We start from the raw sequence: 57,671 nt of genomic DNA on the forward strand, positions 1-57,671 counted from the left end.
AATTTAACGCGGTTTTGATTCGCCGAGCGGCAGCTTTTACGCGACATTGAGGCTCGCGTCGTTACAGTTGACGGGTACCAACAACGCGCGCCGCCGAGCCGGCGTAACCCAATGGTCCTGTCCGCCGCTACGTCCGATGTCTCCGTCACGAGCAGGTCGCGCATCCCACACGCGCCGCGCACGGCTCCCCATACGCCTACTGTCGTGCCGCTCATCGTTATCGACGTCACCGTGCCCGGGACGTCGTCCGCCGACGGACGGCGCACGCTGCATGCTGCGTTCGGGGACGACCTGCGTCTCTATGTCGTCACCATCGACCAACAACGCCAGTGCGTAACCTTCCGCGTGGAAGTCACCTCACGCACGCTCGAAGATGTGATCGACCTCCTGACCGTCAAACTCGATCGCGCGACGCTCGGCCGCGCCCAATCCACCATGGTCCCGCGTCCGCGCGACTAATTGATGTCTGGCATGGTCGAACGGATCGCATGCATTGGGGACGACTGTCCGCTAGCGGCCTGGCTCAGCCGCTGCGTGGTGCAGCCAGGACTTACCTTCTGGCGACTCGGCAGGCTCGGTGAGCAATTTGTTGACCCTGTTCACCCGCCTCGACAGGTACCGGCCGCGTGCGTTTAAACCGTCAAATCACGACTGTGCGATTACGAAGGGCAAGTCATGTGACTTGCCTTTTTTCATGCACGTTTCGGATTGAGGCGAGCAATCTCACGGCAAGGGTGCCATACGATTTTTTCGCCGAACACTTTAATTTTTGCACCGCGTTTACATGCGGACGTCTAATCTAAAACCGTCCTGGTCAACTCGGCGTCGACGAACGCCACATCACATGGCAATCACACAATCAATCAACAGCTTACCGTCCCGGCCGTTCAACGGACCCCACGCCCAACGCAACAACGTCATTCCCTTTCCCGCGACGCGCGTCCGCTTACAGGTGGTCCTGCCTCACCGGTCATGCGAACTCCCCGCTACCCAGCTTCGCGTCCTGCTTCATTCACCCCTTGGTGTCTATGTCGTCGCCACAGAAGCGGTTCGCCAGGAGATACGCGTGCAACTCGACATCGCACCTGACGACATCGACTTCACGCTGCACACGCTGATCTCGACCCTACCCGCCGCGACGATCGGCCCATTGAAGCGCCGCAGTGCGGCCGCAAAGGCGCGCTAAGCATGTTCTCCGGTATCTGGTTGCCCATCGTTACACCGCTGCATAACGGCGAACTCGATATCGACTCGTTGCAGCGTCTGGCGGATTACTACTCTCGCACAGAGATCAGCGGCATTGTCGCGTTAAGTACGACGGGCGAAGCCGCGCTGCTAACGGAAGCCGAGCGCCTCACCGTATTGCAGGCTCTAACCGAAGTGACCGGTTCGCGTTTCCCATTGCTGATCGGCGTCGGCGGATCGAGTACGCGCGAGGTCCTGCGCGATATTCAGCGCTATGAGCGTTGGGACTGCGCGGGCTATCTTGTCTCCGCGCCGTCATACGTCTGTCCAGATCAGGCCGGCGTGCAGTGGCACTTCGAACAGGCTGCTCTTGCGACCGAGCGTCCCATCGTCTTGTACGACGTGCCGCACCGAACCGGCGTGGCAATTGCGCCGGATACGGTCGCGCGCCTGGTCGAGTGCGGCAACATCATCGCTATCAAGGAATGCGTTAAAGGGCATTTCGACAAGTTGAGCGCGCTGCCCATTGACGTCCTGTGCGGAACGGACGAAGCCTGGGACGATTGCCTGCACCACGGCGGAACCGGCGGCATTCTGGCCAGCGCCCACGTCTGTGCGGATCTGCTGCTCGCGTACCAGCAGCTTCTCGGCGCTGAACGAGAGGTGGACGCGCGCAATCTGTTCACGAGCTTGCTGCCAGTGTTGCGCTTGCTGTTCGCCGCGCCCAATCCGTCCGCAATCAAAGCCATGCTGGCTTTCGATCATTCGCTTAGCGACGAAACACGCATGCCGATCTCGCGTGCGTCGGCGCAGCTTGTCGATCGTCTGAGCACCGCACGCGACAGACTGCAGGATTTGCGCGCCGAATTTGCCGGTATGATGAACTAGCGCATTCCAGTTCTTCGTGTGCTTTCCGCGCCGCGAGTGAGTACACCATTTGCGGCGCAAGCTTGCTAGAACGCGGCATATTCAGCGCAACGCGGTGCGCATAGGCGCGGCCGCCACCGCGGAAGCGAACGACCGCTCCAGCCGCTCGCGAATCCCGGCTCGGTGACGGCGGTCGGCGTCGCGGCACGGTGATCGGCGCAGTGGTGGGCGGCGTGATCGGCAACCAGTTCGGCCACGGACACGGCCGTGATGCGGCGACGGCAATTGGCGTGCAGGGTGGCGCAGTCGCGGGCAATCAGTTGGGTCAGCAGGCGGGCGCATCGTCGCCGGGCGGCTACCGGATTTCCATGCAATTGAACGACGGCTCGGTGCGTGCTTTCGATGTCGGCACACCCGGCGACCTGCATCCGGGCGATCGCGTGCGCATCGCGGGCAACCGGCTCGATCGCTACTGAGTCGTGAACTGCACGCGCGTGCGCACCGCTAGCATCGTGCGCCGCGCGTGACGCACCGAACGTGCGCAATCAAACCACCCCAACAACCCTCACTCCGGCTCGACCGCTCTCCCCGGCTCGTAGAACATCGCAAACAGTTCGGACTGCGAGCCGACACCGAGCTTCGCGTAGATGTGTTTCTTGTGCGCGCGCACCGTCTCGAAGGAAATGGACAGCTTCTCCGCAATCGCGCGCGACGAGAATCCGCTCAACGACAGCATCGCCACTTCGATCTCGCGCGCGGTCAATGCGCCGCGCCCGTTCTTGCCGGTGAGCATGCCGAAACGCGCATGCAGAACCGCCTCATCGCTTTCCGCCGAGCGCGGCGCTTCTTCAACGACGAACTTCTCGAAGCGCAAGCGCTGCTGCATCAGCGCCAGCACCCACGGTGAATACAGCGTGAGCAACGCGATCTCGCGTTCGTCGTAACGGCTCGTTTTGCCGAGCGAAAAACCCATCGTGTGATCGCGGTCGATCATTACATTGAAATGCACTTCGTCGCCGACGATGTTCTTCTTGAAGTACCGCTGGTAGTACTCGGTCATCCGGAAGTTGTCGGGCGCGACGTCGGTTAGCGTGTAGAAACCGGAAGCCTGCGTTTCGAACGCGGCGAGATAGAACGGATCGAGCTGATAGAGCGCGGCCAGATAGTCCTGAAACATCACGTCGATCTTGCCGTCGGGCAGCGCCTGCTCCGCGAGCACGAGCGGTGCGGCATCGCGATGAAAGCGCAACGCGACCCAGCTATCGAAGCCCACATGCCTTTCGAGCACGCGCGTCAGACGCGCCCAGAAATGCGGACCATCGAGGGCGTCGATGGCCGAACCGATCTCCCGATGAAAAGCGAGGTCTCGCCATTCGAAGTCCATCGTGTCCTCCGGTGAGGGTAACCCTCGTGGGTAATTTCAGGACAAAAATAATACCCTGATAATCCATCCCAATACGAGGAACGGGCGGCGCACGCACTGTTCCGCGCGCCGCAAGAATCGCACGAGGCGCGGTCATGAGCAGCACACGGAGCGCCGCTGAAAGGCATCTGGAAGGAGGCAACATCATGCAGGTAGAACTGGCGCAACTCGCGCTGGTCGACGGCGACGTCGCGCACAACACGCGCAAGGTCGTCGAGACGATCGGACGCGCCGACGCAGCGGGCGGCACGAAGCTGATCGTGTTCCCCGAGACCACGCTGTCAGGCTTTCCGACGCGCGAGAACGTCCCCGTCGTCGCACAAACGCTCGATGGCCCCGCGCTGTCCGCCGTACGCGACGCGGCCCGGCAAAAAGGCGTCGCCATCGCAGTCGGCCTCGCGGAACGCGATGGCAATCAGTTCTATAACACGACGGTGCTGGTCGATGAACGCGGCGAGATCGCGCTGCGCTATCGCAAAACGCATCTGTGGGCATCGGATGTGGGGGTATTCACGCCGGGCGACCGCTTCGAAACCTGCATGTGGAACGGCCTCACGGTCGGCCTGCTGATCTGCTACGACATCGAGTTTCCCGAATCGGCGCGCGCGGTCGCCGCGCTCGACGCAGATCTGCTGATCGTCACCAACGGCAATATGGACCCGTTCGGCCCCGTGCATCGCCGCGCGATCCAGGCCCGCGCAATGGAGAACCAGATGTTCGCGCTGATGGTGAACCGCTGCGGTTCCGGCGACGACAACCTGACCTTCCCCGGCCTCTCCGCGCTGATCGATCCGTTCGGCGAAACCGTGCTCGAACTGGGCGGCGCCGAAACGGTGTCGAAAGCAACGGTCGATCTCAAGCGGCTCGAAGCAAGCCGTGAGCACTACAACTATCTGCACGACGCACGCGTGCCGCTTGGCCTCGTGCCCGTCGAACAGTCGAATGGCCGTCGTGCGCTGATGGTCGAAGCGCGCCGCCGCCGCACCGACTGAACGTTTGCCAGCAGTTTGCAAGGGACACACCGCACGGGCCATGCGCGCCGCGCGCGCGTGCGCTCACGTCCGTCGAAATGCCAGTCATAAGGCATCCATACGACATCCATATCGGCCTTTCCTATCGGCCTGGCTCCAGGAGAAATCATGCAAGCGTCGTCATCCCATGAACCGTCGCACCTGAAGCGCACGCTCGGCTTGCCGTCCGTGCTGCTGTTCGGTCTCGCCTACATGGCGCCGCTGATCGTCTACGGCACCTACGGCGTGCTCGCCAAAGCCAGCGACGACACGGCTGCCCTCGCCTATCTGCTCGCGCTGATCGCGATCGCGTTCACCGCGCTCAGCTACGGCAAGCTCGCGCGGCTCTACCCCGTGGCCGGTTCGGCCTACACGTACACGCGCAAGACCTTCAACGCGCATCTGGGTTTCCTGATCGGCTGGGCGACGCTGCTCGACTATTTCTTCCTGCCGATGGTGATCTGGCTGATCGGCGCGGCGTATCTGAACGCCGCGTTTCCGCATGTGCCTTCGTGGATCTGGATCGTCGCCTTCATCGTGCTGACGAGTGGCCTGAACATTGTCGGCATCGAACTGGCCGCGCGCTTCAATATCGTGCTGATGGTCGTGCAACTGGCGATCGTCGCGATGTTCGTCGCGCTGTGCTGGCACTATGCGTCGGCGGCGGCCGGCCCCGGTGGCATCGCGATGGCCGAACCGTTCTTCAAGCCGCATGTGCCGCTCGGCGCGACGATGGCGGGCGCTGCGATTGCCGCGTATTCGTATCTCGGCTTCGATGCCGTGTCGACGCTGACGGAAGAAACCATCGATCCGAAGAAGAACATGCCGCGCGCAATCCTGCTGATTGCGCTGATCGGCGGCGCGATCTTCGTGATCGCCGCGTACACGATGCAGCTGGCGCACCCCGGCGTCGAGTTCAAGGATACAGATTCGGCAGCGTTCGAAGTGGCGAAGATGATCGGCGGCGATGTCTTCGTGACCGTGTTTCTCGCGGGCCTGATCCTCGCACAGTTCGCATCGGGCATCTCGGCACAGGCGAGCGTCGGCCGTCTGCTGTACGCGATGGGCCGCGACGAAATCCTGCCGAAGCGCTTCTTCGGCTATATCCATCCGCGTTTCAAGACGCCTGCGATCAACATCGCGATTGCTGGCATCGTCGGGTTGATCGCGTTGAAGCTCGATGTGGCCACGTCGACGTCGTTCATCAACTTCGGCGCGTTCCTTGCGTTCACGGCTGTGAACCTGTGCGTGATCCGCCTGTATCTGTCGGGCAATCACGGCGAGCGCAAGATCGGCGTGTTCGGCGGGCTCGTGTTTCCACTGATCGGCGCTGTGTCCGATATCTGGCTGCTTGCGAGCCTTGAAAAGACCGCACTCGTGCTCGGCGCAGTGTGGTTCGTGCTGGGTATCGCGTACCTGTGCTGGATCACGCGCCTGTTCCGCCAGGCGCCGCCTGAAGTGGCGATCTGAGCGGACAGTGGATTGCGCGATTCGCCGCGGCGGATCGCGTTCGAGCCAACGCGGCGCATCATTTGCGCCGCATTTGACTTTTTATGCGCGAGCGGGAAACTCCGCCGTGCTGAAAGGACGGCCTTCCAAACAGAAGGCGCCGTGGTATCTTTGAGGCGCAACCGTGCGAGGTTGAACTGACCTTTGCGAATGCGATGTATCAACTCGACGCCCGATATCGTAATGGCCGCATCCCGGAAGCGTTTGAAGCCGAGCATTGTGTTGACCCTGGACTTGATATTGCGATGATTCTGCTCGATCAAATTGTTTAAGTACTTCGACGATCGCAATGTCGTGTCCGCGGGCAGAAACGGGTCCGCCTTCATTTCCCGCACCGCGCGGCGAGACGCAGCGTAACCGTCCAGTGTGATTGTCTTCGGAGCGAGCCCTTGACTCCTGATCGCTTTCGCGAAGAAAGCCTTGGCCGCTGCGACATACGTTTTGTGAGTTCGCGAGCCGGGAACAACTGTCGACACCGTATGGTTTCAGCAAAGGGGAAAGTGCTGCGCTCCTGGGTAGCTACCCCACAGAGTTTGAATTCTCTATCTCCTGAACACTTACCTAAACAACCCATCGCCTTTGCGACGACGGTTGCTGCTATCAGAAGATCTGCGGTTCCCGATAGCGAGCAACAACGAAGTCGACAAAACTTCGCACGCGCTGCGTTATGTAACGACGCCCCGAATAGAGCATCCACATAGTGCGCTCGTCGCCTTCGAGATCGAAACAGTCAAGCAGCAGCTTGAGCGCGCCCGCACGCAGTTGCGACTCGATCAGCGGCCGCGGCAGGCGCGCAACGCCGAGGCCCGCCAATGCTGCCCGTTTTACCGCCATCAGGTTGGGCGAAGTGAAGATTGGCTGCACGGCGACTCGACGGGGACCGCGAGCATCGCGGAATTCCCAGTGGCGAGTCGCTACGTTCGACGCGAGCAGAACGTTATGCTCGGGAAGGTTCTGCGGGACCTCTGGCGGAGCGTGCCGCGCAAGGTACGTTGGCGACGCAACGATTACGTCGCGACACTGCGTTAGCGGGCGGCAGATCAGCGACGAATCTCGCAGCCGGCGTTCGGCACTGAACCACACGTCATGATCGTTGCCGTCAAGATCCTGCGTGCTTGCGAAGACCGTCATTTCGAATCTCACGCCCGGTTCTGCCGCGTGATATGCGGTCAGTAAATCGCTGAGGTAGGTGGCAGCAAAGAACTCCGAAGCCGCTATCTTCAGCGAGCCGACCGACTCCTGCGTTCCGGACGAGACGCTCGTATCCAACATGTCGAGTTGCGTTAACAGCTCCGTGCATCCTTGCAAGTAGGCTTGACCCGCCTCGGTAAGCGATACACGCCGCTTCGTCCGGTTGAGCAGGCGTGTGTTGAGGTGAGCCTCGAGCGTCGCAACGCCTCGTGTCACGACGGCACTGGATACGCCGATTTGCTTCGCCGCAGCGGCAAAGCTCAGCGATTCGGCGACTTTTGCAAACATACGCATGGCGTCAAGCTGGTTCAAGGCAATTTCACAAAAGATGGAGGCTCACTTCACTAACTTACCTCCGACAAGCTGACGCAAAGCAAACCGTGCGATTACAGCTTTGATAACATCGATGTAAAATCGGCCCACTCTTCCTCTTCGTGTGAAGAAAAAGTGATTCAGCGCACACGCGTGAAGCAGTTGAAAGCCGGCACGTCCATACATCCGGCGTTTCAGAATTTTTCCGGCGATTGACGTGGCATTCGACCATGCCATTGACGTAGGGCTTCTACGGTGCGCCGCGAATGGCATCGTAGTCGTGGCCGATCCCTTCCGCGAATCTTCGCATCACGGGTACACCGTTTGCCAGCGCCCTTTTTGTCAATCCTTGATTGCGCTTTTTCGAATAAAGTCCGCTCGGCTTGAACCGATAAACATGCACTGAGATTCGTTTTCGGCTCAAAGCGGGCATCCTGAGCCGACGTATGCATGAAGTTTGCCTCGCATGCATAGCCGCCTTGGCGACACAAGATCTCAGCTTCACGTCGAAGAATCAATGGCTAGTACTGGCTGCTTGCCGCAGCAGGGTCCAAGCCTCTATACGGCGGCAATTTTGCCTGCTCGTGACATGTTCAACGCAAGGGTTCCACAGATATGAAACTGTCTTTTGCCCAGAAGCTCTGGCTGCCGCTCATGCTGAGTTTGCTGTGTCTCGGTGGAATATCGATCTATAACGCTTACCAGACAAGAGAAACGCGGCTGGCAGAGCGCAAGGCCGACCTGATACACGCGTCGGAGCTCGCCCTGAGTATCGTCAAGACGTCTGGCGAAGACGCGGCTACCGGTGCCATGCCTTTGGCGGAAGCCCAGAAAAGGGCCATGGACCGCATCCGGAACATGCGGTACGGCGAGGCTGGCTATTTCATGATCGTCAATTCGCAGCCGAAGGTCCTGATGCACCCGATGCAAGCGGAGATGAATAACAAAGACGTCAGCGACTACACGGATCCGAACGGTGTTTACCTCTTCAGAAATATGGTTGCTGTCATCAAGCGCGACGGCAAGGGCTTTACCGCATTTGCGGGTAACAGGCCGGGACGCACCGGAACTTTCCCGAAAATTGCCTACAGCGTAACCTACCAACCGTGGGACTGGATTCTCACGACGGGGCTCTATGTCGATGACCTCGATGCGGCATTCCGCTCGTCGCTGTACCAGAGCCTGGGAATTCTCGTGGTATTGGCCGGCGTTTTATCGGCTGTTGCAGTACTTCTGAACCGCGGCATCCTTCGCTCGCTGGGCGGTGAGCCATCCTATGCTGCGGAAATCGCCAACCAGATTGCCAATAATGATCTGACTGCCGTGGTACAGACTGCACCGAATGACCGCTCGAGCCTGCTGTTTTCAATGAAGCGCATGCAGGAACAACTCACGCAAACAATCGGCACGATCAAGGTTTCCGCCGATTCGATTGCCACCGCCACGCACCAGATTGCGGCGGGCAACCAGGACCTGTCGCAGCGCACCGAAGAGCAGGCCGCCTCACTCGAGGAAACGGCGTCCAGCATGGAGCAGCTGACCTCGACCGTCACGCAGAATGCCGACAATGCCAGTCAGGCCAACCAGCTTGCGGCGCAGGCGGCCCAGGTGGCCGAACAGGGCGGCACTGTGGTTTCGCGCGTGGTCGAAACCATGGAGGGCATCAACGCCAGCTCGGACAAGATTGGCAACATTGTCGGCATCATCGAGGGTATCGCCTTTCAGACCAATATCCTCGCGCTGAATGCGGCTGTCGAAGCAGCCCGTGCGGGAGAGCAGGGACGGGGTTTTGCCGTAGTGGCCTCGGAGGTGCGTTCGCTGGCGCAGCGTTCATCAACGGCAGCCAAGGAAATCAAGGAGCTGATCCACGATTCCGTGGAGCGGGTCCGCACAGGCGCCAGCCATGTACAGGAAGCCGGAACGAAGATGCACGAGATCACCCGCGAGATCCGGCGCGTGACCGACATCATGGGTGAAATCACCGCCGCGTCGCAGGAACAAAGCAAAGGCATTGGCCAGGTCAACCAGGCCGTCACGCAGATGGATGAGGTCACGCAGCAGAACGCGGCCCTGGTCGAACAGGCGGCGGCGGCCGCCGGTGCGCTCGAGTCGCAGGCGAGCGATTTGAAAGCCGCTGTTTCGATGTTCAGGCTGCACGTTTCGCACGACCCCGGCACGGGGAGAGACGCGCAGACGCATCCGGCGGCTCCAGCGCGCGCCAGGGTGCCCGCGAGGGGAGCCGTGAAGCGGTCAACTCTGCAGCCCGATCTGGTGGCGCAAAGCGCTAGGGGCGAGGAATGGAACAGTTTTTAGGCGGTCCCTCACGCGGCCGACTGGCCGGCAAAGCGAACCGCATGCTTCGGTGCCGGCACCGGGGGATCGCACGCTCCTTTGTATAACGTCGAAGCCAGAGACGACACCAGTAATTAGCGCAACAAACGCCGTGCTCCAACGGATACGGGCGCGGCGGACTGGCCGGCATTCTGAGCAGGTCTGAAGTTGAACAATATTGACAACATGCTGGGCCAAGGTAGTCGAGTTCATGGCCGCTAGTACAAAGAAAATGGGCGCTCTTGGAGCGCGGACCATGGTTCTCGGCAAGTTTATGGACGCCGCCCTGACGCATCTCACGACGTTGCAGCGCGTCGAGATCACCCGGTCATTCCGGCAGGGCATCGAAGAGGCCCTGTCGTTGATGGACGATGTGTCCTTGCCCGCCGAATATCACCCGGCACTGCTTGAACTCGCCAATGCCATTCTCGCCACCCCTGGGTCGGAAATCGGAGAGGCGCGTAATTGCAATTGGACAAGGCGCGGTACCTGCCCGATTGGCATCGACAATAAGGGAACGGAAAGGGAAGCGTTCAATTGAAGGCAAGAGTACTTTCGCCGGCCATCATCGACGGTCAACCGGCGCCGGACAGCGAAGCGGCCACACCGGAACACGTCTACCTCGGGCGGCAGCCAATTCTTGACCGCAGCGGAGCATTGAACGCGTTCGAACTGCTGTTCCGCTCCGGCGCCGCCAATCTCGCCCGAATCACGGATGACGCCGATGCCACCACGCAGGTCATCACGAGACTTATCGGCGATATGGGCCTTCGTGCTGCGCTGGGCGATCACGCCGGCTATGTGAACGTCGACCGCACGGTGCTGATGTCCGACATGGTCCAGCTGTTGCCCGCTGAGCGCTTCGTGCTCGAAATTCTCGAAACGGTGACGTTCGACGAGGCACTCTTCACGCGCTGCCGCGACCTGCGGCGCGCAGGCTTCCGGCTCGCACTGGATGATGTTTCACAGGTGTCCCCGCGCCTGCTCGCGTTTCTGCCGTACGTCGATGTCGTCAAGATCGACTTCATCGAATGCCCGCGCGAGCACCTTGCCGAACTGGTCCGCACCGTCAGGCAGCACGGAAAGGTGTCGATTGCCGAGAAAGTCGAAACACCGGAAGACCATGATGCCGCCATGTGCGCCGGCTTCGAACTGTTTCAGGGCTACCACTTTGCGAAACCGCAGGTGCTGACATCGCGGCGCACCACACCGTCGCGCGACGCGCTGCTGCGCCTGATGGTGCTGCTGAGCGCCGAACCCGAGATTGCAGAACTCGAAGCGGAACTTAAGCGAATTCCGAACCTCGTCATTCAATTGTTGCGTCTGCTCAGTTCCAGCACGTTTTGGCTTGCCACGACGATTTCGTCGATGCGCGAAGCGATCATGGCAGTGGGCACGCGGCAAATCACACGCTGGTCCCAGTTGCTCCTGTTCGCGGGCGGTCGTCCCGATGCGTTGCGATCCGATCCCCTCGCGCAGCTGTGTGGCACGCGCGCGCGATTCATGGAACTTGCCGCCGGCCGGCTGCGGCCCGGCGACGAGGGGTTTGCCGATACCGCGTTCATGACGGGCGTGTTCTCGCTGGTTCATGCGCTGTTCGGCGGGACGATCGAGGACATCGTGTCCACACTGCCAATTCACGCGGAGATCCGGCGGGCACTGCTGGAACGGCACGGCGAATTGGGTCTGCTATTGAACGCCGCCGAGGCGGCCGAATCGGGGGAGATCATGGCAATCCGCGCGGCGTGTCATGCGCTGCCGATCTTCACCCCCAACGAACTGACCATGCTCGGGCTTGCCGCCGCCGCTTGGTACGACGATCGGATGCGCGGCCATCCGCACACCACCCGCACCGCGCGTGGGTGTACCACCACCGAGCGAAGCAGCCCGTCCAGGCCTGGGGGCCCCTGAGACTTCGCCCTCCGGCCTCCAGGTCGGTGACATATATCTGAAATGTCCTTTATTTCACATAGATAGGGCGGACAAGGAGGATTATTTGTGCAGACCAGCGCTGCAACCAGGCGAGCGAAAAACAAAATGCGTGCTTCGGCTCGTCGATTTGATGATGGCTGAAATTGCGGGAGGTAAGCAGGGACAGGTCTGAGAGAAGGGGAATTATCCTGAGCGTGACCTTTCAATGGATGACACATTTAATGCGGGTCTATGACCGGGCGGGTCGCCGTTAATGCCTTTGCAGGTGCGCTTGAATTTCGCGCGCATCGAGGGCCGAGAGATCTTCGTTGATCTCCTCGAAAATCAAGTGACGCGTCCCCTCGCTCAGACGCGCGTGCAGCATCCCGAGAAACTTCGGCTCGACGGCAAATCGCAATCGCTGATACCGCTGATGGAGCCGTCCCTGTTCGATGTGGTCGGCGACGGTCTTCGCGAATTTTTCGCGATCCTTCTCGCTCAGCGCCCGCCCACCAGGGACGACATTGACGAGGTCTTCGACTTCCCGCAGGTCCAGTTTGAGTCCTGGTGTCTCGAAGATTCGTGCGCGGCTGCCGTCGGCAACGACAACCCAGGTAGTGACAGCCATGATGCGCCTCTCAGTGTGATTGGTCGCTGGCTCGGCGGGCATCGCCAATCGTCGCGTCACGCTAGCGAGCTTGCCGGTCAACAACACTCTATCTCCAACGCCCATCGATGACGGACCGTGGGGCCTCCCCTCGCTCCTGCGCGAGCGACGGATAGTCGGTATATCCGCGCTCGCCGCCTCCGTAGAACGTGGACGGATCCGGCGAATTGAGCGGAGTGCGCGACCGCACGCGTTCCGGGAGGTCGGGATTGGCGATGAACAAGCGTCCGAACGCGATCAGGTCCGCGTTGCCGTCCTCGAGCCATCTTTCCGCACTGCCGCCGTCGAACCCGCCCGCGACCATCAACACGCCACGATAGGTGCGGCGTATCATCTCGCTCATGCGTTTCGCGCGCTCTGTGAAAGCGACATCCTCACCGGTCGCCGCCAGCGCGGGATTCACGATGTGCAAATAAGCTAGCCCGTATCGATTGAGCTTCTCGATGACGTAGGAAAAGGTCGCCTCAGGATCGTCATCATGCATGTCGTTAAAGGTGCCGAGAGGGGACAGCCGGACGCCGACCTTTTCCGGCCCCCATACTTCGCAAACCGTTTCGATCACCTCGAATAGCAGCTTGGCCCGACGCTCGCTCGATCCGCCGTATTCGTCCGTGCGGCGGTTCGTGCCGGACAGCAGAAACTGATCGAGCAGATACCCGTTCGCTGCGTGCACTTCGGCGCCGTCCATACCGGCAGCCTTTGCGTTGCGCGCACCCCTTGAGTATTGGCGCACGAGATACGGCATCTCTTCGACCTGTAGCGCGCGAGGCGTGACGCAGGGCGCGACGACACCTTCGCCGCGCTCGTTCTCGATGAATGCCTCCGCTTTTGGCCGGATCGCAGACGGCGCAACGGGCAGCATTTCATCGGGCTGCAACGAGGGGTGCGATATGCGTCCGACGTGCCACAGCTGCATGAACATCAACCCGCCGGCCTCGTGCACGGCGTCTGCCACGAGCCGCCAGCCTTCGACCTGCTCGCGAGAATGAATCCCGGGCGTCCATGCGTAGCCCTGCCCTTGCATCGACACCTGCGTCGCCTCGCTGATGATGAGCGCGGCCGTTGCGCGCTGCGCGTAATAGCAGGCGTTGAGCTGCGACGGTATGTTGCCTGGTCGGCTCGCGCGCGAACGCGTCAGGGGCGCCATCACGACACGATGACGCAAGTTGTAGGGTCCGACTTTTACGGGTTCGAAGAGCTTGCGCAGCGAGACTTGCTCGTCGAGCTGCCCGGCGTCCCCGGGCGCGATTTCCGTCTCAGGCATATTCGCTCCTTGTGTCTTTGATTCGCGCCGAAAAGTGCTGCCATGGACGCGTCAATGCGTCGGCGTCAGATCACATCGACTGATCCCGCTTAGTACCGACGACCGACTAAGTTTGCCTCTTTGCGGATTGTTCGGGCTCGGGGTGAACGGCGATTGGATCGCTCGCAGGAAAGGTCTCTCCGAGCGCTTCGTCGAGTTGTTCATCCAAGGTCATCGGCGCTTCCTGCGCCTCAACATTTGACTTCCGGATGTCGACGCAACTTCCCTTTGTCATGTAGCGCTCCATAAGGAATCCAGCGGAACCTCCGCCATCGCACCGGCGTTGCGCGCATGCAATCACGGCCGTTGGAAGCGGAGATCGTCACCTCCAGCACGCAGATCAAAAATCGCGGCATGACGACATTGAGATCGACGTCACTGATCTTTGGATTGGCGAGAGATGGCGCGTGCGTGAAGCAGGTGATGCTCGACACCACGAATCTCGCATCCGCTCGCGAAGGCATGAACACTCTCCAATGTCGAACTGCGCGTCGATGTGATCGACGTCCACACGGAATAATCCGCATAAATTGTCGGGGTGCCGATCCGGCCCAAACGCGAACTTTACATAATTCACGATCACAAGCCTGATGCAGCGCAGCGATGCCTATGCTGTCGTACCACTGTCGTTCAGGCTCTCCAGCGCCTTCCTCAGGCGTTCCTCCTGATCGTTCGTGAGGGACGTCTTTAATACCTTTCCGCCGAAAGGCTTCAGCTCTGGCAGGACCTTGTCGAAATTCACGCTACGCACCAGGATGAAGAGCGCCGACGAACCCGGCTCAATGTTCTGGCCCGTCGAACGCATGAAATCGTCATCGATTCCATAGTCCGAGAGCGCGCCCGACAATGCGCCCGTGCCAGCACCAATCGCCATGCCTGTTGCCAGCCCGACGAGGGGATTGAGCAACATCAGCCCCACCAGCGCACCAAATAGACCGCCCCAGGCCGCGCCACTGACAGCGCCGATCTTGACGAGATCGACGGCTTGCTTGAGGTGTACCTTGCCCTTCGCGCTACGGACCACGATGCAGGCATCCTCAAGGTCGATCAGATGTTCCTTTTGCATCTGCTGGAGTTTGGTCAACACCTGGTCGGCTGTTTCTTCGCCTTTGAAGCTTACAACGACTAGATCGCTCATCGATTTGCTCCTTTTCTCCGGGAAATAAGCCGCGGCTCTTCCGCGGGAACATGATTGAGTTCATGCTCAGTGCCGCGCTCAAGCCGGTCGTTGAGAGTTTGACCGGGCCATTGACGCGACCACATGACATCAAGACTAGGTTCTTGCCGCGTGCACTTCTTCCTCATTCCTGCAGGACGTGTCGGATCTCTGCGCTTCGAAGCTGTGCCTTGCCTTGTCGGCATGTTGAAGAAGAATGGAGTGCAAGTATTCGAAGGGCCCGCGTGCAAGGACTGCTTCGCCACGCTGGGTTTTTACAACGCGCGTCGGTTCGACCAAGTCAGTCGCGTGACATTCGAGAAGGACGGTTCGCGGCTCAGCAAAGCGAAGCCGCATACCTCCCCCAGCCACGGCATTCGTCAAACGGGCCAGGTCAACAGGTCGAAATTATTGTTCTAATCAACCCCGTGGCCAGCATAACTACTTCGAGACTCTTGTAGCTCTGGTTAATTCGTGAGCGCGGAAGTCCCGCGGTCGTTGTTTTTCTCGCAACTTCCCAAAAAATGACTAGCTACCGACGTTTCGGTGGGCAAGCCGGAATGCGCGAGGGGTCACACCGGTATATCGATGAAATACGTCGGTGAAATGCTGCTGAGTCCGAAACCCCGCGCGTGCGCCTACCTCAACCAGGGGAATCGTCTCCTTGCACAACATCGTCCTGGCAAACTTCACTCGTTCGAGTGTCACGTACAGATGGGGCGAGTTACCTGTCGCTGTTTTGAAAACGCGTGCAAAGTTCGAGGCACTCATGTGCACCAGCACTGCGAGTTGCTCGACCAAAATGGTTTCGGCTATGTGATCATGAACGAAGACTTGAATGCGAGTCAGCATTTGACGCGTAAGTGGCGTGTCCGGCTCGGCCGCGCCAGCACAGCGCCCGTAGCGCAAAGCGATGTGCACCGAGATGACATCGGCAAAAGCGTCGGCGCAGGCAGCGTCGATGAGATCCGCGTTATGCAAAGCACCCAATGTATCCACGGCCTCGCGTAGGAACGGATCCCAAGACGTAGACCATTTCGGGACCGCGCAAAACGCCTCTTGCGAGACTTGTCCAAGTACGCCTGCTTTGAGTGTGATAACCCATCCGTTGGGATTGCTGTCAGCGATCGCGGCCAACGTCGCACACGTCGGAATGACTGCGGTAAATGGTGAACCTATCAGGATCGAGTGACGCATTCCGAGGTCGTCGTAGCCCGCAGCATGCACAACAGTGGTACCTGTCGGTGCAACGAGCTGAAATCCCGGCATCAAAGTCAGCCCGCGGTCGGTAAAAGCAACATTCATCGGTTGGCAGCGTAATTCGTGAGCCGGGTTCGATCTGGTAGCCTGATTCATGACAAGCATGGCTCTCGTTTCTACCTCGTCCTTACCGAAAGGTTAGGCCAAGTTCAGGGCTGCTTAAGACGGATTCGTCATATGGGCGACCCGACATCGGTTGGTATCGCTGCTGAGCGATACCGCTCGGCAACTCGGCGACGCTGGATCGCGTGTCGGCCGCGATTCAAACCCCATGCATCCTTTCAGAATTCATTCGGCAGGCTGACGCTAGCCGGATATCGCGCAGCGCAAGCGTTGTGGCTGCACGCGCGATCGAAAGTTCATGTCAGAACGCCTCACGGCAAGCTATAAGAAGCGGAGAGGGATAGTTTATTTCTTTGCGAAGGCCAGCTTGGATGCCGATCTGCACCCCTTATGAATGAACGCAGAATTGTGAAACGTATGGCAGAAACGCGAAAGAATCGCAGGTGAACGAAGCATACACTCAAGTTCATCACCTGACGTACAACTGGAGTCCCACATGGATGAACTGCTTGGGCGCGCTTGGTGGATGCTCATTCTGCGCGGCACCTTAGCGCTGCTGTTCGGCACACTCGCGTTATTCTGGCCCGGTCTTACTCTTCTACTGCTTATCACCCTCTTTAGCGCCTACGCAATCGCCGGCGGCGCTGTCGCGATTTTCGCGGCCATCCGCTACCGCGCGACGCACGGCGGCTGGTGGGTGCCCTTGCTGCTCGGCATCTGCAGCATCGGCGCCGGTGTAATAGCCGCGTTGGTGCCGGGCATTACCGCCCTCGTGCTGGTCGCCGTAATCGGCGCAAACGCAATAATCACCGGCGTATTCGACCTGATCGCAGCAACGCGGCTGCACAGGCGCCTGCGCAACGCGTGGATGCTGGTGGCGACAGGAGTGCTGTCCATGCTTTTCGGCATCTTCGTGTTGCTCTTTCCAGGCGCCGGCGCACTAGCGCTCGTCTGGCTGATCGGCGTGTATGCGTTGTTCACGGGCGCGCTGCTCTTCGTAGTCGGCATCACTGCGCGTGCCTGGCACCACGAGAACCTGACCGGCGAGCCACACGCGCCATTGCATCCGTGAATGCACCGCTCATGGGCCACGCGTGGGCCACGAGGTCAAATCCGCGGGCGATGCCGCGCCGGGCGTGCCTTGGCATCAGGAGGTCGAATGCGCCGCCCGTCATCTCCAGTGGTCCAGCCTCAGGTCTGGCACTGGCGTACCTCACGTAAGGAGAATGACATGCCTCTGGATCTGGACAAATGGAACCCGTTCCGGTTTTTACGCTCGCACGCGCAAAAAAGCGCATCGGGCGGCGCCGGTGCGCCGCGCCCCGGTCAGCAAAGCGCCCGGCAAAACGCGCAACAGACTGGCACGCAAACGGGTAACGGGACGCCGATGAATGTTGGTGCAGCGCCGGCATCACTCGCGGCTGCCAGCTGGGCGCTGCCTGATCCGATTCATCTTTTCGCCGAATTGATCCGCGATCCGTTCGGAGGCCGTGGACCGCTCGGAAGCTGGTTCGGCGACTTTAGCGCGAGCGAGTTTCAACCGCGGATCGACGTCACCGATGAAGGCGACGCACTGCGTATCGTCGCTGAATTGCCGGGCATGACGCGCGACGACGTCGAACTCGAAGTGATCGACGACATGCTGATCGTGAGTGGCGACAAGCGCTTCGAATCGTCTGGCGAAGAACAGGGATGCTATCGGGTCGAGCGGTCGTTTGGGCATTTTCAGCGCGCTGTCCCGCTGCCCGCGGGCGTCGATCTCGATCGGGCAGAGGCCAGATTTGAAAACGGCGTGCTAACGCTGCGCGTCCCCAAAGCAGCCGGAGAACCGGCAGCGAAGCGGCGCATTGAGATCAAATGACGCCATCCGTCGGCGATGGAACTGGTCAGTTTGCGGGCGCTGACGGCCGCGCTTGGAACTGCATTCGAAGAACCCGGACGGCAACTGGCTGGAGCGTCACATCGAGCATCCCGCCATATCCATCGGAGACACGCTGCATTGCCTGCTGCTGGTAATGCGCGACGAATCAATGCGCCGGCCAACGCGACAAAGGACGATGGGATTCGCGTGAATCGGTTCGAGTGCAGCGCGAGCCCAGCACGCAAACAAGGCGAAATAAGCAGCAAAACAGATATTTTCCACCCACCCCCCACCCAATACCCGCGCAGGAAGCGATGCCCGCACGGACGAAAAGGAGATCATCATGGCCGAGTGCAGCGTTTGTGGAAAGCCCGCAACCTCACAGATCACGATCACCGAAAACGGTCAACGCCGTCAGCTGATGCTGTGCGATGAACACTACATGGAGTTCATGACGCGTAATCAGCGCCACCTGTCGCCGCTCGAGTCCCTCTTTCACGGCGGACTGTTCGACAGTCTGTTCGACGACATGTGGCCGCAGAGGGAAAGCGGCCGGGGCACCCGGTTCATCGGACCCTCGCCCGGACAATCCGGCGGCGCGGATCAGGGTACAGCCGCCGGCAGCGGGCAAATGCGGGAGTCAGCGGGCGCACAGCCAAGCGGGCGGCCACACCGGCATCGCCGGGCCCGTGAAGCGGTGGACCTGCAGACGTACCTGAGCCAGAGCGGTCTCGACCGCCTGCAAGCCGCAGCGCAAGCCGCAGTCGAGTATGGCAAGAACGAAGTCGATACGGAACACCTGATGCTGGCGCTTGCCGATAACAATGTGGTGCAGGAAATCCTGCGCGAATTCAAGCTTGATCCCGAAGAGATCAAGAAGACCATCGACCAGACCGCGCCGCGCGGCACCCGCAAGCCGCCGGGCGATAACGAGCAGATCGGCGTGTCGCCGCGCGCCAAGAGTGCGCTGGAAAATGCGTTGAGGTCGTCTTTGGAACTGGGTCACAGCTATGTCGGCCCAGAGCACATTCTGATTGGACTCGTCGAGGAAGAAGACGGCTTTGCCGGTGAATTGCTGCGCAAGCTCGGGCTGTCCCCACAATCGATGCGGCAAAAAGCAGTCAAGGTGGTCGGCAAGGGTGCCGAAGACGGCAAGATGGAAGACCGCTCCACCACGCCCACGCTCGACAAGTACGCGCGCGATCTCAGCGCGCTTGCGCGTCAAGGCAAGCTCGATCCCGTGATCGGCCGTGACAAGGAAATCGAAACCACCATTGAAGTGCTAGCGCGGCGGCGCAAGAACAACCCGGTGCTGATCGGCGAACCCGGTGTGGGCAAGACCGCGATCGTCGAAGGTCTGGCGCAACGCATTGCTCAGGACCAGGTGCCGGAAGTGCTGCGCGGCAAGCGGGTGGTCGAATTGAATATCAATAGCGTCGTGGCTGGCGCGAAGTATCGTGGCGAGTTCGAGGAGCGCGTCAAGCAGGTACTGGATGAGATCATCGAGAACCAGGACCGTCTGGTTGTATTTATCGACGAACTGCATACGATTGTCGGCGCGGGACAGGGCGGCGGCGAAGGCGGCCTCGATATCGGCAATGTCTTCAAGCCAGCGCTCGCTCGCGGTGAGTTGCACCTCGTGGGTGCGACCACATTGAACGAATACCAGAAGTACATTGAAAAGGACTCGGCATTGGAACGGCGCTTTCAGCCCGTGATGGTGCCTGAGCCTGGCGTCGAGGAAACGATCGAGATCCTGCGTGGCCTGCGTGACCGGCTCGAAGCACATCACAAGGTGAAAATTACCGAAGAGGCGATTGCTGCAGCGGCAAAGCTCTCGGACCGCTACATCGCGGCGCGCTTTTTGCCGGACAAGGCAATCGATCTGCTCGATCAGGCCGCCGCCCGCGTGCGCATTTCGTCGAATTCGCGTCCGCAGCCATTGCACGATATCGAGGGGAGCATCCGCCGCATCAAGCAGGAACAGGCCGCGGCTAGCGTTGCAAAGCAATTCGATAAGGCGAAGGAACTGGAAGAACGACTCGTCGCGGAACAAAAACGCCTGCATGAAGCCACCGAAACATGGAAGAAGGAGCGCGGCACCAGTTCGCAGGAAGTGACGGCGGAAGACATTGCGCAGATCGTTTCGTCGCTCACGGGCGTACCGTTGTCTGAACTCACGGCCGAGGACCGTGAAAAGCTGTTGCGACTGGAAGACCATCTGAAGGAACGCGTAGTCGGGCAGGACGAAGCCATTTCCGCGGTCGCAAGAGCAGTGCGGCTTTCGCGCGCCGGTTTGACAGAGGGCGGTAAGCCGACTGCAAGCTTCCTCTTCCTTGGGCCTACGGGTGTGGGTAAAACCGAACTCGCGAAGGCGCTAGCCGCATCGGTGTTCGGCGACGAGAACGCGCTGGTGCGCATCGACATGAGCGAGTATTCCGAGCGTCATACGGTGGCGCGGCTGGTTGGCGCGCCGCCCGGATACGTCGGCTACGAGGAAGGCGGGCAACTCACCGAGCGCGTGCGGCGCAGGCCATATTGCGTTGTGTTGCTCGATGAAATCGAAAAGGCGAACTCGGAGGTGCACAACCTCCTGCTGCAACTGTTCGACGAAGGGCGGCTCACCGACGGCAAGGGACGTCTGGTCGATTTCACCAACACGATCATCATCGCGACCAGCAATATCGGCTCGCAACTGATCCAGGACAACATGAAGGCAGACTCGAAGCAGCTCGACTACCCTGAACTGCGCGACCGGTTGATGGAAATGCTGCGGCATCATTTCAGGCCCGAGTTTTTGAACCGGGTCGATGAAGTCGTCGTGTTCCATGCGCTCGGCAAGGAACAGATCCGCCGTATCGTCGACCTGCAGCTTGCTCGCGTACGGCGTACGGCGCTGGCCCAACACATCGATCTGTCGTTCGACGACGCGTTGCGCGATCATCTTGCGCAGATCGGCTATGACCCCGAGTTTGGCGCGCGGATGCTCAAGCGCAAGATCCGTCTTGAGGTGGAATCGCAACTCGCCGATGCGCTGTTGCGAGGCGACGTGCGCGATGGCGACAAGGTCACAATGACTTACGATTCGGGTACACGCTCTGTGCGTGTGCAGAAAGGAGCCTCGCCCACAGAAGCGCGCAGCGACGCGTCAGAGCAGGCACCGGCACATGCGTGACGCTGGCGTGATTGAGAACGCGACGCCGCCCGCCGGTGCGGGGGCGTCGCCCTCACGATTCAAGTTCACCTGCCACGACCTCGTCGCGATAGCACCAGATCCACGTTTCGCCGGGTTCAATTGAACGTACGAGCGGATGACCGGTCGCGTGAAAATGCCTGCTTGCATGCCGGTTGGGCGACGAATCGCAGCAGCCGACGTGTCCGCAAGAAAGGCAAAGCCGCAGATGTACCCACGGCTGGTTGAGCTTCACGCACTCCTCGCAATAGTCGATGGACGTGTGGAGGATGCGGGCTTCGCGGAGGTGCGTGCAACCGGAGGTCATGATCGTGCTCCTCGGACAGGTATGCGCTGACGTGCGCGGACCAAGGTTACGGGTCCGTTCAAGCGCTATTCAGATAGCGATGCACCAGCGCCACAGCCATTGCTCCCTCGCCGACTGCCGACGCCACGCGCTTGATCGATGCGTGACGCACGTCGCCCGCTGCGAATACGCCGGGCACATTCGTTTCCAGATGCAGCGGCGCGCGTTCCAGAGGCCAATTCAGGTTTGCCCGATATTCCTGCAGATCGGGACCGGTTACGAGATAGCCGGCTTCATCGCGAACGATGCCGACCTCCTGCGCCCATTGAGTCTGCGGGACGCCGCCAATGCAGACGAATAGCCAGTTCGTTCTTACCGTGCGGGCCCGGGCGGTTCGCACATCGGTCAGCGTGATCTCCTGCAACACGTCGCTGCCAGCGAGCGCGGTAACTTCGGTGCACGTGCACACTTCAATGTTCGACGCCGATGTGATGCGATCCACCAGGTATTGTGACAACGTGTTCTTGAGCGATGCGTCGCGCACGAGCATATAGACACGGTTGGCGGACTGCGAAAAGTGCATGGCGGCCTGTCCCGCCGAATTGCCGCCGCCCACCACATATACGTCTTCGCCATGGATCAGCGCGGCCTCACTGGCGCCAGCGCCGTAATAAAGGCCTGCGCCGAGAAAGCGCTCTTCACCTTCCAGTCCTAGCGTGCGATATGCCACGCCCGTCGCGCAGATAGATGTGCGCGCTGTGATACGCGTGCCGTCTTCCAGATACACGATGCCCTGGCCCGGCGGGAACTCCGCGTGCACGCCGGCGCGCGCCAGCAGGATTTCGGCCCCGAACTTGACGGCCTGGTCGTGTGCCCGTTCAGCGAGCTGCGCGCCGCTCACGCCCTGTGGAAAGCCGAGATAGTTCTCGATCTTCGAACTGCTGCCCGCCTGGCCGCCCAGTGCCCAGCGCTCCACCAGTACGGTATGCAGTCCTTCCGATGCACCGTACACCGCGGCGCTCAATCCCGCCGGTCCTGCGCCGTAAATCGCAAGATCGTAGGCTTCACGGGATGGACTTGCAAACCAGCCGAGCTTCTCGGTGATTTGCCGGATGGTCGGACATTCGAGCCGCGTTCCGTCGTGAAAAACGCACACGGGCAGGCGTGAATCGGAAAGATGCTGCACGTGCGCCAGTTCCTCAGCTTCCTTGTCGCTCCCCAGTTCGATCCATTCGAACGGTATGTCGGAGCGATGCAGGAAGTCGCGTATCGCGTAGCCATGTGCGCTGCGCATGCGTCCATAGATCCTGACCATGAATATGCTATCCACCTTTGAGGACGTCACGACCTTGTTTTCTCCCGCTTCGCGAGCAGGCGGCCGCTCCAGGATAATGGCGGCACATACTCGCCCATCCTAAATGAATTGGATTTTGGCGTCTTTCGAGAAACTGCCGGATTTTGCTGGTTTTCCGCTGATGGGTTCCATCACATGAGGTTGTGCGACCCTTCCAGCTTGCGATCGCCAAAACGCGTGCCCCATTCGATGCCGCCTCGGACGGCCTCCTCCTGCGTAAGCCATTCCGGCTGCGTAGTCTCCGGACGGAATTCGGCGAAAGGGCTATCGGCATGGCGCACACTCACTTTCGCCTGCCACGCGCCGTATGCATTCTGCTCCGGCTGTACCGCGATCTCAGCCTCGATGCTCAAACACGTGCGTCCGCATGAGCGGCTCCCGTTTCGTATCAACGCGTCAATCTGGAAGCACGAACTCGGTGCGCATGTCTTCGATCACCTTTTGGACATGATGTGCGCAATTTGCGCCGAGGTCATTGAGCGGCACCATGTTCCAGTTTCGGCCGGATGCGTCGGGCGGGTGCCGCTCCGGTAGCGGTATGCGCACCCGCAACGCGTCCGGCACGTCAGCGGCGATTTTTGCCACGCGGTTCTGCAGTTCGTCGCGAATCTGCTCAGCGGTTCGAACAGTCTTCGGCATCGGTTTGCCTCCCTCGATCGTACGTCCCAATCGTGACTGAATAGCGCATACCTGCGTCCTGCGTGAGCATGCACCGACGATGCTTTAAGTCTAGTCGCTAATCCGGGGATGTACGGATTAGCGCTCGGTTTCGTCGACTGCATCAAGGGCAGGCGCGCCGAGAAGCTGCGCTTCGAAAAAATGGGCAAAAGGCCACAAGGGCCCGATCCTTCACAGGCCAGCCCATATCGTCGCTAAAGCGGGTGTCCGCAGCTGATGAGTTGCTGGCGAGCGGTCAAATACGAAGTGTTAGACGTGCCAGGCCCAGCCGCGCGTGACACGCGCGAGGCTGCATTGGCTGTGCGTCAAGCGAGGCCTCCTGAGGCCTGCATAGATCGTATGCGCGGTTGACGGCCGGTCGGTGCATCCTCAGTCACGCGGGTAGTGACGCAATCGCTGCGGCGCCGCCAAAATGGCGTATTCCATCTCGCGCTCGTTGGGGTACAGTGCGCAGACCTGCTGCTGCCGGCTCAGTACCTTTTCGAATACTCGATAGGAACCTGTATCAGAAGCGCGAGATAGTTCGGCCGCTGTTATCAATAACTGAATACGTCGGTTCTGCTTTGGCAGCTATCCACAAAGAAGCCGCGCAAACGCGAAGGACCGTATCAAGTGCGTTACGACCGTCGAATGGACTGGGCACGGCGCATGTGCAATCCATGCACGTGCGGTGCGCTCGCTGCGCAGCGACGGCCCTCCGGGAGTCAAGTCATGGAAAGTAAGAAAAGCTGGCTACGCAAGGATCTCGATGCGTTGCGTCTGCAGTGGGACATGCTCACCTTTTATGAACGATTCGAGCAGCTTGTCGCGCATGTGCTGAGCTTCGTGATCTCTATCATTATCCTCGTGTCGCTCTGGCAGTTGATTCACGCGGTGATTTCGTTGCTGGTTTCGGACGCGCTGAACCCGCTGGATCACGCGGTGTATCAGACGATCTTCGGGATGGTCATGACACTGCTGATCGCGATGGAATTCAAGCATTCGATTACGCGCGTGATGGCGCGGCGCAATCACATCGTGCAGGTCAAAACGGTGCTTCTGGTTGCGCTGCTGGCTATCGCCCGCAAATTCATCATTCTCGATCCGGCCAGTGCGCCCGCCCAGATCGCGGCGCTTGCATCTGCGCTGGTGGCACTGGGGATCGTCTACTGGCTGATGCGGCAGCGTGATGACCCGGTCGACGCGACGATCGCGGCGCAAGCAGAGCGTGAGCGCGTGGTGCATGCGCAGCGACAGCAAGGGGGGCCGCCCCGCGAAGGCGGCTAATCCGACTGTTGACCTGAGTCGCCGCGCTCGTCAAGTGACGAGAGTGTGAGCTTCAATGTAGCGGACGGCGTTGATGGTCACGGGAAGTCCGGTCGCCTCCGGTTGCACCCGGGACACGAGCGTTCCGAGCGCGACCCCTTTCGTCTTGATGCACACCTACCATGCCTAAGCGCCGCTATGCCGAACAGCGACGCACGGAGTCTGAACATCCGGCCCTCGCCGAATGCCGACGTTCGCGTACCGATCGGCGACGGAACGCAGATGACGCGGACGACTTGATTGCGGTGTTTGGTGACGAATGCGGCTTCTCTTTTGATCAGACCGCGATGCGCGCGACGGTGGCGGATCTTCACTCGGGCCGCCACGCCGCGCGAAGCGCTGGGAGTCGAATCATGGGACACGCCACTATCGCATCGCGCACCAGTGCGGCGATACAGATGCTGTGGCATCTCGGAGTTGGAAGCGAACTGGCTCTGGGCGCACATCTCGTGACACCTCGCGGCGCATACCGCCACCACCGCATCTATGCAGGCGAAGGCAGGGTAGCGCACTACGCTGGTCTTGCCCGGTCGTTGCATCGCGGACCTGTCGAGGAGGTGACGATTGCATGCTTCGCTGCCGGAAGCGAAGTGTGGATAAAGCCGGGCAATCGTCCAGGTTACGCCGGCCGGCAAGTTGTAGAACGGGCACGCTCGCGCCTTGGCGAGAATCAATACAGGCTGCTGACCAATAACTGCGAGCACTTCTGTACGTGGTGCCTCTATGGCGAAAGCCGCAGCGAGCAAGTGCGCGCGTGCCTGACCTATCCGTGTGCGGCAATGGGCGCAGCGGCCAGCCTGTTCAAGATGTCGCTCAATTACTTTGCTGGGATGGTCAGCAACCGCGCGGGTGCGTTGCTCGATGCGAAGAGAGAGTGCGTCGGAGCTACCGCCAAAGAGCGCTTAATGGGTCAGATAGCGTCCGGCCACGCGTAAGCGTGCCCATGTATCGCGATTAGTTCAGCCCGAGGTCCGGCAAGCATACGTAAACGTCGCGGCCGACGGTCTGCGCAAGCGAACGCTCCTGTTTCTGCCATGCCCAGAGCACGAGCCCCGCAGCGGGCCGGCACTCAGCATTCGTCTTCTCCAAAGCAGCCGTTCGCGATCAAGGTGATATGCGAGTGTGCAAACGGCGCCTTGGGTCGATGACTTGAGGAGCGTGACCGTGCCGGATTGCAAACAAAAAGTATCGGCTGAGTCTACCAATTCGCAGGCAATCGCATAACTCGTTGAATTTGCAACAGAATAGTCCGAGTGACACGCCAAACGGCACGCTTTTTTCCCCTGCAGCAGCATTACGTCTTCGACTTTACGCATTGCTCGTCCTATTGTGCTTGCGGAGGCCGCGTCCATTCGTGGCGTGGTCTCGCAACCTGACAACCAAAAATCGTCCCCATTCCTGACCGAACATGCAGACCTATTCCGGAGACAACAATGAAAAGACAGCTTTGGTTCGCGTTAACGCTTGGCGCATCCGCTCTGCTCACCGCATGCGGGGGAGGCTCGGACAACCTCACCTCCACTTCGCCGACCATCAAGACTGCCATCGCGGTACCCAACTCGGCCACCCCGCCGTTCAGTTTCGACATCAGCTACGCCGATAGCGGCAAGTACTACCTTGCTGACCGCAACAACGCGGCGGTCGACGTGGTCGACACGAAGAGCAACACGCTCATCGCGCAGATCAAGGGCAGTGGCCCCACCGCCTTCACCGGCTTTAATGCGAACACCGATGTTGCCGGCCCTGACGGACTCGTCGGCATCCCCGGCACAAACACCCTCTATGCCGGCGATGTCAACTCGATCAAGGTCATCGACGTCGCCCAGCAGAAAGTCGTCAGCACCATCGCAGTCCCGCCACTCAACACGGCCCCGCACCGCGTCGACGAAGGCTGCTACGACCCGGACGACAACCTCGTGATGTTTTCGAGTCCGGGAGAGACGCCTCCGATTGCGACTTTTATTTCGACGAAAACAAACTCGATCGTCGCGACGTACAGGTTCACGACGTCGTCCGGCCTCGAGGCCTGCGTGTACGACTCGAAGTCGAAGAGCTTCATCGTCAACAACGACGGCACGCCCACCAATCCGGCGGGTGAAGTGAACGTAATTGCCGCGAATACGGTGGTCGCGGGCGCGCCGGCGGTGAGCAAAGTGTTCCCGCTTGGCGCATGCGGGCCAACAGGACTCGAACTCGGTCCGAACAACGACATGCTGGTCGGCTGCGATCCGGCCGCCGGCAAGCCGCTTATCACGTTGATCCTCGATCGGACGACGGGCGCCACGCTTGCGAGCATTCCATTCGGCGGAGTCGATCAGGTCGCGTACGATGCAGTGTCCAACCGCTATTTTCTTCCGGCTCGTCATGAGACCGCGACCGGCATCGCGGCCGCCTCCGGCTTCACGCCGATACTCGGCACAGTCGACGCGTCGACGCGCACCCTCATCGACAAGCTGGCGGTGGGCAACGGTGTACATTCGGTCGCGGTGGATGGCGCGTCGGGTCAGGTGTACGTGCCCTTCCAGCCCGGGGTCGCGGCTTTCCCGAATGGCGGGATTCATGTCATCACTACGCATTGAAGACGTGTGAACCGCTGTCGGCGTGGAGATTGCTGCACGATCCTCGCCGGTAGCGCTCCTTGAAGCCTGGGGGCTTCAAGGAGCGCGTTTGCGCTGCGCAAGAATGCATTGGGGTTGTCTGCTCCTCGCCGACTGGGAAGGTCGAGACCGACCGCCGACCCATAAAGCGGCCCGTCAACCCGTCGAACGGCAGACATCATTCGCCGACATCGTCTTGCTGCCACGAACGGCTGTTATGGCCGACAAAGGAGCGTTCGTCTTTGACAGTTAGATGGCCGGTTACGGGGCCGAGCCGACGCCTGAACGTCCGACCGACCACGCATGTGAACGACGGCTTGTGGGCCCGATGCCGATGGATTCGTCGATCAATGTGCAACACCTTCGGGGCCAAGTCGATCCTCAGGGCCTTGCGGCTTGCCGCGCGGGGCTACCGGCGCCATGCTGCGCAGCTTCGCCATCCGTCGCGGTGCTGTGCCCGAGAGATACAGCGTGGCGCGCGAGATCGCCTGCTCAAACTGCCTGGCAGTCGGCCTATGCTCCCTATGTGTATGCCAATGCTGCCGTTACCACGCATGAGTAACGGCAGCTTGCACCCGGCTTCGACGCACCGATCTGCTAGCGATGCCGCTGCCCCGTCACGGTGTCTAAAAACATCTTGGGATTCCGGGGCGAGGTGAAGTCAAACATGTTGTCGATGGGGCCAGCCATCACATCGAATGACCCCTGTCCGATACGAGATCCGTTCAGCCAGTTGTCTTCGATGAAGCGCAGAATGGAAGTCTGGTCGGTCAACGTGTGATCAACATAGTTTGCCTTCGCATACGGCGACACGACGAGCAGCGGCAGACGCGGCCCATATCCGCAACGGCCTTGCACTGGCACACCGGTCAGCCCGTCGAGCGGCGTGCCACCGCCACAGGTATTCGGACCGTTGAGCGCGTCCTGAGTGCTCGCCGATGCGTTCACGATGTGATGAGCGTGGTCGTACCAGCCGTCCGAATCGTCGTAGGCGAGCACGACAGCCGTATTCTTCCAGTCGTCCTCCTGCTGCAGAAAATTGATGACCTTCGTCACGAATGCCTGCTCATCGAGCGGGTCCGAATTGCCTGCGTGCGCATCCTGGTAGGCGGGGGCCTTGAGGAAACTGACGGCAGGAAAATTCCCGGCGCTCACAGCAGCATAGAAGTCTTCGATATCGTATTGATGGTTTGCGCCGCCATCGTTGCTCATGCCGATGGACGCAACGGAAGCGGGGCGCGTGTGCGTCGGATTGGCGGTTGAGGCGTAATACTGGAACGGCTCATGGTGCGGCACATAGTCGGCCTTATAGGTTCCAACCACCGGCGAATATGAGCTTCGCGCACAGCCCGTCGATCCGTTCACGTTTGTCGCACTGAGGTCGAAACCGCCTTCAAACCAACCCCACGAGATGTCATTCGCGCTCAGCATGTCCCCGACATTCTTGCCTTGCATGCTAACTGTTGTGCCCTTGGAGCAGACGTCGCCCGTCGGATCGAGGTCGCCGATCAGAGTCAGACCGCCGGCACCATCGCCGACGATGTTCCGGTTATTCGCGTTCGCGGGCGTCACTGTCACGCCGTTCGTCTGTCCGGAAATCAGGTTCAGCGCGCCTGGCGTGGATGGGCCGAACGTAGTGTCGAACGAGTGGTCGTTCAGCGCAAAGTGTTGCGCGTAGTTCCACAGCGCGGTAACGGTGTTGCCGTCGTAATAGCCCATCACCAATCCCTTCGTGTACAGGGCACCTGAGCCGCCTGTTGCCGAAGTGCGGCCTGTGTATTTCGGGAACAGGTCCATCGCGCCATGATCGAACGCCATTTGCTCAGGCTTGTAGGCGTGGTCTTGCGACGCCGTCAGCGCCTGCGAACGATCGAGCCGAAATGGATCTGCGCCGTCTGCGCCGTTGGCGACATTGGTGGAGTTCGGATTAGACCTGAGCAGGCCATCGAGCAGGCCGTCGACATGCGGCGTGTCGGGCAGCGCATTGAAGGCGGGCTCCCCTGCTGGATTCAACGCCTTCGGATACGTTCCAAAGTAGTGATCAAATGAGACGTTCTCGCCAAAGATGACGACGAGATGTTTGATTGGCGTGGCCGTGTGCGCGCCCTGCCCGGTTCCCGACACTGAAGCCGTTGAAGCGCTCGCGCTGCCAGCGGCTCCACCATACGCTGCAAGAGAGGTGGCCAGACCAAGCGCCAGGGCGGTTGCTATCGAACATCGCCGACGAGTGAGCATCATCTCTATGTTTTCCTGTTGAAGCTTATGGGTGCGCGTTGCACGGGGAACGGCTGACGCGCATTTTCGTTTGCGACGGTGTCAAGTCCGTTAAGCGGCGATTACGAATCTGTTATCTACAACATGTCGTCAATCGACGATGACAAAACACAAATCCTCTTCACGACTTTCATTCCCAACGTAAAAACAGCTGTATATCGCTGATTTTGTTAAAGTATTGTATTGTGACGAACGGTAATGTTTGATCGTCATATGACGAGGAACTTTCGGCTGAAAGTCGAAATTGTCACCTTGACGTCACAGTGGCTCCGTAAAACGACTTCCGCATCGAAGGCGATGCACGTCGGACGTGCGACATCGATCCGGGTGCCGCCGATGCATATCTGCGCGGTAAAAAAACGGTTGTTCATTAGTAATGCTACCGAAATGAATGCCTCCAGTAGCTTCGTTGAGGCCCTTGAATTTCTGCATGCGTGATACCAGGAAGGACGTGTATCCGGGTCAGGATGTTTGCAACGATTGACGGAGAATAAACATGCCGAACAGGCATATGACAGGGTTGTTGATGGGATTGATGAGCGGCGCGACCATAAGCGCCGCGTATGCGGCGGATACGGCGACATTGCGGGGTCACGTGCTGTCGAGCGAGGGCAAGCGTCCGCTCGCCGGCGCCCGAATTCAGATTCGCGAGACGGGGACAAGCACCACCACTTCGTCTGATGGCGCTTTTAGTTTCACCAGACTTGCGGCAGGACAGTACACACTGGTTATTACGCCGACTCGCTCGGTCGCCGTCGAACGGACAGTGGTGGTGCGCGAGAACGACACGACAAGCAACGACCTCACCGTGGACGCAGCCGTTCCCTCGCTTGATCGCGTGACCGTCACGTCACGGCGCACCGCGAACGTAGTCGCGCGTGCGACCCAGCAGAGCGCGGCAAACATGGTGAACATCCTGACTGCTGACGACATTCGCAAGATGCCCGACGTCAGTGCTGCGGAAGCCGTCGCTCGCGCGCCTGGCGTATCGCTTGAAACGGATTCGGGTGAAGGCCGATACGTCAACATTCGAGGCCTCGATACCAACCTGAACAGCACGACCTTTGGCGGCATCCATTTGCCGCCGACTAACCCCGCTTCGGCCCAGAACGGGGGACGTGCTGTCGCGCTCGATACGATTCCGGCCGGGATGATCGGGCAGATCGTCGTGACCAACACCAACAAGCCCGAACAGGATGCGGATGCGCTCGGCGGTACGATCGATATCTCGCCTCGCAAGTTGTCCCTTTCGGGCAAGCCGTTCCTCGACGCCAAGCTCGGTTCAGGAGTCGAGACGCTGCGCGGTAGCACCATTCAGGATGTCGAGATGACAGCGGGTGCGCGCTTCGGCGCACACGGCATTGCCGGTCTCGGTTCGGGCCTCACGTCATATTCCGACGCGCCGTTCACCTTCATCGGTACCTTTGCTTACAACCAGGACCACCGCGGCGTCGACGACGAAGAAAACGCTTATGTCGACGCAACTGGCGTACCAAACAAGGCCTACGCGCAAACCGACCCGCGCTACTACAACTACCATCGCAAGCGCCTTGGCTACGGTGGCGAACTGGACTTTCAGCCTAACGCCGACAACAAGTGGTACTTCCGCTACTACAACTTCGGCTATACGGAGAACGTGAACCGGCAAGATCTCCAGACCAACTTCGACGGCAACCCGGTCCAGAATGCGAACGGCACGCTCACGGATACGGCGACCTATGCGAAGGGACTGCGCGACGAAAAGGAGACGTTGCGAACGCAACTCTTTGCGCTGGGCGGTGAAAACAACATCGGCCCCGGCAAGATCGATTACCGCGCCGGCTTCACCAGTGGTACTTACGACAAGCCGTATGACCTGAATTCCACGTTCACCAATGGCGCCCCGGCCACGGTGACGTATTACCCCGGTTCTGAATTCGCGACGCAATCGATCGTGTCCGGTCCGAACCCGGCTGATCCTGCCGGCTACACGCTGGGCCAGATCGCCAACTCGTCGCAGTATGTCAAGACCAATGAGTGGTCGGCCAACGTCAACTACACGCTACCGACTCACTTCACGAGTGCCGAGGACGAACAGGTCAAGTTCGGTGCTGGCCTTCGACGAATGACTTTCGCCAGCTCGCAGACCAGCTATACGTACTCGCCGGACGCGGGCATCCCGCTGTCGCAGGCGGTGTTCGGCCCTCCGATCGTTTTCTACAACGGCATGTACAACATCGGGCCGGCCATAAGCGATGGCGTCATGAGCGGCCTCTATGGCGCCGCCGCAGCCAACGGCAACCTCACGGCTAACCCGTTGAAGGACGCCGCCGCATTCTCTGCTATCAACGAGAACATCTATAGCATGTATGGCCAGTATCAGTTCGGCTGGGGCCGCCTCGGTGTGCTGGCGGGTCTGCGCGGCGAATGGACCCAGGATACGTTCGGCGGCAATCTGATCAACGGCAGCTCAATCACGCCAAACCAGACGGCGAACAGGTACTTTAATCTGTTCCCGTCCCTCCAACTGCGCTACGACTTGACACCGACGCTGGTGGGTCGCGCGATCTATTCGAGCACGATTGCGCGTCCGGGCTTTACTCAGAGCAGCGCGTCGGTCATGGCCGATCCGGGAACGGGAACCGTGACCACCGGCAACCCGAACCTGAAGCCGACCACTTCACAGAACTTCGATATTCAGTTCGAGAAGTATTTGCCGCACGGCGGGATCATTTCGCTCGGCGCGTTCGACAAGTCGATGTCCGATTATGTCGTGGGCCAGTCATCCACCGTCTTCAGCTCGCCTTATCTCCCGGGGTATTCCGGCCCCATCAAACTCGTCAGCTTTGCCAACGTCGCATCGGCACGTGTGCGCGGTGTCACCGCCAACTATGAGCAGCACTTTACGCAGTTGCCGGGGTTCCTGAGCGGACTCGGCGCAGGCGCGAACTGGACCTGGACCAACTCGCACCTGGACATTCGCCCCGGCGACGACCACACGCTGCCATCCGGTCCGCGCAATTCGTATAACGCCAGTGTGTTCTACGAGCGCGGTCCGCTGGACATGCGCCTGTCGGCCTCCTATGTGGGCAAGAGCCTCTGGGCAGTGGGCAGTTCTGCCGCAACCGACGTCTACACCGCGTCGCGCTTCTCGCTCGACTTCGGCGGCAGCTATCAGGTCAGGAAGGATGTGGGCATCTATCTCGATGTTCGCAACATCCTGAATACGCCGCTGAAGTTCTACGAGGGCTCGCCGGATCGTCCGATCCAGCGCGAGTTCTACGGTCCGACCGTGATGGTTGGTCTGACGATCAACGAATAACCCCGCAAAAACAGGATCAACATGAAATTGAAACCGATTGTTCAGGTAGTCACGACGCTGGCACTGTCCTCCGCACTGCTGCTGGGCGGCACGGCGCATGCAGTACCGGGCGCCAATCACGGTCAGTTCGAAGTCGTGAAGCATTACGCGTTAGGCGGCACAGAGGGCTGGGACTACGTCGGGTATGACGCGGTTCGTCAACACCTGTTCATCAGCCGGGCCAGTCATGTCCAGGTTGTCGATACCGGATCCGGCAGGCTGGTCGGTGAGATCGCCAATACGGACGGCGTGCATGGCTTTGCGTTTGTTCAGGACCAGAAGCTCGGCTTCATCACCAACGGCCGCGCCGACACGATCACGGTGATCGACCTCGACACGCTGCGCACGGTCGAAACCATGAAGGCAGGCGGCCCGGATCCGGACGGCATCATGTATGCGCCGCAACTGAAGCGCCTCTATGTCAGCAATGGCCACGACCAGAGCGTCAGCGCGATCGATCCGATTACGCGCAAGGTCGTCGCGACGATGCCGGTCGGCGGCAAGCCTGAATCGCTCGCGGCTGACAGCGACGGTCGCATCTTTGTCAACGTCGAAGACAAGGGAGAGATTGTCGCGATGGACGGCAAATCGAACAAGGTGCTCGCTCACTGGTCCATCGCGCCTTGTGAAGGGCCGTCGGGACTCGCGATCGATACAAAGTCGGAACGGCTCTTCACCGTCTGCGCGAACAACCGGATGATGGTGATCGATGCGCGCTCCGGCCGCCAGGTTGCCCAACTGCCGATCGGCGGCCACCCGGACGCCGCAGCGTTCGACCCGGCGCTCAAAACCGCGTTTAGCTCGAACGGCGCAGACGGAACGCTAACAGTGGTGCACGAAGACGACGCCGATCACTACACCGTGCTGCAGAACGTCGCGACGGAAGTGGGCGCGAAGTCGATGGTTCTCGACGACTCTGCTCATCGCGTCTACCTGGTCTCGTCGAAGTTCGGCTCGACTCCCGCCGCGACTGCCGATAACCCGCATCCACGTCCGGGCATCGTGCCCGGGACGTTCAACGTCCTGGTCGCGCAGCGTATGCCGCAACGCAGCCGGTAACGCATCGCCGTCACTTCAACCGCGCCACCGGCGGCATCGCAACCGCGAGACGCCGGCCGGTGGCAGATTCAAGTTCAACCTGGAAGGTAGCATCATGCTTCGCATCATTATTGACTCATCGGTTCAGTCATTCGGCTTGTTGCCCCTGATGGCCGTGATCTTTGTGGCCGCGCTCGCGATCATCATCGAACGCGCGATTTTCTTCGGCACGTCCGTGCGCAGCGGCGTCAGCCTCGAATACGATCTCAAGCAGGTAGGCCGTAACAAAGCCGATGACGTGAAGAAACTCATTCAACATTATCAAGGGTCGGTGCAAAGCGAACTGATGCGCTCCGCGATCGAATCACAGGGCCAACCTGCGGAAGACTTCGAGCGCGAGGTCGAAGAAAGCATCATGTTCCAGATGAGAAAGCTCGACCGTAATCTGTGGGTGCTGGATACCGCAGTCACGCTCGGGCCGTTGCTTGGCCTGTTGGGCACCATTGTCGGCATGATCGGATCGTTCAATATTCTGGGCTCGTCGGGAACCAGCGATCCGATGGCCGTTTCCGGCGGGATTGCGCACGCGTTGATCGCCACCGCTTGCGGCTTGACGATCGCTCTCGTCGGCGTCGTGGCGCTCAACTATCTGAACAAGCGCGTGCGCATGGTTCTTCTGCAGATGGACATGATCAAGTCGATGCTCATCACGCGGTTTGCCGCTTGAACCGCGGCCACTTCACATACGGAGAACACCGTGAGAAACCATCGGGCTCACTACTTGGGCAATGAAGATAAACCGCGGATCGAGATCATTCCGATGATCGACATCATGATGTTTCTGCTCGTTTTCTTCATGCTTGTCATGCTCAAAATGATTCAGGGCACCGGACTTAAGCTGGAATTGCCGCAATCGTCCACCGCGACCCAACTCAACACGGTTGACGTGACGGTGGGGGTGGAGAAGGACGGAGAACTGCATCTCGACCGGAACGACATTTCTGCGCCGCAACTTACTGCACGCCTGAAGGACATGGAGGCCACGAAGCAGGTTAACGTGACCATTGCGGGCGACAAGGGAGTCGAGTACGAGACGATCATCAAAACCATGGATCTGGTGCGCTCTGCGGGGATCAGTTCGGTCGCACTCGCGACCGATGCGCAATAGTCTCTGGAGTCGAGCGTAATGAACATGAGTATCTCGAGCAAAACCCACGGAGCACTGTGGCCGAGCATGGCGTCACAGCCTGATTCGGGCCGTGCAATGACAATCGCGATTCTCGCTGCGGTTGTGATCGAGGGAATGCTGATAGCGGGGGTGATGTCGGTGAGTGTGCCCGCTCCGAAGCCGGTGCCCGCGCCGCGTGTCATGCAGATGCGGGTTGTCAAAGCGGTTACACCGCCGCCTCCGCCCCCTCCACCGCCGGTCATCAAGAAAGTGGTGAAACAGCAATCGGACCTTCCGGTGCCGAAGCCGGTGGCACGACCGGCCGCACCGGCACAACGGCACGCTGCCGCGCCGATAGCCGCACCGGCGCCGGTTGCTCCGACGCCCGTCGCGACACAGGATGCGCCTTCTACGGCGCATGCCGCCCCGGCCGCGCCGGGTCCTTCATCCGCGGGATCCGGCAACGCGCCAGTTGCCGCTGCGGCCCCCGCCGACATAGCAATCGTGTGTCCGGTGCAGGCGAAGCCCGAGATGCCGGCTCGGGCGTTAGCCGAGGGGATCTCGGGCGAAGTCACGGCCCGTGCGACGATCGAAGGCGGTAAGGTCGCCCGCGTCGACATCGTGAAGTCGACGCCTCCGGGTGTTTTTGACGGATCGGTACGGCGTGCGATGGCTCAGTACCAATGCAAGCTCGACGGCGGCGGTCAGGTCGTGGTTGAGCAGTCGTTTGATTTCACGCAGACCGACTAGATTGCATGAGGGAATCTATTTGAAAGCGAGTGCGCGACTCGCCCGACAGGCGCCGGCGCAGTTGGAATGTGCCGGCGCGTCATCTCTTCTTTAGCACGGAGGATCGGCGGGAAGCTTCAATCCATGCGTCGATGCGATTCGTTGCTTCAACGGCAAAATCTGCAGATTCAATCGGTTACGCTTGGGTTTTGATGAGTACTGGTCGGCAATGAGTGAGCCGAAAGACATCGAGGGGTTGTTCAGTGGCCGCCACTTCGACCGCGAAGTGATCGTCCTGTGCGTGCGCTGGTACCTACGTTACAAGCTCAGCTTTCGGGACCTCGTTGAAATGATGGCAGAGCGCGGCCTGTAGCTGGCGCACACAACGATAATGCGCGGGGTGAAGCGCTTCACGCCGGAGTTCGTCAAACGCTGGAATCGTCCCACTATGGCAGTGGGTCAGTCGTCGAGAGTCGACGAGACATACGTGAAAATCCGAGGTAAATGGGCCTATCTATACCGCGCAGTTGACCGGACGGGAAAGACGGTCGATTTCAGACTCAGCACCAGGCGCGACGTTGCCGCGTGCAAGGCCTTTTTCGCGAAGGCGATGCGGAGTCAGCGACTCGCTCCAGAATCGATCACGCTGGACGGCTACGCAGCGTCTCACCGCGCGGTGCGCGAGATGAAAGCCGATGGGCTGCTGCTCAAGCGTACGAGGTTGCGATCGTCGAAGTATTTGAACAGCCGGATCGAACAGGATCATCGTCACATCAAATCGCGGGTGAGCGTCATGCTCGGCTTCAAACGCTTCCGGAACGCGGCCGTTTCGATCTCCGGGATCGAACTGATGCATCGCATTCGCAAAGATCAGTTCGATCTTACCAACGTACGCGTCAAAGAGACTACTGCGCCTGCTGTCTGGATGGCAGTCCTTTCAGCTCCTTGAGGCGAGCGAAACGCCAGCGGCTTTTCGGCTCCGTCGGGATCGACGAGCTCATACGAATTGATGCCCTTTCCTTCAAAACGGATCTGGCACACCAGCAATTGCAATTTACGGTTGTCCTGTGCCGCTAGCCGCCAATGGCGTCATTGGCCGCCTCCTGGTTGAAGACCTCTGCCCATTGCCGAATTCAGTTGGTTGCATCGATCATCAGAACCGGCCGATGCAGGCGTCGCTGCAACATAATTGGCCGTCGCTTTCACGCATGCCTGCGTCAACTGGCATATCCACAATGGCAGCTATGGCCAAATGTCCCGCAGGGACGACCAAACGCGTACTGCCTCGACAGGGCGGTACGTTTAACCCGAATCGAGGACTCCAACATGCGCGAGCAAGAACCCGGGCAGGCTGCGTTTGAAAGCCTGTCATTGACGATTCCGGCCATCGACTTCACGGACCGCACGGCCACGGCGCTCGTCGTGGTCGACGTTCAGTACAGCGACGCTGCGCCCGACCGTGGCTGGGTCAAGGCATGCGAAGCGATCGAGCCCGGCTCGATGCATTACTACCTCGAAAGGCTCGAGCGCACGACCATCCCCGCCATTCGCGCATTGCTCGATCTGTTCCGCCGTACAGGAAGGCCGGTCATTCATTTGGCAATTGGTTCGGCGTACCGCGATATGCGCGATTGCCCGGTCAGGTTTCGCGAATGGTCGCGTATGCTAGAAAGGGCCTGCGGCATCGAGGACTTATGGTGGACGGGAAATCCTGACTACGCGTTCCGTGAGGAGGTCGCCCCTCTGGATGGAGAAACGGTGATTCGCAAGACAACACAAGGCGCGTTTAACGGTAGCGAGATTCAGAACGTGCTGGATCGTATGGGGATCAAAAACCTGGTATTCACCGGGGTGGTGACAAGTTGCTGCGTCGAGACGACAGCACGGGACGCTGCTGACCGGGGATTCGGCTGTGTGCTGGTTTCGGACGCATGCGCGGACTGCGATCCGGTCATGCATCAGGCTGCGCTGTCGAACTTCGCGCTTTACTTCGGCAAGATTGTGCCCACTGCGGATGAGCTCGTAAGGACGTTGACCGAGAAGGGACGAATTTAGTTGACCGCCGTATCTGCAGATTTGTCAGGCAGGCACAGATTGAGCGGAGCGGCCACCAACGCCCCAACGGTGATGCCGGATCCGAATATCTCTTTCACGAATGCCGGGAACTGGAACAGCAGTTCTGGCCTGAAGATCACCGCGAGACCGCAGCCAATCGATACGGCGATAATCAGACTGCTGCGTTTGGTCTGCTCAGTCTTGCCGAGCATCCGAATGCCAGGGGCGACGATCATCGCGAACATCATCAGGCCTGCGTCACCCAATACCGGTTGCGGAATCGTGACCACCAGAGCGCCGAGCATGGGGAACAAGCCAGCCAGGAGTAGCTTCACGCCGGTCAGCATTACCACATGCCGGCTGGCGACCCCAGTCAACGACACTACGCCGACGTTTGGCGCAAAAGTTGACACGGGCGGACTGGACATCAGCGCAGCGAAGGCAGATCCAACACCATCGCACAGGATGCCGCGTGCTAACTTCTTGCCCCGCATGGGTGTCTGCGTTGCTGCTCCCAGTGCCATGAACGTATCGGTGGTTTCCCCGATTGTGACGAGGAAGGCCAGCGACATAGCGACAAGGCCCGAGATCGGGAAGCTCAAGCCAAAGTGCATGGGCTGCGGCAACGCAATGATGGGCGCAGCGCGGAGTTGCGCAAAGTCGATCATGCGCAGCGGCAGGCACACCAGATAACCGATAAGCATGCCAAGTACCGCCGCGGATGCCGAAAAGATGCCCTTGCCCCACTGAACGAACGCAATGACCAGTACCAGTACAAAGCCTGCAATTGCAAGGTTACCTGGTGCTCCATAGTGGGCGCTGGCGAAGCCGCCGGCGGCCCAGTCGACGGACACTGGTATCAGGGAGAGACCGAACATCGTTACCACGACGCTGGTGACGGTATGCGGAAACAGCTTGCGAATTGCCGGCATGAAATAGCTGCCCGCGACCATGAGTAGCGAGCCCACCAAGGAAGAACCCAGAATTCCCGGCACGCCGTGTTCGAGACCGACGCTGATGCCGGCGCCGACGAACGTGAAACTGGTACCCATCACACAGGGCAGGTGAATACTAGCCGGCCCAACACCTTTGCACTGGATGATCGTGACAATACCCGACCCCAGCAAGGCGGCATTCACCAGCGCGATCCCTGATCCGTGGGGAGTTTCAGCGCCCCACCGAGTACCAGGGGCACGGCAATAATGCCACCTAACGCCGCAAGCAGGTGCTGGAGCGCCAGCAGTACTGCTGTCACCGTCCACAGATGACCGGTGGGTCTTGCCTGTTAGGGATCCGCAGGACACGACCCGTTCGGGTCAGTCCCGATTCGCAAAATCAGACCTTCACTATAAGACAATCATCTCCGCGGAGTGGTAACGTCGTGCCGGCAGAACCCCGCGTTTGTAAGGTCGCTGTGCAACACTTTGATGCCACCCTATCGTCGACACAGGTGAATGCGATGGATCAGCCACGTACTGCTATTACCGCTCCCATTCTTTGCGCCGACTCGGCTGCGATGGCCTCAGCGTCGGCTGCAACGCACGGTGGCGCGGTCACATTCCTGCGGACGATGGCAGGCATCGAACAACCCTAAACGAACTGAGTCGGCCATCATCGGGCCGAGTGCGGGCCATCTGCGGTCACTCGACCGCGCTCCAGGGCGGGCATTCGAACGTCGACTTCATGCGGATATCGCACCGAGACCGGCAGCACGTGTCCCGATTGCAAGGGCTCATGGAAAAATTGCGTGGAACAGGATCACTGGTTTTTCAGTTCAATCGTTCGATTTGACAAGAGCGAGCGGCCAGTTACGGCCCGGGTCTACGTCCGGTCCCGTAAATGCACTAACCTGGGATGCCTCCGGGACCGATTGCCGCTGAGACCGATTGCCGCAAATGCAATTCAGCATTCCCTGAAATGCCCTTGTCCATCCGGTCGCAAGGATAGGATCATCAAGTCCTCAATTTCATATAAGTGCACATCTTGAGCCTACAACCATTCGAAATGAAAGGTCTTCTGATAGCCCTTCTGACGGCTACTTTTGCAACCGCGGCGCACGCTCAAAGCAGCGTAACGCTGTACGGCCTCATCGATACGGGGCTGACGTATACGTCGAACCAGAAGGAAACGGGGTCAACCGCAGGGCACAGTAGATTCGGGATGACCGATGCCAGCATCAACCCGGACCGCTTTGGTCTGCGTGGATCGGAAGATCTGGGCGGCGGCCTCAAGGCTGTCTTCACGCTGGAAAATGGCTTCACCCTCACCAATGGCGCCCTTGGCCAGCACGGCCTGCTGTTCGGCCGACAGGCGTTCGCTGGTCTGTCGAGCGATCAGTTCGGTACGGTGACGCTGGGCCGTCAATACGATTCGATGGTCGACTACCTTGCGCCGTTGGCGGGCGCGGGTGCCGCCAAGGGCGGCGTGTTCTTCGGGCACCCGTACGACAACGACAACCTGCAGAACACGATGCGGATTAACAATGCGGTGAAGTATGCGAGTCCGAATTACGACGGCTGGCGGTTCGGCAGCCTGTACGGCTTCTCGAACGCGGCCGGCGGCTTTTCCGACAACCGCGCCTATAGCTTCGGCACTTCATATAACAACGGTCCATTTCGTTTCGCGGCGTCGTACCTGCAGCTGAACAATGGCGGTACTGCCGCCAATCTGGCCGGCGCGACAGACTCCATCGTCAATCCGGCCGGCCAGGTGACCGGCAGCGACTCGACGTTTAGCGCCGGGCAGCAACGTACGTTCGGCGCGGGTTTCGACTACGCGTTTGGTCCGGCGACAGTCGGCTTTGTGTTCACGGAAACAAAACTGGAAAACGCAACGGGGATCAACAACACCAGCGCCTCGCCGATCCCCCTCGCTAACTCGAGTCTGCGTTTCGATAACTATGAAGTCAACGCGGTCTATAACGTGACGCGGGCATTCACTGTCACAGGTTCGTACACGTTCACCGACGGCAGTTCCAGCCTCGTGGGCGCATCGAGCCCGAAGTGGAACCAGTTCAACCTTCTATTGGACTATGCGCTGTCCAGGCGGACTGACGTGTACGTCGAAGGCCAGTTCCAGCACGTGAGCGGCGGTGGCACCGTATTTACGGCTGACATCAACGGTTTGTCACCGTCGGCCACTAGCAGCCAGGTCGCCGTCACGGCAGGCCTGCGTACCCGCTTCTAGGCTTCGTCGAATCCGGGTCAAAAAAAGCACCGCTCGTAGTTGGTAGCGGAATGGCAGGTTTTAGGTGTGTCGGTTGCAGCGATCGCAACAGGGGTTGCGGTGGGACATGCGGATGGCTCCCTGGCAATTTACGACGCTGGCCTTAACCCTGGCGTTGTATGTTCGCCATTGGCGCACGACCGCTGCCGTGAAGGCGGGTAAGTCCGCAACAGCCGAGATGGAAAGACTAGCCGTCGCCCGCGAACGTCTCAGATAAATCTGGGATCGGACGGCGGCAAGCCCAGGCCGAACGGCTCAATCGGGTCGATATGCGTCCGACGCGAGGAGGGGCCCCCTACGATCACCACGCGAAAGTCCGTTTGGGAAGATCGGGAGAACGGGTGGTTCTCTTGCACAGGTGACGGGTCGACATCTGCACCGACGCTGCATATCGAAGCCCGATGCGGTTTCATGGCATCATCGTGCGCACCTTGACACTACCGCAGGAGCGTACGCCATGGCGACTTATATCGTCTTTACGAAGGAAAGCACGCAGGATCAGGGTGAGCTCGACATCTACCAAAGCAAGGTGGGCGAGACCTTCAAAGGTCACCCTGTCAAGATTCTCGCTGCCTACGGACCTCAACAGGTTCTTGAGGGCGAAGCGCCAGAGGGCGTCGTGATCGTGGAGTTTCCGTCGACTGCGGCCGCGCGTGCGTGGTACGACAGCCCGGCGTATCAGGAAGTCGCGCAGCACCGGTTCAAGGGCGCGCGCTATCGCGCCGTTCTCGTCGAAGGCGTGTGACAAAAGGCGGCGACGCTCAGGCCCGTGGAGCTCAGCGGGCCTCGGCCTACGACTGAGGCGGCAGGAGAGAGTCTGTGTTCTCTCCGCAAGCACACATCGCGCGTTGCCCGTCGCGGGCGTCTGAAGGTTCATTGCGGGTCGGGCGGCAGTCGGCCAGAGGCAGTCATTCGAGAAAGCAGCGCGAAGGCCCGCTCGCCTTCCGATATGAGACGTTCAATCTCTTCTGCATGGGGCACGTAGGTCGCTCGGAAACTGGCGATTTTGGAAGGCGCAGTGCCTACCCTGCAACTTGTGCGGAGCTGTCATCCGCCGGTTGTGCGCCGGCGCCGCCTTGCTGCCCATGCCGCAACAGCAAACCGCCCAGCCCACCCGCCGCCGCCGCCAAAATCGCGCCGAACAGAAACGCTGTGTGATAGCCGCTATTGAGCGCCGCCGTTGCGCCTTCGGAAGCCCGCATCGCGTCGCTGCGCGCAGTAGCAAGACTGGCCAGCACCGCAAGGCCAAGCGCACCGCCCATCATGAACGACGTGTTGACGATGCCGGACGCGAGGCCCGCATCGCTCGGCGCGACGTCGCTCATGGCAGCCAGGAGTATGGGATTGAACACAATGCCCGCGCCGACACCGAACAGGACCATGGCAGGCAGCACATCGAATACGAAGCTGCCATTCACCGGTGCCCGTGCGAAGAGCGCGAGGCCGCACGCCGCGACGAACAGCCCCACCGTCAGCGGAAGACTCAAACCGAAGCGCATGACCGCGCGCGCCGAGAGACTCAGCGAAAAGAGCGCCATGATCAGACTGGCCGGCAAGAACGCCAGGCCAACCTGCAACGGCCCGTAACCCAGCACGCGCTGCAGATACAACGCGGAGATGAAGAACCACGCGAACATCGCCGCCGCCCACAGTACGCCCACCACATTGGCCGTGGCGACATTGCGCAGGCGGAACAGGCTTAGCGGCATCAACGGATGTTTCACACGCGCTTCAATTGCGAGAAACACGGCCAGCAACGCCAGCGCGACAAACAGCAGGCCCAGTGTCTGCGCCGAGGTCCAGCCCGCTTCGTTGCCGTTGACCACCGCGTACACAGCGAGCATCAGCGAAGCCGTGATCGTCACCGCGCCGGCCACGTCGAGCCGCTCGCCATGCGCCTGGCCGCGCGCCGACGGCAGGAGCGCGACACTCAGCGCGTAGACGGCAATGCCAATGGGCAAGTTGACGAGAAAGATCCAGTGCCAGCTCAGCAGGTTGGTCAACACGCCGCCAAGCATGACGCCAAGGGTGCCGCCGCCCGCGCTGACAAAGCCGAACACACCCATCGCTTTGGCCCGGTCGCCGGTCTCGGTGAACAGGTTCATGATCAGCGACAGCGAAACGGCGTTGACGACCGCACCGCCCAAACCCTGCACCGCACGCGCGCACACCAGCAGGAGTTGCGAATTCGCCGTGCCGCATGCGAGCGAAGCCAGCGTAAACAGCGCAATACCGCCGAGGAACAGCTTGCGGTGGCCGTAAAGATCGCCCAGCCGACCGCCCAGCAGCAGACAGCCGCCGAAGGTCAGCATGTAGGCATTGACTACCCACACGAGTGAGGTTTCGGTAAAGGCCAGGTCCGCCCGGATGGACGGCAGCGCAACGTTCACGATGGTCGTGTCCAGCACGATCATCAGCATGCCCAGGCAGAGCACGATGAGGGCAAGCCAGCGCTTGCGTTCGTCGATGCCGTTCGTCATGAAACTGCTCCTATGTTCGAGATTGGCGGCGCCTGGGGGCGTCAACTCAGCACGCCCTTGGCGCGTAACTCGTGGCCGATGCGCGCGATCTCGCGCTCACCTTCGATCAGCGCAGCACCACTGGTGTGCACCGAGTAGTAACCAAGATGCAGATCGTGCGGAAGCGGGATGGCCGTGCCGAGCACGAAGCGCGTATCGCTCACCGCTTCGAATTCGATGGCTGCATCGGATGCATCGAAGACTGCCAGTTCGCCTCTGCCGACAGGCTCGGGCGTGCGCAGGCTGCCGTCCATCACTGCGACCCAACCGACCAGGTAGCCCTTCGGCGGCTGGTAGGTCCAACGCTGCCCCGCCTTGAGCTGCACGACGAAATAGTTGAGGCCCGCCGGCGCATCGATCGGGCTGACTGCATCGCCGCTACGGCCAAGCAGCACACGCGCGGGGCCGTCCGACGGAATGTCGTTGACCGGGAGGTGGTGACTGAACGCGGGCGCCAGTTCGCGTTCCGGCGGCAAGGCGACCCACAGCTGGAAAGCCTTGATCGGGGGCTTGACGAAGCCGGAATGCCAGACACCGCGGCCGGCGCTCATCCATTCGATATCGCCTGCCACCATCGTGCCTTCGTGGCCGGTGGATTCGGCATAGCGGCCCTGCCCTTCGATCGCCAAGGTCAACGTGGCGATGCCCGAGTGCGGATGCCAGCCGAAACCTTGCTGGCCGAGCGCCTCTTGCGTATCGATGAGATCGAGAAACACGAAGGGCTTGATCATCTGGCCGACGTCGGAGGGGCTGACCATGCGGACGACCGGCCCGTGTGCACGGCCACGCGTGCGGAAGATGATGTGGCGCCCGGCCTCGACGGCAGAGGTGGGCGGCGTTGCGAGGATGTTATTCATGGTGGGACTCTCCAGTCATCTGACTCGCCATAGGCGAGTCTGTCAGGCGGCCGCTGGGATCGTGAAGCTGGCTTTGGCCCACGCGGCAAAATTGGTCGGCTGCTGGCCGGCGACCTTGTTGGCCAACACAATTGCGTCACGCCGATCCACGCCGAGATACGTGTGCGCCTCGAAATAGGCGAGCATTGCCGCGATGTCATCCGCACCCGGAAACCAGCTGGCGAACACTTCACGCGGCACTTGCCTGAACGCAACCTTGTTGCCCTGCTGGTTCAGGGTCGCAATGATCTCGTTGAAGCTCAGGAAATCACCGACGAGCGGCAGATGTTCGCCATGTCCAGCGAGTTCCGGATGCGCGAATGCACCGGCCACAACGCGGCCCAGTTCGGTGATGTCGCCCATGTGGATGACGCGTCGATCCGGGTCCAGCGGCAGTGCCCAACCCGCGGTGCCATCCGGCTGCTTCTGCGCCGCCATGACGCCGACCAGGTTCTGGTAGTAGAACGGCGCGATCACGAACGTGTGGTGCGGAAATTTGGCTTCCCGCACGATGCGCTCGACGTTCGCCTTGGCCGTGAAATGCGGAACATCGATGGCGCCGCCGCTGATCGCCTCCACGTTCGGAAGCGTCGACCAGACGACGTGCTGCACTCCGGCGTCTTTCGCCGCATTGATCGCGGCCAGCGCCTGCCTGGGTTCATCCGCACCGGCTTCCCACGCATTGGTCACCAGGAATGCGCCGTATGCGCCGGCAAATGCGGCCTTGAGCGTTTCCGGGCGGTTGAAATCCGCCAGCACGACTTCGTCGCCCAGCTTCGGATGCCGGGCCGGATTGCGCGTCAACGCGCGCACCTTGAACTGACCGCTCGCCTGTAGCGCACGCACCACGGCGCCGCCTTGGTGACCGGTTGCGCCGACAACGGCAATGATCTTCTGGGGGGGCGACATGATTGTTCTCCAGTGAAGTTGGGTTGGGGCGATGCGCGCCTTACGCACCGAGCGCGGCGGTCTCTTCCTTTGCCGAGGCGATGGCCCCATTGCGGGCGTCCGGACCCATCGCCACACCTTCGGCACGAATGAAGGTGATATCGATGATGCCCAGGAAGCCGAAGGCTGCCTTCAGATAGGTTTCCTGATGGTCGAATGCGGCTGCGGGCGAGCCTTCGCTGTAGACGCCGCCACGCGACGAGGCGATGACCAGCTTCTTGCCGCCACACAGTCCGAGCGGGCCTTGCTCCGTGTAGCGGAACGTCTTGCCGGCGACGGAGATGCGGTCGATCCAGGCCTTCAGTTGCGAGGGGATGCCGAGGTTGTACATCGGCGCACCGATGACCACGATGTCGGCGGCCAGGAAGTCTTCGAGCGCAACCTGGCCCATGGCTACGTCGGCCTTCAGAGCATCGTCAATGGGAGCGCCTTGCGCGGCCGCGAGGTGCGCTGCCGTCAGGTGCCCGATCGGGGTATCGGCAAGGTCAAGACTAATGATTTCAAGGCCGGGGTGACGGACTCGGAAGGTCGTAACGACGTCGGCGGACAGATCGCGGCTGACGGAGTTTTGGCCGAGGATGCTGGAATCTACGTGCAGCAGTTTCATGAGAGTTTCTCCAAAGTGGCAGGCGGTGTGTCTGCCCGATGACTGGAAGATAGGCTCGGGTCTGCTATCTGAATAGACGTCATTTCTCGATGGAATCTATCGCGCTGAGAGATACACGCTTGTCCTTGTACGCCGCACGCTTCTGCGCGCGACGCTGGGTAGATTCAACCCACGCATTCATTCTGGCGCGCTTGACCTACCAAGAAAAGACACTATATTTCGATACCAATCATCTCCATTCCAGATAGTTTCTGGCTACCCCCATGCTCGATGGTGTCTCTCTCGATCAATTGCGGGCCTTCATCGCCACGGTGGATGAAGGCAGTTTCTCGGCCGCGGCGCGCAAGCTTCGGCGCGTGCAGTCCATGGTCAGCGGCCTGGTCGCGAACCTGGAAGATCAGCTGGGCGTGGAGCTGTTCGACCGCACGCGCCGATACCCGCAACTGACCACGGAAGGCACGGTGCTGCTGGCAGACGCGCGCACCGTGGTAGGGGGCATCGACGGCATGAAATCCCGCGCCAAGGGCATGACCAAAGGGCTAGAGCCCGAGCTGTGCGTGGTGGTGGATGTGTTCTTCCCCATCCAGATCATCAGCGAGGTGGCCACGGAATTTCGGGAGCGTTTTCCGATGGTGCCGCTGCGGCTGTATGTCGAAGCACTGGGCGGTGCCTATCAACCGGTACTGGATGGACGGGCGTCGGTGGGCATCGTCGGCTCGCTCCCGACTGTGCCCGCCCCTTTGACGGCGGAGAAGCTGACCACGGTGGGCTTCATCATGGTCGCGGCACAGAGCCATCCACTGGCGGCTCTCCGTGGGCCGATCTCAAAAGAACAGTTGGCGCGTCATACCCAGCTTGTACTGACGGATCGCTCGGATCTGTCGGCCGGGCGCGAGTTTGGCGTGTTCTCCGGCCTGACCTGGCATCTGGCGGATCTCTTTGCCAAGCACGCATTCCTGCTCAGCGGCCTAGGATGGGGCGGCATGCCGATGCATACCGTTCGGACCGACCTTGAGACAGGTCGGCTCATTGAACTGAAGATCGATGAAGTCCCGCCAGGCGGGCTTGGCATGCAAATGTCGGCCGTCTATCCCACGGCATCACCGCCCGGGCCTGCGGGGCGCTGGCTGATCGAACGCCTGCGCGATTGCCAGACTTCGGCGGCTCCGTCGAGCGCTACCGCACAACTGGTCAATCCATCTAGTACCGATCTCTCGCAGCCACCTGCAGGAAAGCGTCGGCCCAAGTAGTCGCCTGGCTCTATCCAGGTGCCGATCTCAATGGCTGAATCCCGGATTACCGGCAAAGTGGAGATGGTAAGCCTTTTGCCTGCGTCGCGATGGATGTCATGAAAGAACGTTACTTCCAAAGGTCGTGGACTGCCTCACGATCTGCTCGACGATCGGTCGAAGTCGGTTCGAAAGCGGACGGAGGTGAATCGCATCCGAATGACTCAGACGGGTCGGGAGTGTGAGTTCGCTGATCGAGGAAGCTGCCGTTCGGCTGGTCGACGTCGTGACTGTCAGCAATCCGCCATATCGTTGACGTAGAACCTAGTCCGCCCCGATGTCCGCAATGGCCGATGAAGGAGCGTTCGTCTTTGACAATCGGACGGCCCGCTGGATCTGCCGAGCTCGGTGGCAAAGCGACTTGTGGCAAAAATTGAGCCTGCAAGACTGGACGCCTTGGAATGCCGACGTCGATGGCTCGCGCAACAGCAACACGGTGGCGTCTGCGCCAGCTAATATTGCTTCAACGCAGTGAGCGGCCGGACTGGCAGTCCGTGGTTGCGGTGTTCGCGCCATCAGCTGCGCGCCTGTCTGGCGTGGGTTGGCAGGCAGCTCCATGCGGTTTCCCCACAGCTGGCTGCGACGATGTAACCGCCATGTAACCCGAATAGGCTGCGCGTCGTCACTCTCGCGGGGGCGACGGCGGCGAGGCCACGCAAATCGTCGTGCATCGCCGCACGCTGCAGGGCGTTTTCCACCCGGCCAGAGCATAAATCTGTGTCAGAGCCGGTCGATTGGGCGTGGCTCACGGTCGACCGGTTGAGGGCGGCGTCGTCGTGGCCTGAGTGGAGCGCTGCGCGGGCGCGGTCCCGATCGTGGTGCCGGTCATCGGCCTCCGTCGCGGTGGGACGTTGCTCAGATTTCCTCTAGCAAAAACCACCGTTACGGACGCCTAAGGAAGTGCGATCCGTTAAATGCGACCACTCGATCGTCTATCGGGCTTCACGCCCCTTGTAGTCGGCGCTTGCCTCGCGTTGCGCCGCAGGCGGTCGCCGACCGGACGCTGGAATGATCTGCGGCAGCATCGAAGCGCTGGCAAAGACGAGCCCAACGCCGCACACGCCAGGCCAATGCCACACGCTCCACGCATAGTTGCCAAGCGCCGCGCCGATCGCCCCGCCTGCGAAGCGGCATGTCATGTAAAGCGTGTTGGCACGGCTCATCGCAGTGCTCTTAACCGCCAGGCTGCGCGCCATGTTCGAGACATGGGAGCTTTGCATGCCGAGGTCGAGCAGGATCACCCCGACGATTAGCCCGCCGATGCTCGAGCCTTTCCCCGCAAGCACCACGTACGAGGCAATGAGGACAATGCTGGCGGCGAAGATGATACGACGCGGATCGCGCGTATCGGTCAGCTTTCCCGCAGCATAGGACGCGCTCGCGCCGGCGACGCCGACAAGCCCGAACAACCCCGCCGTCTCGCTGCCGTAACGGGGGTCGAGGGCGTGCAGATGAAACGCGAGCGTCGTCCAGAAGGCGCTGAATACAGCGAATTGCAACGCCGCGATCAAAGCGGTCTGCCGTACGACGGGTTCCTCGCGCAGCAACGCAAACAGCGAACGCATCAACGCACCATAGCTGCCTGAGAAGGTCGGCTCGATACGCGGGAGCACGCGCGCAAGCATGACGGCAACGCCCACCATTGTGACTGCCGCGAACGCGTAGACAGAGCGCCATCCGAAATGCGCAGCGATCGTGCCCGCTACCGTGCGAGAGACGAGGATGCCGCAAAGCAGACCGAACATCACGATTCCGACGGCCTTGCCGCGGTTTTTGGGGCCCGCAATCTGCGCCGCGTAAGGCGTAAGCAGTTGCGGCGCGACACTCGCCATGCCCGCGGCAAAGCTCGCCGTCACGGCCCAAGGCAGCGTGGGCGCCGCCGCCATCGCGACGAGCGCGACGACCGCCGCCGCCAACGTGAGCGCGAAGAGCTTGCGCAGATCGACCTTGTCCCCGAGCGGAATGAACAGGAGCAAGCCTAGCGCATAACCAGCCTGCGCGGCGATGGAAACCGCGCCGGCCTGACCTTCGGTAGCGCTGAAAGTATGCGCGAAATCGACCAGCAGCGGCTGGTTGTAATAGTTGTTGGCGACGACGAGTCCGGCTGCGAGTGCCATGACCCAATAGATCGACTGTTTCATCTGCGTCCATCCTTTGCCGGAAATGTTCGAAGCGCTCACGCGCTCGATCCGAGACGTGGCGTGCGGGCTTTTGCGGTTTGCTCAAAGGGGAATGTAGACTATTCCTGATCTCGGGAGTACGGTCGTACAGCGGTAATGATTCTTGCGATTTTCGGAAAGGTGACCAATGGACCGATTCGACGCCATGAATGTGTTTGTCCGGGTGGTGGAAGCCGGCAGCCTGTCTGCCGCGGCCCGTGCGATTCCGATGTCGCTGACTTCGGTGAGTCGCCACTTGTCGGCGCTGGAGACGCAATTCGGCATGCAGCTGCTGCGCCGCACAACACGGCACATTGCGCTGACGAACGAGGGGCGCCTATTTTTCGAGCGCGCGAAGTCGATCCTCGCGGAGCTGGACGAAGTGGGCACTTTGCTCAGCGCGGGCCGCAACAAGCCGGCGGGCCGTTTGCGCATCGCCGCGCCCACGCTGCTCGGCCGAACCGTCATCGCGCCGCTCCTGCCGTGCTTCCTTGCGCGCCACACCGCTGTTTCGGTTGAGCTGCTGCTAATCGACCGCGCCGTGAATCTCGTCGAGGAAGACATCCACCTCGCAATTCGTGTGGGCCGCCTGCCCGATTCTGCGCTCGTGGCACGCAAGCTCGGTGACGTGCGCATGATCGTTTGCGCCGCGCCGTCTTATATCGAGCGCCGCGGCGCGCCTTGCTCGCCTGACGAGCTGCGCCAGCACGACTGCCTCGTTTTCTCCGACCAGCCTGGCCCCGTCGAATGGCGCTTCAAGTCCGCTGGCACTCGTCATTCCGCGCGCATTGCGGGCCGTCTCTGGGCCAACGCGCTCGACGTCCTGGCGGCCGCGGCGATCGACGGTGCGGGCATCGTGCGCGCCCCCTCGTGGCAAGTGGCGGACGACATCGAGCGTGGCCGGCTGCGGCGCATCCTTCAGGATTACGAGACAATGCCTGCGCCCGTGAATGTGCTCTTCGAACGCGCGCGACGCACGTCGCCCTCTGTACGGGGCTTCCTCGACTACCTGTTCGAATCGACGAACACGGGCCCGCTCGCGGGCATGTCCCGCTCCAGTGCAGCGCTCGGCGCGGCAAACGGGTGATCCCCCATTACGCCGGGCGCCTACGCTACGTGTTCGTCTTTGAGTCTTAGCTCCCAAGCTTTCGCACCCTGAGCGCGTGCCAGCGTCAACGCCTGTTGCAAAATTATGGACCGTGGCGCCCGCCGGGATGACCTCTTCTCCGATAGCGTCCGAGACTTGATTCTCATCAGTTCGGGGGCATTCCAAAACTGTCCAGTAGCGTCGCCTGCCAGCCGGGCATTAATGAGGCTGACTGCTTCTCGCATACGGCCCTGTTCCAGCATTGCGCTCGCAAAGTCGGATAAGAAAACAGAATAAGCCGGATCAAATCCACGGGCTTGCAGCGTCTCCAGTGTCGATCGAAGCTCGACGAAAGAGACAGCGTTCGGATCCTGGAATACTTTCGCCCAAAGTGAAAAAGCCGAACCATAGAGTCCCCAAAAGTCCAGACCGTGAGTTCCTGCCGCCTGGATAAGCTGCTGGGACACACGCTTGACGCCTTCCAGGTCTCCTGAAAGCGCTCCCACGTTACAGCTTCCCTCCGCAAGGGCACAGCATAGGGTGCAGGCGTGATCCAATGCCATAGCCTCGTCAATTGCTATCTGGGCAGCCCGTCGCGCTTTTGCCGTGTTCCCCATTACCCACAGAATGCGCGAAAGAAAGGCCCAACCTGCCACGCGCTGGTCCATTCCAAATCTGAAATGGGAACCATGACGTTCGTCGCGCGTATAACTGTCGAGCATGCACTCAATTTCAGACAAAGCTTCCGTGTGATTGCCCAAAAAATGATGAGATGTCCCAATCAAACGACGTGCCGTCAGAAGTGCAGCTTGATCGCGATGCCTCACGGCTAGATCTGCCATGCTTTTCCCGTGCTGGAGGGCCTGTGTGTAGCAGCCGCTACGGAGATAATAAAGCCATAGACCGTATTCAGCCTGCAGTTGCGTTTCCGCGTCGTCCAGCCGGAGCGCGAGATCGCTGGCCCTGGTCCAGGCCCGTCCATTAGCGGGAACGGGTCCACGTGACCAGGTCAGCGACGTGGCCAGTGCGGCCTGAATCATCATCTCCTGCCGCTCCTCAACGGGAGGAACTTTCGTTTCTTCCAGTACGTTCGTAATCCGCTGGCGACACTCGTCGTAGAGTGATAGTTGTATCCAGAATGGGGCGGAGTTCGCGAGGATGAGCAGTCCCATGGCACGGCGCTTACTATCTGACAACGACCAGTCAAGAGCGGCCCTGATATCGTCAATGTGGTGTTCGTATTGTCGCTTCCATTGCGTCGTGGGTAGCGACATCCAATCCTGTTGGGCTTGAGAAATCAATTGCTCAACGAAGCGGGCATGCTTTTCATTCATGGCCGCCGTGCGGTTCGCAAGCTGCTCCAGGGCATATGCCCGCACCATGGCTAGATAGCGATAGCGAATCGGCTGGGTTCCGGCCTGCACCGTAATTAGCGACTTTTCAACGAGGCTGCAAAGAACATCAACCAGTCGGGTGGGCCTTTCCAGCCTGGTGGATACGATGCGCTCTGCGGCAGCGACGGTGAAATCGGCAGGGAAAATGGCCAACTCCTGGAACACCGCTTGTTCTGCGGAGTCGAGTAACTGGTAACTCCACCGCAGGGCGTCACCAAGCGTCCGATGGCGCCCCGGGGTCTGGCGTTTCTGAGCGGCAAGCAACCCGGACGAGAGGGCTAAATCCTCGGTGACCGCTGCGAGACCCAGCGATGGCACGCGAGCTGCGGCGATTTCCAATGCCAGTGGAACCCCATCGAGCGCCCTGCATAACGCCGTAACCTGCTCTACGTTCGTTTCGGTAAGCGCGAAATGATAGTCCGCGGAAGTGACACGGCGGACAAACAGTTCAACCGCGCTATAGGTTCTCGCGATTGCTGCATTGAGGGTGTGCGGAGGTAACGCGAGGGGACTGAGCCGGTACACCTGCTCACCGTCCAGCCCCAACGGGGTCTGGCTGGTGAGCAGCACGCTCAGTTGAGGATCAGATTCCAGAAGCCGCTCAAGGACCGCCGCACAGGCCGACGTAACGTGTTCACAGTTATCAACGACGAGTAGCGCCCTTCCCGGATGAGGCGCTAACTGTGTGCTGGTCCCAGCAAGCCCCGCCAACGCGCTCGAAATAGCTGGCGTTACTAAGGCTTCGCTCAGTTGCGACAAGTCGGCGAAGTAAACCCCATCGGGGAAACAAGGACTGGATTCTGATGCGGCCTCTATCGCCAGGCGAGTCTTACCTATGCCGGGAGGGCCTGTGAGCGTGCATAGCGTTTGGGTAGCCAGTAGCCGGCTCAATTCCAGTAGCTCCTCAACGCGGCCGATCAAAGGGGACCGTGGATTCGGGAGTCCGACTCGTGCTTGAGGTGCGCCTATGGACGACGTGACAGCCCGATGCGCCTGCACTGAACCTGTAAAACGATAGCCCCGGCCAAATTCCGTCGCGATCAGGTCCCGATCATCCCCCAGTATTTTTCGCAACGACGAGATCTGCGCCTGCAAGCTGTTTTCCTCGATGACTTCCTTCGCCCATATCCTGGAAAGAAGCAAATCTTTGGATACGACCTGGCCTGCCGCACTGACAAGCTGGACTAGCACGTCTAGCGCACGCTCACCTACGTCCAGTCGTACACCGTCTCTTAACAATAGCCGCAAACGTGGGAACAACTGGTAGCGCCCGAAAGCAACCATATCGTCGTCGCGGGAATCCGGGCCCTTCGACGGCTTTTCATGGCGAGTCCTTGTACCTGTCGGCATTTTTTAATGTCACACGGCGAGATTTCGGGGATCAACGGGGATTTCAGACGTCTGAAATTGTAGGCCAAAGACTTTTCGTGTGCGCTGCATCACGATGAAGGTCCCTGCACTTCGTCGTGAGTCTGGACATGTCACCCAATACAGTTGGTAGCGAATCTCCGGCGCAGCGCGCCGCCCCTGAAGAGCCCGGGTTAACACATCACCTGGACAGTTCATTGCTGATGGTGATGGCGGTCGCCTGCGGTGTCTTCGTCGCTAATATTTACTACAACCAGCCGATCCTGGAACTATTGCAGCAGGCTTTCCCTCGATCGGTTGGCCTGGTCAACCTGGTTCCGACGGCTACACAGCTGGGTTTCGCCTGCGGTCTGTTTTTTCTGGTCCCCCTGGGAGACCGGATTGATCGGAGAAAATTGATTCTCGGGCAAACGGCAGTGTTAGTCGTGGCGTTGGTATGCCTTGCTGCAGCCCCGAATGCCTGGTTGCTGGTAGTCGCTTCAGCAGTAGTAGGTATTTCAGGATCCGTTGCCCAACAAGTCGTACCGTTCGCGGCAGAACTAGCCGGATCCAGTCGCCGTGGCCAGGTCGTCGGTACCGTGATGAGCGGCCTGCTTTGCGGCATTCTGCTGGGAAGGGCCGTCGGCGGATTTACCGCCGATCATTGGGGCTGGCGTGCTACGTTCTGGCTAGGGGCCGCGATGACCGCCATTATCTGGGTCATGTTGCTAGTCAAACTCCCACACAGTGAACCCAGGACGAGCCACAGCTACTTTGGCCTCATGAAGTCACTCATCGAGTTGTGGCGAGAAGAACGGTCGCTGCGCCGTGCAACGTGTATTCAAGCCGCGATGTTCGGTTCCTTTATTGGGCTATGGACGATTCTGGCATTGCGTCTGCATGAGGCCTTCGGCTTGGGGGCTGATGTGGCAGGCGTCATGGGGATCGTTGGCGCGGCGGGTATTCTGATTGCCCCACTTGCCGGCCGTGTCGCCGATCGTCGTGGACCCCATGTCGTTATCGGACTTGGTTGCCTGATCATGGTGCTGTCATACGCGGTTCTGGGCCTTTGGGGCAGCCTTGTTGGCCTGGTCGTCGGCATCATCCTGCTGGACTTCGGTGAGCAGTCGGCTCTCATCTCCAACCAACATGTGGTTTACGCTCTTCGACCGGAGGCAAGAAGCCGGCTCAACACGCTATTCATGAGCGGAATGTTCGTAGGCGGCGCCGCGGGTTCCTGGGGAGCAAGTATCAGTTGGCGACTAGGTGGATGGCATGCAGCATGCGTATTTGGTGGCGCGTTGGCGTTGCTCGGGTTCGTTCTCCATTTCTCCGGGAGACTGGCTGCTTACGCCACCATTGAAACGTCGACAGTGGCCGAAAGCAACCGGAAATAGAACGGATGCCTCCCCCGTAAGAGCCGACGAACGTAGCAGTTCGAAGGAATCAGGAAACTTTCATTCATGAACTCCCCACACTTTCCTGGCGCTCATGGCACGTTGTCGTTACTGACGGAAATTGATCCGCAGACGGAGACGATTAACCGTACGATGCGCCTCGAAGCTTCAGCGGATGGTCGCAGCGTGCTCCTGGTCGCACTAGATATTCGCAAGCCTGGCAGCCAACGGGAATGGCGTGTCGAAATTATGCCGGAAGAGCTTATCGCACTGATTCACGCGCACGGTACAGAAGTATCGGGATATCTTGTCGATTTCGAGATTCAGGTGCGATAGGCAGGCACGATCCATCAAGTCAATGGGCTTGGACCATTGTCGAGAGCGAATCGCCACGTACTACCGGATTTTGCTCGATGAAGGATTGCCGGTCGGCATCAAGGACCTCGTCAGCACCGCAGGTATCAGGACCGCGTCCGGCTCGCCTGCGTACAGGATTTTGTGCCCGAAGAAGACGACGTGGTCGTCGAGCGCCTTAAAATACCGGCCGCAGTTTTGCGCTGCAGGCCGAGCGTACATTCGGCAAAAAGGGCTATGCGATCACATCCGGCTTTCTCGCGAGTGTCGTTGTCGGATGGTTTGCGTTTCAGACCGGTCTCACCGGGACGACGGTGCAAGCGTCGTTCGGGTGGAACGAAACGGCGACTATCGTAGCGGCCACGCTGCTTTATACCGCTGTGACGTTCATTGGTATTCGCGCGCTCTCAATCGTCGGCATGATCGCCGCGCCGCTTTATCTGATCCTGGGCTTTGCGGCGGTGTATCTGGTCGGCTCGGAGCATTCGCTCTCCGGAGTGCTGCTTTACGACGGGGCCGGCGCGAACGGCTTCATGTCCTTCGGCGGCGCCGTCACGCTGGTGGTGGCGACCTTTGCCGATTCCGGCACGATGACCGCCGATTTCACCCGCTGGTCGAGGATGGCAAGAGTGCAGTCTATGCGACCCTCACCGCATTTCCGTTTGCCAACATGGTCGCGCAGGTGTTCGGTATCGTGATCGTATGCGCGGGTGCCGCAGCAGCGCCGGCGACCGAGGGCGGCAACTTCATGGCGGTTCTGACCAGCCATGGCGGCGTGCTGTCGGCCATTGCGCTGATCTTCGTATTCGTGAACCTCGGGTCGGTGTGCACGCATTGCCTCTACAACGGTGCGGTGGGCTGGGGGCGCATTGCGAACAGGAAGATGAGAACGATGACGGTCGTCTCGGCTTACTGGGTGGGGTGCTGGCGGTGGCAGGCGTGTGGAGTCTGTTCCTGAACTGGCTGAACCTGCTCGGCGTGCTCGTACCACCGATCGGCGCGTAATCATCGTAGATCAGCTGCTGGTACGGCATTACTCGTACGACGACGACGTGCCGAACTTCCGCGGCAGCGCGTTCGCAGCGTGGGCATTCGGCGCGCTCGTCGCGGTGCTCGTGCACGAGACGGCGCCATGGTTCTCCGATGCGGTCGCGGGGATGCTGGTGGGCGGGGTCGCCTATTACGCACTGTCCCAAGGGGCGAGGCACGCGGTGCGTCAGCGCAATGGCTTGCTTTAGGGGGCGGGTTCAGCGCTTCGACAAACGGCGGGGCGGCCTGTCTTCAGGTTTGCTCCGTCGCGCTCAGGTCGCCGCGCCGCCCGAACGTCTAGTGAGTTCGTCCCACACCGCCTTGCCGGATTGCGGGCTCACGTCACTGGGATGCACAGCCTGTGCAAAGATTGTCTCGCCGTTCATCGCCGAGTGCGGCCGTGCGCTGGTTCAAACGGCGTTGCGTCATCTCCGGCCCAGTCAACTGCCACCTGCGCGTGAAGCGCGGTGGTATCGAACACAGGCAGCGCAAAGCTTAAGATAATTCCCGACAAGGCGTTGCGCGGAGCGCTTTCGCCCGTTGCCCTCGCCGCTCGCGGCTATTCCGGAGACACACATTCTTCGCGCCGTCGTTCCAACGCAAGTGCGGTCGCGCTAGATTGTCGACGATGTTGAGGCGATCGTCGAATGACCGTTACTGGGCCGGCTAGTGCCCCACGACGGAGCGCGACAATCGCTTCGGGCGTGTGCTCATGCAGTCGGCCGAACGCGACCCTGAGGATACATACAGCTTCCTCGATAAGAGACGTTCGTGCGGAGCTAGCGAGGGTTACGCCTCGTCGCAATCTTACATCTAGAGCAACGTCGGGTGGGGCAACCACGCAACGGCACGTTGCGTGGTAACGGGATCCTCCGCGACGACTAGCCCTGTTTAAACAATTCCAATGACAAGTGTAGTCTTCGAAGCTGGAACGCCTCTTACGATCAAATCGGGCAGGCGGTGTGGATCAGACCAGTGCGCGCCCGATCAGACGAACTCGCGACACCCCTCCGTCCGGCAGAATATTGAAGCGCACATGGGTAACCCGCGTTATCCGTTCAGGCGAGAACGAATGTAAGCAGTCCATTTCCAGCTTCTGCTCGTCGAGCAACACGGGCCAGAACATCGATTGGGTGATGAGCGACTCGTCGGTGCCTGCCGTAACGAATGCGCCTTGAAGCGAGCAACGGTCCGCGAAATTGCCTTTGAAATGCGCGGTGTCGACATCGATCCTGCTGATTTCGCCAGCCACCGCGAGTTCGACGATGCACCAGTCACAGCCCGGTTCGCGACGCCGACGGGTTTCCCAGCCTTCGCCCATGTTGGCTGCACGCGTGGGCAAAAGCAGATTTGA

General features: G+C 60.3%; 47 protein-coding genes and 6 pseudogenes (1 of these 53 only partly in view). 31 read left to right on the top strand and 22 right to left on the bottom strand.

The features are described 5' to 3' along the window. The first annotated feature begins 111 nt into the window (after window positions 1-111). From ABQJ48_RS19875 to ABQJ48_RS19890, 3 genes and pseudogenes are all read left to right on the top strand, one after another. Window positions 112-459: a hypothetical protein gene (locus ABQJ48_RS19875; RefSeq protein WP_367839709.1), complete on the top strand. Its 348-nt coding sequence runs from the start codon at window positions 112-114 to the stop codon at window positions 457-459. A gap of 729 nt (window positions 460-1,188) precedes the next feature. Next, the gene (locus tag ABQJ48_RS19885) at window positions 1,189-2,073 is read left to right on the top strand and encodes a 4-hydroxy-tetrahydrodipicolinate synthase family protein (protein ID WP_367839711.1); all 885 of its coding nucleotides are present in this window, start codon (window positions 1,189-1,191) and stop codon (window positions 2,071-2,073) included. A gap of 182 nt (window positions 2,074-2,255) precedes the next feature. Next, window positions 2,256-2,528, top strand: a pseudogene (locus ABQJ48_RS19890) (outer membrane lipoprotein); the annotation flags it as partial. A gap of 89 nt (window positions 2,529-2,617) precedes the next feature. Here ABQJ48_RS19890 and ABQJ48_RS19895 read toward each other — a convergent pair. Then, window positions 2,618-3,436, bottom strand: a complete 819-nt coding sequence (locus ABQJ48_RS19895) for a response regulator transcription factor (RefSeq protein WP_367839712.1) — start codon at window positions 3,434-3,436, stop codon at window positions 2,618-2,620. A gap of 185 nt (window positions 3,437-3,621) precedes the next feature. Here ABQJ48_RS19895 and ABQJ48_RS19900 point away from each other — a divergent pair, with 185 nt between their 5' ends. Both ABQJ48_RS19900 and ABQJ48_RS19905 read left to right on the top strand, forming a co-directional pair. After that, window positions 3,622-4,467, top strand: a complete 846-nt coding sequence (locus tag ABQJ48_RS19900; protein ID WP_367839771.1) for a carbon-nitrogen hydrolase family protein — start codon at window positions 3,622-3,624, stop codon at window positions 4,465-4,467. A 147-nt stretch (window positions 4,468-4,614) separates the two neighbouring features. Beyond that, complete coding sequence (locus tag ABQJ48_RS19905; RefSeq protein ID WP_367839713.1) at window positions 4,615-5,955, top strand: APC family permease; 1,341 nt, start codon at window positions 4,615-4,617, stop codon at window positions 5,953-5,955. A 104-nt stretch (window positions 5,956-6,059) separates the two neighbouring features. On the opposite strand, the pseudogene ABQJ48_RS19910 reads toward ABQJ48_RS19905, so the two are convergent. The 3 genes and pseudogenes from ABQJ48_RS19910 to ABQJ48_RS19920 all read right to left on the bottom strand — a co-directional run. After that, a pseudogene (locus tag ABQJ48_RS19910) lies at window positions 6,060-6,437 on the bottom strand (DDE-type integrase/transposase/recombinase); the annotation flags it as partial. A gap of 157 nt (window positions 6,438-6,594) precedes the next feature. After that, window positions 6,595-7,266, bottom strand: coding sequence for a substrate binding domain-containing protein (locus tag ABQJ48_RS19915; RefSeq protein WP_367839772.1), 672 nt, complete (start codon window positions 7,264-7,266; stop codon window positions 6,595-6,597). A 54-nt stretch (window positions 7,267-7,320) separates the two neighbouring features. Then, window positions 7,321-7,479: pseudogene (locus ABQJ48_RS19920) on the bottom strand (helix-turn-helix domain-containing protein); the annotation flags it as partial. 633 nt (window positions 7,480-8,112) lie between these two features. Here ABQJ48_RS19920 and ABQJ48_RS19925 point away from each other — a divergent pair. The 3 genes from ABQJ48_RS19925 (at window position 8,113) to ABQJ48_RS19935 (ending at window position 11,739) form a co-directional block, all read left to right on the top strand. Beyond that, window positions 8,113-9,810, top strand: a complete 1,698-nt coding sequence (locus tag ABQJ48_RS19925) for a methyl-accepting chemotaxis protein (RefSeq protein ID WP_367839714.1) — start codon at window positions 8,113-8,115, stop codon at window positions 9,808-9,810. A 274-nt stretch (window positions 9,811-10,084) separates the two neighbouring features. Then, window positions 10,085-10,369 (top strand): hypothetical protein, encoded by a 285-nt coding sequence (locus ABQJ48_RS19930; RefSeq protein WP_367839715.1) that lies wholly within the window; start codon window positions 10,085-10,087, stop codon window positions 10,367-10,369. Next, window positions 10,366-11,739: an EAL and HDOD domain-containing protein gene (locus ABQJ48_RS19935; protein WP_367839716.1), complete on the top strand. Its 1,374-nt coding sequence runs from the start codon at window positions 10,366-10,368 to the stop codon at window positions 11,737-11,739. The genes ABQJ48_RS19930 and ABQJ48_RS19935 overlap by 4 nt, the downstream gene beginning before the upstream one ends. A 271-nt stretch (window positions 11,740-12,010) precedes the next feature. Here ABQJ48_RS19935 and ABQJ48_RS19940 read toward each other — a convergent pair whose 3' ends face one another. The 4 genes from ABQJ48_RS19940 to ABQJ48_RS19955 all read right to left on the bottom strand — a co-directional run bounded on the left by ABQJ48_RS19940 (window position 12,011) and on the right by ABQJ48_RS19955 (window position 14,847). Further along, a complete protein-coding gene (locus ABQJ48_RS19940) occupies window positions 12,011-12,448 on the bottom strand; it encodes a host attachment protein (RefSeq protein ID WP_367839717.1) in 438 nt (145 codons plus the stop codon). A gap of 7 nt (window positions 12,449-12,455) precedes the next feature. After that, complete coding sequence (locus ABQJ48_RS19945) at window positions 12,456-13,670, bottom strand: alkene reductase (protein WP_367839718.1); 1,215 nt, start codon at window positions 13,668-13,670, stop codon at window positions 12,456-12,458. A gap of 106 nt (window positions 13,671-13,776) precedes the next feature. Next, on the bottom strand, window positions 13,777-13,944 hold the full coding sequence (locus ABQJ48_RS19950) for a hypothetical protein (RefSeq protein WP_367839719.1): 168 nt from the start codon (window positions 13,942-13,944) through the stop codon (window positions 13,777-13,779). Between the two features lie 372 nt (window positions 13,945-14,316). Beyond that, complete coding sequence (locus tag ABQJ48_RS19955; RefSeq protein ID WP_367839720.1) at window positions 14,317-14,847, bottom strand: DUF1269 domain-containing protein; 531 nt, start codon at window positions 14,845-14,847, stop codon at window positions 14,317-14,319. A 240-nt stretch (window positions 14,848-15,087) separates the two neighbouring features. On the opposite strand from ABQJ48_RS19955, the gene ABQJ48_RS19960 reads away from it, so the two are divergent. After that, window positions 15,088-15,285, top strand: coding sequence for a hypothetical protein (locus ABQJ48_RS19960; RefSeq protein ID WP_367839721.1), 198 nt, complete (start codon window positions 15,088-15,090; stop codon window positions 15,283-15,285). Window positions 15,286-15,393: 108 nt separating this feature from the next. Here the strand turns inward: ABQJ48_RS19960 and ABQJ48_RS19965 are convergent, their stop codons facing one another. Further along, the gene (locus tag ABQJ48_RS19965; protein WP_367839722.1) at window positions 15,394-16,221 is read right to left on the bottom strand and encodes a helix-turn-helix domain-containing protein; all 828 of its coding nucleotides are present in this window, start codon (window positions 16,219-16,221) and stop codon (window positions 15,394-15,396) included. Window positions 16,222-16,684: 463 nt separating this feature from the next. Between ABQJ48_RS19965 and ABQJ48_RS19970 the strand changes: the two genes are divergently transcribed. From ABQJ48_RS19970 to ABQJ48_RS19980, 3 genes are all read left to right on the top strand, one after another. Beyond that, complete coding sequence (locus ABQJ48_RS19970) at window positions 16,685-17,260, top strand: HdeD family acid-resistance protein (RefSeq protein WP_367839723.1); 576 nt, start codon at window positions 16,685-16,687, stop codon at window positions 17,258-17,260. Between the two features lie 159 nt (window positions 17,261-17,419). Beyond that, complete coding sequence (locus ABQJ48_RS19975; RefSeq protein WP_367839724.1) at window positions 17,420-18,049, top strand: Hsp20/alpha crystallin family protein; 630 nt, start codon at window positions 17,420-17,422, stop codon at window positions 18,047-18,049. 343 nt (window positions 18,050-18,392) lie between these two features. Then, entirely contained in the window at window positions 18,393-21,224 is a 2,832-nt protein-coding gene (locus ABQJ48_RS19980) for an ATP-dependent Clp protease ATP-binding subunit (protein ID WP_473094159.1), read from the top strand. A 52-nt stretch (window positions 21,225-21,276) separates the two neighbouring features. Here the strand turns inward: ABQJ48_RS19980 and ABQJ48_RS19985 are convergent, their stop codons facing one another. From ABQJ48_RS19985 to ABQJ48_RS20000, 4 genes are all read right to left on the bottom strand, one after another. Further along, window positions 21,277-21,549, bottom strand: coding sequence for a UBP-type zinc finger domain-containing protein (locus tag ABQJ48_RS19985; protein ID WP_367839725.1), 273 nt, complete (start codon window positions 21,547-21,549; stop codon window positions 21,277-21,279). Between the two features lie 58 nt (window positions 21,550-21,607). Then, window positions 21,608-22,843 carry an NAD(P)/FAD-dependent oxidoreductase gene (locus tag ABQJ48_RS19990; RefSeq protein ID WP_367839726.1) on the bottom strand — a complete coding sequence of 412 codons (1,236 nt, stop codon included), beginning with the start codon at window positions 22,841-22,843 and terminating at the stop codon, window positions 21,608-21,610. Between the two features lie 170 nt (window positions 22,844-23,013). After that, window positions 23,014-23,235, bottom strand: a complete 222-nt coding sequence (locus ABQJ48_RS19995; RefSeq protein WP_367839727.1) for a DUF6566 family protein — start codon at window positions 23,233-23,235, stop codon at window positions 23,014-23,016. A 43-nt stretch (window positions 23,236-23,278) separates the two neighbouring features. Further along, entirely contained in the window at window positions 23,279-23,521 is a 243-nt protein-coding gene (locus ABQJ48_RS20000) for a hypothetical protein (protein ID WP_367839728.1), read from the bottom strand. A 750-nt stretch (window positions 23,522-24,271) separates the two neighbouring features. Between ABQJ48_RS20000 and ABQJ48_RS20005 the strand changes: the two genes are divergently transcribed. The 3 genes and pseudogenes from ABQJ48_RS20005 to ABQJ48_RS20015 all read left to right on the top strand — a co-directional run bounded on the left by ABQJ48_RS20005 (window position 24,272) and on the right by ABQJ48_RS20015 (window position 27,444). Further along, window positions 24,272-24,826 (top strand): phosphate-starvation-inducible PsiE family protein, encoded by a 555-nt coding sequence (locus ABQJ48_RS20005; protein WP_367839729.1) that lies wholly within the window; start codon window positions 24,272-24,274, stop codon window positions 24,824-24,826. 437 nt (window positions 24,827-25,263) lie between these two features. Beyond that, a pseudogene (locus ABQJ48_RS20010) lies at window positions 25,264-25,671 on the top strand (lecithin retinol acyltransferase family protein); the annotation flags it as partial. A gap of 627 nt (window positions 25,672-26,298) precedes the next feature. Next, complete coding sequence (locus tag ABQJ48_RS20015; protein ID WP_367839730.1) at window positions 26,299-27,444, top strand: YncE family protein; 1,146 nt, start codon at window positions 26,299-26,301, stop codon at window positions 27,442-27,444. Window positions 27,445-28,059: 615 nt separating this feature from the next. Here the strand turns inward: ABQJ48_RS20015 and ABQJ48_RS20020 are convergent. Continuing rightward, window positions 28,060-29,697 (bottom strand): phospholipase C, encoded by a 1,638-nt coding sequence (locus ABQJ48_RS20020; protein ID WP_367839774.1) that lies wholly within the window; start codon window positions 29,695-29,697, stop codon window positions 28,060-28,062. A gap of 535 nt (window positions 29,698-30,232) precedes the next feature. On the opposite strand from ABQJ48_RS20020, the gene ABQJ48_RS20025 reads away from it, so the two are divergent. The 7 genes and pseudogenes from ABQJ48_RS20025 to ABQJ48_RS20055 all read left to right on the top strand — a co-directional run bounded on the left by ABQJ48_RS20025 (window position 30,233) and on the right by ABQJ48_RS20055 (window position 38,066). Next, the gene (locus ABQJ48_RS20025) at window positions 30,233-33,037 is read left to right on the top strand and encodes a TonB-dependent receptor (RefSeq protein ID WP_367839731.1); all 2,805 of its coding nucleotides are present in this window, start codon (window positions 30,233-30,235) and stop codon (window positions 33,035-33,037) included. Window positions 33,038-33,058: 21 nt separating this feature from the next. After that, a complete protein-coding gene (locus ABQJ48_RS20030; RefSeq protein ID WP_367839732.1) occupies window positions 33,059-34,135 on the top strand; it encodes a YncE family protein in 1,077 nt (358 codons plus the stop codon). 94 nt (window positions 34,136-34,229) lie between these two features. Further along, window positions 34,230-34,841, top strand: coding sequence for a MotA/TolQ/ExbB proton channel family protein (locus ABQJ48_RS20035; protein ID WP_367839733.1), 612 nt, complete (start codon window positions 34,230-34,232; stop codon window positions 34,839-34,841). 30 nt (window positions 34,842-34,871) lie between these two features. Continuing rightward, window positions 34,872-35,282 carry an ExbD/TolR family protein gene (locus ABQJ48_RS20040; RefSeq protein WP_367839734.1) on the top strand — a complete coding sequence of 137 codons (411 nt, stop codon included), beginning with the start codon at window positions 34,872-34,874 and terminating at the stop codon, window positions 35,280-35,282. An 18-nt stretch (window positions 35,283-35,300) separates the two neighbouring features. After that, window positions 35,301-36,032, top strand: coding sequence for an energy transducer TonB (locus tag ABQJ48_RS20045; RefSeq protein WP_367839735.1), 732 nt, complete (start codon window positions 35,301-35,303; stop codon window positions 36,030-36,032). 208 nt (window positions 36,033-36,240) lie between these two features. Beyond that, window positions 36,241-36,960, top strand: a pseudogene (locus ABQJ48_RS20050) (IS6 family transposase). Between the two features lie 377 nt (window positions 36,961-37,337). Continuing rightward, a complete protein-coding gene (locus ABQJ48_RS20055; protein ID WP_367839736.1) occupies window positions 37,338-38,066 on the top strand; it encodes a cysteine hydrolase family protein in 729 nt (242 codons plus the stop codon). Here ABQJ48_RS20055 and ABQJ48_RS20060 read toward each other — a convergent pair. After that, a pseudogene (locus ABQJ48_RS20060) lies at window positions 38,063-39,330 on the bottom strand (nucleobase:cation symporter-2 family protein). The gene ABQJ48_RS20055 and the pseudogene ABQJ48_RS20060 overlap by 4 nt on opposite strands. Window positions 39,331-40,070: 740 nt before the next feature. On the opposite strand from ABQJ48_RS20060, the gene ABQJ48_RS20065 reads away from it, so the two are divergent. Both ABQJ48_RS20065 and ABQJ48_RS20070 read left to right on the top strand, forming a co-directional pair. After that, window positions 40,071-41,252, top strand: a complete 1,182-nt coding sequence (locus ABQJ48_RS20065; protein ID WP_367839737.1) for a porin — start codon at window positions 40,071-40,073, stop codon at window positions 41,250-41,252. 496 nt (window positions 41,253-41,748) lie between these two features. Continuing rightward, window positions 41,749-42,036, top strand: coding sequence for a DUF1330 domain-containing protein (locus ABQJ48_RS20070; RefSeq protein WP_042305636.1), 288 nt, complete (start codon window positions 41,749-41,751; stop codon window positions 42,034-42,036). Between the two features lie 277 nt (window positions 42,037-42,313). Here ABQJ48_RS20070 and ABQJ48_RS20075 read toward each other — a convergent pair whose 3' ends face one another. From ABQJ48_RS20075 to ABQJ48_RS20090, 4 genes are read right to left on the bottom strand one after another with little or no spacing between them, the layout of a single operon-like run. Then, the gene (locus ABQJ48_RS20075) at window positions 42,314-43,771 is read right to left on the bottom strand and encodes a DHA2 family efflux MFS transporter permease subunit (protein WP_367839738.1); all 1,458 of its coding nucleotides are present in this window, start codon (window positions 43,769-43,771) and stop codon (window positions 42,314-42,316) included. Window positions 43,772-43,812: 41 nt separating this feature from the next. Further along, on the bottom strand, window positions 43,813-44,667 hold the full coding sequence (locus tag ABQJ48_RS20080; protein ID WP_367839739.1) for a pirin family protein: 855 nt from the start codon (window positions 44,665-44,667) through the stop codon (window positions 43,813-43,815). Between the two features lie 42 nt (window positions 44,668-44,709). Further along, complete coding sequence (locus ABQJ48_RS20085) at window positions 44,710-45,615, bottom strand: NmrA/HSCARG family protein (protein WP_367839740.1); 906 nt, start codon at window positions 45,613-45,615, stop codon at window positions 44,710-44,712. A 40-nt stretch (window positions 45,616-45,655) separates the two neighbouring features. Beyond that, window positions 45,656-46,261, bottom strand: a complete 606-nt coding sequence (locus ABQJ48_RS20090; RefSeq protein WP_367839741.1) for an FMN-dependent NADH-azoreductase — start codon at window positions 46,259-46,261, stop codon at window positions 45,656-45,658. Between the two features lie 263 nt (window positions 46,262-46,524). Between ABQJ48_RS20090 and ABQJ48_RS20095 the strand changes: the two genes are divergently transcribed. After that, a complete protein-coding gene (locus tag ABQJ48_RS20095; protein WP_367839742.1) occupies window positions 46,525-47,511 on the top strand; it encodes a LysR family transcriptional regulator in 987 nt (328 codons plus the stop codon). A 971-nt stretch (window positions 47,512-48,482) separates the two neighbouring features. On the opposite strand, the gene ABQJ48_RS20100 is transcribed toward ABQJ48_RS20095, so the two are convergent. Then, window positions 48,483-49,691: an MFS transporter gene (locus tag ABQJ48_RS20100; RefSeq protein ID WP_367839743.1), complete on the bottom strand. Its 1,209-nt coding sequence runs from the start codon at window positions 49,689-49,691 to the stop codon at window positions 48,483-48,485. A 166-nt stretch (window positions 49,692-49,857) separates the two neighbouring features. On the opposite strand from ABQJ48_RS20100, the gene ABQJ48_RS20105 reads away from it, so the two are divergent. Further along, on the top strand, window positions 49,858-50,796 hold the full coding sequence (locus ABQJ48_RS20105; RefSeq protein ID WP_367839744.1) for a LysR family transcriptional regulator: 939 nt from the start codon (window positions 49,858-49,860) through the stop codon (window positions 50,794-50,796). A 20-nt stretch (window positions 50,797-50,816) separates the two neighbouring features. On the opposite strand, the gene ABQJ48_RS20110 is transcribed toward ABQJ48_RS20105, so the two are convergent. After that, window positions 50,817-53,540 carry an ATP-binding protein gene (locus tag ABQJ48_RS20110; protein WP_367839745.1) on the bottom strand — a complete coding sequence of 908 codons (2,724 nt, stop codon included), beginning with the start codon at window positions 53,538-53,540 and terminating at the stop codon, window positions 50,817-50,819. Between the two features lie 128 nt (window positions 53,541-53,668). On the opposite strand from ABQJ48_RS20110, the gene ABQJ48_RS20115 reads away from it, so the two are divergent. The 5 genes from ABQJ48_RS20115 to ABQJ48_RS20135 all read left to right on the top strand — a co-directional run bounded on the left by ABQJ48_RS20115 (window position 53,669) and on the right by ABQJ48_RS20135 (window position 56,526). Beyond that, window positions 53,669-54,934: an MFS transporter gene (locus ABQJ48_RS20115; protein WP_367839746.1), complete on the top strand. Its 1,266-nt coding sequence runs from the start codon at window positions 53,669-53,671 to the stop codon at window positions 54,932-54,934. 66 nt (window positions 54,935-55,000) lie between these two features. After that, window positions 55,001-55,270 (top strand): hypothetical protein, encoded by a 270-nt coding sequence (locus ABQJ48_RS20120; protein WP_367839747.1) that lies wholly within the window; start codon window positions 55,001-55,003, stop codon window positions 55,268-55,270. 260 nt (window positions 55,271-55,530) lie between these two features. Next, on the top strand, window positions 55,531-55,986 hold the full coding sequence (locus ABQJ48_RS20125; RefSeq protein ID WP_367839775.1) for a cytosine permease: 456 nt from the start codon (window positions 55,531-55,533) through the stop codon (window positions 55,984-55,986). Further along, window positions 55,959-56,246, top strand: coding sequence for a hypothetical protein (locus tag ABQJ48_RS20130; RefSeq protein ID WP_367839748.1), 288 nt, complete (start codon window positions 55,959-55,961; stop codon window positions 56,244-56,246). The genes ABQJ48_RS20125 and ABQJ48_RS20130 overlap by 28 nt, the downstream gene beginning before the upstream one ends. Beyond that, on the top strand, window positions 56,230-56,526 hold the full coding sequence (locus ABQJ48_RS20135) for a hypothetical protein (RefSeq protein ID WP_367839749.1): 297 nt from the start codon (window positions 56,230-56,232) through the stop codon (window positions 56,524-56,526). The genes ABQJ48_RS20130 and ABQJ48_RS20135 overlap by 17 nt, the downstream gene beginning before the upstream one ends. Before the next feature lie 758 nt (window positions 56,527-57,284). Here ABQJ48_RS20135 and alc read toward each other — a convergent pair. Then, window positions 57,285-57,671 carry the 3' end of an allantoicase gene (gene alc / locus ABQJ48_RS20140; RefSeq protein WP_367839750.1) on the bottom strand. The gene runs 618 nt beyond the window's last position, so 387 of the gene's 1,005 nt are visible here — the last part of the coding sequence; its start codon lies off the right edge, out of view — the gene reads right to left on this strand; the stop codon is at window positions 57,285-57,287.

It is taken from the genome of Paraburkholderia suaedae (assembly GCF_040812055.1).
GTDB lineage: Bacteria > Pseudomonadota > Gammaproteobacteria > Burkholderiales > Burkholderiaceae > Paraburkholderia.

Bases quoted from the DNA above. Each gene is read 5' to 3' on its own strand.
- ABQJ48_RS19875 (WP_367839709.1), top strand. From the start codon at position 112: ATGGTCCTGTCCGCCGCTACGTCCGATGTCTCCGTCACGAGCAGGTCG.
- ABQJ48_RS19885 (WP_367839711.1), top strand. From the start codon at position 1,189: ATGTTCTCCGGTATCTGGTTGCCCATCGTTACACCGCTGCATAACGGC.
- ABQJ48_RS19895 (WP_367839712.1), bottom strand. From the start codon at position 3,436: ATGGACTTCGAATGGCGAGACCTCGCTTTTCATCGGGAGATCGGTTCG.
- ABQJ48_RS19900 (WP_367839771.1), top strand. From the start codon at position 3,622: ATGCAGGTAGAACTGGCGCAACTCGCGCTGGTCGACGGCGACGTCGCG.
- ABQJ48_RS19905 (WP_367839713.1), top strand. From the start codon at position 4,615: ATGCAAGCGTCGTCATCCCATGAACCGTCGCACCTGAAGCGCACGCTC.
- ABQJ48_RS19915 (WP_367839772.1), bottom strand. From the start codon at position 7,266: ATGTTGGATACGAGCGTCTCGTCCGGAACGCAGGAGTCGGTCGGCTCG.
- ABQJ48_RS19925 (WP_367839714.1), top strand. From the start codon at position 8,113: ATGAAACTGTCTTTTGCCCAGAAGCTCTGGCTGCCGCTCATGCTGAGT.
- ABQJ48_RS19930 (WP_367839715.1), top strand. From the start codon at position 10,085: ATGGTTCTCGGCAAGTTTATGGACGCCGCCCTGACGCATCTCACGACG.
- ABQJ48_RS19945 (WP_367839718.1), bottom strand. From the start codon at position 13,670: ATGCCTGAGACGGAAATCGCGCCCGGGGACGCCGGGCAGCTCGACGAG.
- ABQJ48_RS19950 (WP_367839719.1), bottom strand. From the start codon at position 13,944: ATGACAAAGGGAAGTTGCGTCGACATCCGGAAGTCAAATGTTGAGGCG.
- ABQJ48_RS19955 (WP_367839720.1), bottom strand. From the start codon at position 14,847: ATGAGCGATCTAGTCGTTGTAAGCTTCAAAGGCGAAGAAACAGCCGAC.
- ABQJ48_RS19965 (WP_367839722.1), bottom strand. From the start codon at position 16,221: ATGAATCAGGCTACCAGATCGAACCCGGCTCACGAATTACGCTGCCAA.
- ABQJ48_RS19970 (WP_367839723.1), top strand. From the start codon at position 16,685: ATGGATGAACTGCTTGGGCGCGCTTGGTGGATGCTCATTCTGCGCGGC.
- ABQJ48_RS19975 (WP_367839724.1), top strand. From the start codon at position 17,420: ATGCCTCTGGATCTGGACAAATGGAACCCGTTCCGGTTTTTACGCTCG.
- ABQJ48_RS19980 (WP_473094159.1), top strand. From the start codon at position 18,393: ATGGCCGAGTGCAGCGTTTGTGGAAAGCCCGCAACCTCACAGATCACG.
- ABQJ48_RS19985 (WP_367839725.1), bottom strand. From the start codon at position 21,549: ATGACCTCCGGTTGCACGCACCTCCGCGAAGCCCGCATCCTCCACACG.
- ABQJ48_RS19990 (WP_367839726.1), bottom strand. From the start codon at position 22,843: ATGGTCAGGATCTATGGACGCATGCGCAGCGCACATGGCTACGCGATA.
- ABQJ48_RS20000 (WP_367839728.1), bottom strand. From the start codon at position 23,521: ATGCCGAAGACTGTTCGAACCGCTGAGCAGATTCGCGACGAACTGCAG.
- ABQJ48_RS20005 (WP_367839729.1), top strand. From the start codon at position 24,272: ATGGAAAGTAAGAAAAGCTGGCTACGCAAGGATCTCGATGCGTTGCGT.
- ABQJ48_RS20015 (WP_367839730.1), top strand. From the start codon at position 26,299: ATGAAAAGACAGCTTTGGTTCGCGTTAACGCTTGGCGCATCCGCTCTG.
- ABQJ48_RS20020 (WP_367839774.1), bottom strand. From the start codon at position 29,697: ATGCTCACTCGTCGGCGATGTTCGATAGCAACCGCCCTGGCGCTTGGT.
- ABQJ48_RS20025 (WP_367839731.1), top strand. From the start codon at position 30,233: ATGCCGAACAGGCATATGACAGGGTTGTTGATGGGATTGATGAGCGGC.
- ABQJ48_RS20030 (WP_367839732.1), top strand. From the start codon at position 33,059: ATGAAATTGAAACCGATTGTTCAGGTAGTCACGACGCTGGCACTGTCC.
- ABQJ48_RS20035 (WP_367839733.1), top strand. From the start codon at position 34,230: ATGCTTCGCATCATTATTGACTCATCGGTTCAGTCATTCGGCTTGTTG.
- ABQJ48_RS20045 (WP_367839735.1), top strand. From the start codon at position 35,301: ATGAACATGAGTATCTCGAGCAAAACCCACGGAGCACTGTGGCCGAGC.
- ABQJ48_RS20055 (WP_367839736.1), top strand. From the start codon at position 37,338: ATGCGCGAGCAAGAACCCGGGCAGGCTGCGTTTGAAAGCCTGTCATTG.
- ABQJ48_RS20065 (WP_367839737.1), top strand. From the start codon at position 40,071: ATGAAAGGTCTTCTGATAGCCCTTCTGACGGCTACTTTTGCAACCGCG.
- ABQJ48_RS20070 (WP_042305636.1), top strand. From the start codon at position 41,749: ATGGCGACTTATATCGTCTTTACGAAGGAAAGCACGCAGGATCAGGGT.
- ABQJ48_RS20075 (WP_367839738.1), bottom strand. From the start codon at position 43,771: ATGACGAACGGCATCGACGAACGCAAGCGCTGGCTTGCCCTCATCGTG.
- ABQJ48_RS20080 (WP_367839739.1), bottom strand. From the start codon at position 44,667: ATGAATAACATCCTCGCAACGCCGCCCACCTCTGCCGTCGAGGCCGGG.
- ABQJ48_RS20085 (WP_367839740.1), bottom strand. From the start codon at position 45,615: ATGTCGCCCCCCCAGAAGATCATTGCCGTTGTCGGCGCAACCGGTCAC.
- ABQJ48_RS20090 (WP_367839741.1), bottom strand. From the start codon at position 46,261: ATGAAACTGCTGCACGTAGATTCCAGCATCCTCGGCCAAAACTCCGTC.
- ABQJ48_RS20095 (WP_367839742.1), top strand. From the start codon at position 46,525: ATGCTCGATGGTGTCTCTCTCGATCAATTGCGGGCCTTCATCGCCACG.
- ABQJ48_RS20100 (WP_367839743.1), bottom strand. From the start codon at position 49,691: ATGAAACAGTCGATCTATTGGGTCATGGCACTCGCAGCCGGACTCGTC.
- ABQJ48_RS20105 (WP_367839744.1), top strand. From the start codon at position 49,858: ATGGACCGATTCGACGCCATGAATGTGTTTGTCCGGGTGGTGGAAGCC.
- ABQJ48_RS20110 (WP_367839745.1), bottom strand. From the start codon at position 53,540: ATGCCGACAGGTACAAGGACTCGCCATGAAAAGCCGTCGAAGGGCCCG.
- ABQJ48_RS20115 (WP_367839746.1), top strand. From the start codon at position 53,669: ATGTCACCCAATACAGTTGGTAGCGAATCTCCGGCGCAGCGCGCCGCC.
- ABQJ48_RS20120 (WP_367839747.1), top strand. From the start codon at position 55,001: ATGAACTCCCCACACTTTCCTGGCGCTCATGGCACGTTGTCGTTACTG.
- ABQJ48_RS20130 (WP_367839748.1), top strand. From the start codon at position 55,959: ATGGTCGCGCAGGTGTTCGGTATCGTGATCGTATGCGCGGGTGCCGCA.